Here is a 55991-nt window from a genome sequence, read left to right on the forward strand (position 1 = left end):
CCCCTGCCGGGCCACGCCTTGGCAGGGGCTCATGGCACCTGCGCAAAAGCAATTTCCAGACGTCAAGTTACAGTACCGATATCCTCGGCTAATGGCCGACTGTTGGGGTTGAACGCGTGGGGCAGGTTCAAGCAAGGGTGAGGGATGCAGCGGCCGCTGACGGCCTGCGCGCACGACTTGAGCTGACCCGGCTTGATCAGGAGAGCGGCGACCGGCTGCGCGGCATGCGCCCGATGATCGAGGCCGAAGCCCGAATTGCACTCTCGGCCTTTTTCGAACGCCTCCAGAACACTCCGGAAATCGCCTCGCTGTTCACATCGGGTCGCCAGATCGACCGGCTTGAGGAACTGGAAGTGGCCCACTGGTCCATCCTCGCAGATGGCCGCTTTGACGGTCTATATGCAGACCGGTCGATCATTCTCGGAGAGGTTCGCCAGCGTATCGGCCTGGATGCAGGCTGGTCCATCGGCGGGCATGCCCTGGTCTTGGAACGGGTTATCCGCAGGCTTGTCGATGAAAATCCCTCAGGGTTGTTCAGGGTTTTCTCGCGGCAGACCGATCGGAAACAGCTGGCCGACCGGCTCGTCGACGTCGTCAAGGCCGCCCTTATTGACATCGACATGCAGGTTACCCACAGGCTTGGCGAGCAAGCCCGGACTTTTTCGAAGCAGCGCGAAGCCGAAATCGCCCAGGAACGCGCTCTGGTCGAATCCACCCTTGGAGCCGCACTTGCCCAACTGGCTGAAGGCGACCTGTCCGTTCGGATCGAGCCCGAGGCCATTGAACCGCACCGTGAGGCAGCCGGCAATTTCAATCGTGCAGTCAGTCGCCTCGAAGACCTTGTGACCGGCGCCGCCGCCAGCCTGGCCGAGGCCGAGCGGCTTGCCGCGCGGCTCAGCAACGATGTCGAGACTGTGCGTGTCGAGATCGAGCGGCAGGGCGCGTCCGTTGACGGGGAGCATGACGGTCTGGCAGCAATCGCCGAGCGCATGCGGGTGACCGCCGGAGCAGCACTGAAAGCCGAAAGCCTGATTGCCGAAGCCCGCAAGAGCGCTGAAGCCGGTGACCGGGTTGTCGCCGACGCCATCGATGCGATGGCCGGCGTCGAGAACTCAGCCGAACAGATCGGCAAGATCATCTCGGTCATCGAGGAGATCGCGTTCCAGACCAATCTTCTGGCGCTCAATGCAGGGATCGAGGCCGCCCGCGCAGGGGATGCCGGTCGCGGCTTTGCTGTCGTCGCCACCGAAGTTCGCGCCCTTGCGCAAAGGTCGGCTGGCGCCGCAAATGAAATCAAGGACCTGGTTTCCGACGCAAAATCCCATGTCGGGCGCGGTGTCGAGCTGGTCGATCAGACCCGCTCCGCCATTTCGGGACTCGTCGAGCAGGTCGGCAACATCTCCCAGTCCGTTTCGGGCGTCGGCGCCCAGTCCCAGACAGAGGCCGATCACATCGACGGCTCGGCGACCTCTCTCGGTCGGATTGCCAGCCAGATCAACTCCGGTTCGGCACGGTTTGCCGGCGCGGCTGAAAACGGCGCGGATCTGCAGCTCGTCATTTCCGAGCTTGGCGAGCAGATCCGCCTGCACCGGCAGCAGCGCCACACCGGTTTTCAAAGCGTTGAGCTGTCAGCTCAGCCGACATCTGCACAGGCTGGACACCTGCAACCGCCGCAGCGGAGGCTCGCGCGATGAGCCTGATCGAGAAACAGGTCGCGGTAAACCGCGTATGCCCATTCACAAGCAAGGATAGTCGACATGTCGTCTGACGGTACATCAGCAAAAGTCTTGAAACTGCCGGAGGTTCTCGACCTCAACGCGGCCAGCCGGTTGCATGAACAGGTGCTCGCGCACAAGGGCGAGGACATTGACATCGATGCGTCGGATGTCAGCCGGGTTGGCGCTCAGTGCCTCCAGGTGTTGCTGGCCGCCGCAAAGAGCTGGCGCGCCGAAGACCAGAACTTCAAGGTTCAGCCGGCTTCAGACGTCTTTATCAAAACATTGCAATTACTAGGAATTTCGGATGAAGCCCTGCTTCCAAAGGAGATGCTGAAATGAAGAAGAAGGTTCTCACGGTCGATGACTCGCGAACCATCCGCAACATGTTGCTGGTGACCCTGAACAATGCAGGCTTTGACATCGTGCAAGCGGAAGACGGTATCGAGGGTCTCGAAGTCCTCGAAGAATCCAATCCGGACGTCATCGTCACGGATATCAACATGCCGCGGCTCGATGGCTTCGGCTTCATCGAAGGTGTGCGTCAGAACGATCGATTCCGCGCCATTCCAATCCTGGTCCTTACCACCGAAAGCGACGCGGAAAAGAAAAACCGTGCCCGCGAAGCTGGCGCAACCGGTTGGATTGTAAAACCTTTTGACCCATCGAAGCTGATCGCAGCCATCGAGCGTGTAACCGCCTGACAGGATCTTCCCCATGGATATGAATGAAATCAAGGAGATCTTCTTCCAGGAATGCGAGGAACAACTCGCTGAACTGGAATCCGGTCTGCTCCGACTCAATGATGGCGACACCGATCCGGAAACGGTCAACGCGGTATTCCGCGCCGTGCATTCGATCAAGGGTGGCGCAGGGGCCTTCGGCCTCGATGATCTCGTCTCCTTCGCTCACGTGTTCGAGACAACACTTGATTGCGTTCGATCCAACAAGCTTGAAGCCTCGCAGGACCTGCTCAAGGTCATGCTCCGGTCTGCGGACGTTCTTGCCGACCTGACCGCTGCGTCCCGTGACGGCGGCACCGTCGAGAGCTCCCGTACCTCGGGTCTGGTGGCGGAACTTGAAGCCTACGCCAAGGGACAGCCCTTGCCGGCTTCGGCTGCCGCTCCGGTCGCCGTGGCGCCGGAGTCCGTCAAGACCGAAGCGCCAGCTCCGGTTGCCGAAGCACCCGAACCCACCGATGACAGCGGTTTCCAGCCTGTTCCGTTCAGCTTCGACGCGCTCGATGGCGAGGACGAACTGGCGATCGACGGCGGTCGCTCGGTGTTCACGGTTCGCTTCAAGCCCCGTTCCGATCTCTATGCGAAGGGCAATGAGGCGGTCCTCATTTTGCGCGAACTCGCCAAGCTCGGTGACCTGCAGGTACGGTGCGAGACCGACGATCTGCCTTCTCTCGACATGCTCGATCCGGAAGGCGCCTACTTCTCGTGGCTGATCCGGGTTGAAACCGAAAGTGACGAAGAAGCCGTTCGCCAAGTGTTCGAGTTCGTCGAGTGGGATTCCACCGTTGAAATCACGGCGGGTGCCGACGAGGAGGCATTCTCTGCCCCGGCCGCATCCGGCGAAGACCAGCCGATGGCCGCTGTCCCGTTTGACCTGTCGTTGCTGGAAGATGAGCCGCCTGTTTCCGCCGAAGCGGCCGCTCCGGCGGCACCAGCCCCTGCAGCCGGCGAGCCGGCGCTGGCTCCCGCGAACATGCCACTTGCGGCAAAGGCGATTGCCGAAGCCGAGAAAAAGGAAACCGTGGTTCCCGCGGTTCCGGCCGCACCGCAGACCATTCGTGTCGATCTTGACCGGGTTGACCGTCTGATCAACCTCGTGGGTGAGCTGGTAATCAACCAGGCCATGCTGGCGCAGAGCGTGGTTGAGAACGAAAGTGGCGGCTCTTCCGCCGTCAACCTTGGACTTGAAGAGCTGCAGCAGCTGACCCGGGAGATCCAGGACAGCGTGATGGCCATCCGCGCCCAGCCGGTCAAGCCGGTGTTCCAGCGGATGGGCCGGATCGTACGCGAAATTGCCGACATGACCGGCAAGCAGGTCCGATTGGTCACCGAAGGTGAAAACACCGAAGTCGACAAGACGGTCATCGACAAGATTGCCGAACCTTTGACCCACATGATCCGCAACGCGGTCGACCACGGGCTGGAAAGGCCCGAGAAGCGCACCGAACTCGGCAAAAACGCCGAAGGCGTGCTGCGCCTCAGCGCCAAGCACCGCTCCGGCCGCATTGTCATCGAGATTGCCGACGACGGCGCCGGCATCAACCGCGAGCGTGTCAAGGCCAAGGCGATCGAGAACGGCTTGATTGCACCGGACGCAAACCTGAGCGATGAGGACATCGACAACCTGATCTTCCATCCTGGGTTCTCGACCGCCGACAAGATTTCGGACATTTCCGGTCGCGGCGTCGGCATGGACGTGGTCAAGCGCTCCATCCAGGCTCTGGGAGGCCGGATCTCGATCACCTCCAAGCCCGGCAAGGGCTCGATCTTCACCATGAGCCTGCCGCTGACCCTGGCCGTTCTTGACGGCATGGTTGTCACGGTCGCCAACCAGACGCTTGTGGTGCCGCTCACGGCAATCGTCGAAACCCTGCAGCCGGAAAAGGCCGATATCCATTCCTTCGGTCCAAGCCAGCGGCTTATCGCAATCCGCGATACGTTCTGCCCGCTGGTCGATGTCGGCCATATCCTCAACTTCCGGTCCGATCTCGCCAACCCGATCGACGGTGTGGCCTTGCTGGTGGAATCCGAGGGCGGCGGTCAGCGCGCGCTCATGGTCGACGCCATCCAGGGGCAGCGCCAGGTGGTCATCAAGAGCCTCGAAGCCAACTACACGAACGTTCCCGGCATCGCCGCCGCGACCATTCTTGGCGATGGACGGGTTGCTCTCATCCTCGATGTCGACGCAGTCGTCACGGCCTCGCGCGGTCAGCCGCTCAGCCCTGACATGATGCTCGCGGCTACCGGCTAGGAGGACGGGACGTGATGCGGATTTCGGGAAACGACATGCTTGAATTGATCGCCTTCACACTTGGCGACCAGGAGTTCTGCGTCGAAGTCATGTCCGTGCGTGAAATCCGCAGCTGGACGCCCGCTACGATCTTGCCGCATTCACCGGACTATGTCCGTGGCGTGATCAATCTACGCGGTGTGGTGCTGCCGGTAATGGACCTGTCGCAGCGGCTCGGGATGGCCCCGGCGGAACCCACCCAGGGCCATGTCATCATCGTCACCCAGATCGGCACCCAGATTGTCGGCTTGCTCGTCGATGCGGTCTCGGACATCCTTGCCGTTCCCGCAAGCGATGTTCATCCGGCTCCGGACCTCAGCAAGACCATGGATCGCAACCTGATCCGCGGAATGCTCCCGATGGATGATCGTATGATCTGCTTTATTCAACTCAACGCCCTTACTGTCAGCATTGAAAGAGAGGCCGCATGAGCGCCGCTGCTATACTCCAATCGGGACGGCCTGATGACTGCCTGGTTAAGGGAGAGTATCCGCTTACTCGAAAGGATCTCTCCGAGATCGCGGCCATGATCTATGCCGACGCCGGCATTGCGCTCAACGAGACCAAGGCATCACTCGTCTATTCGCGGCTGTCCAAGCGGCTGCGCCAGATCGGCCTGAACAGCTTCCGCGACTATTGCGCGCTTGTCAGTTCAACCGCGGGCGCTGACGAGCGGCGGGAGATGTTGAGTTTCCTGACCACCAACTTCACCCGGTTCTTCCGCGAAAATCATCATTTCGAGCATCTTCGCCATGAGGTTCTGCCGGGCCTGCTGGCGCGCGCCAATGCCGGCGGACGGGTTCGCATATGGTCTTCTGCCTGTTCGGATGGCCAGGAGCCCTATTCGATCGCGCTGACCGTGCTTTCCATGGCGCCGAACGTGGCGAACCTGGATTTCAAGATCCTGGCCACCGACATCGATCCGAAAATCATCGCTCAGGCGAAAGCCGGCGTCTACGATGCGCAATCCATCGAGACGGTCGATGCAGGCATGCGCAGCAAGTGGTTCACCCAGACACCGGAAAAACGCTGGAAGATCAGCGACCAGGTCAAGCAGCTGATCAGCTTCAAGGAACTCAATCTGATGGCGCAGTGGCCATTCCGTGGGCCATTTGACGTCATCTTCTGTCGCAACGTCGTGATCTATTTCGACGAACCCACCCAGGCGAAGATCTGGGTTCGCTACGCGGATCTTCTGCCGCCCGGCGGTTATCTTTATATTGGCCACTCAGAGCGCTTGTCCGGCGAGGGCAAGGATCGTTTTGAGAATACTGCCATCACGACCTATCGCCACAAGGGGAGGATCTGACGACCATGACAGCACGAACGCGTGTACTTGTTGTCGATGATTCTGCGACAATGCGCAGCCTGATCAGGGCCGTGCTTCGGACCGATCCGGGCATCGAGGTTGTCGGTGAGGCTGCCGATGCCCTGGAGGCCAGAAGCGCCATCAAGAAGCTCAATCCCGATGTCGTTACCCTGGACGTCGAGATGCCCAACATGAACGGCATCGAGTTTCTCGACAAGATCATGAAACTCCGGCCCATGCCTGTCATCATGGTGTCGACGCTGACCCAGCGTGGCGCCGAAGCGACCTTGGCCGCCCTCGAGATCGGAGCATTCGATTGCATCGGCAAACCCTTGCCTGGCGATCCGCGGCCATTCGCGGGACTGGCCGAAACGGTCAAGGCGGCTGCGCGGTCGCAGCGCCATTTGCCGGAGCCGGTGGTTGCGGGGCAGTCAGCTGCAGCCGTGCCTGATTACTCGGCTGCCAGCAATTATCAGCCGGCGCGCAAGATCATCGCCATCGGGGCTTCCACCGGCGGTGTCGAGGCATTGATTGCAGTATTGACAAAATTTCCGGCAAACTGCCCGCCGACGGTCATTACCCAGCACATGCCGGCGACCTTCACCAAGAGTTTCGCCGAGCGGCTCAACCGGTTGTGCGCGCCTCAGGTCAAGGAAGCCGAGGATGGCGACCGGCTCGAGATCGGGCGGATATACCTGGCCCCCGGCGGCGATCGCCATATGGAGATCTCCAACCCGACAGCGCCGCGCTGCATGTTGATTGAAGGAGCCCCGGTCAACGGGCACCGGCCATCTGTCGACGTCATGTTCAAGTCCGTTGCAAGGCTTGCCGGGCGCAAGGCGGTCGGGGTCATTCTGACCGGCATGGGCCGTGACGGGGCGACCGGACTGCTCGAAATGCACAAGGCTGGCGCCACGACCATCGGTCAGAACGAAAAATCCTGTGTTGTCTACGGGATGCCACGCGTAGCGCACGAGATTGGCGCCGTAGATTTCCAGTTCCCGCTTAATCAGATTGGGGAAGAGATCCTCAAGTCAACAACAACAACCTCTCGCAAAGATAGGGTCGCGTGATGTCCATTGCACAGAAAATCAAGGTTCTCATAGTTGATGATCAGGTGACAAGCCGGCTTTTGCTCGGCGACGCCCTCCAGCAGCTCGGGTTTACACAGATCACTGTCGCGGGTGACGGAGAGCAGGGTGCCAAGATCATGGCCCAGCAGCCGCATCATCTGGTTATTTCGGACTTCAACATGCCGAAAATGGATGGATTGGGCTTTCTGCAGGCAGTCCGGTCCAATCCGGCAACCAAGAAGGCGGCATTTATCATGCTGACAGCCCAGGGTGACCGGGCATTGGTTCAGAAGGCTGCGGCACTAGGCGCAAACAATGTCCTGGCGAAGCCGTTCACCATTGAAAAGATGAGAGCGGCGATCGAGGCCGTGTTTGGATCCTTGAAATGACAGCAGACGTCCAGCATCGCCGGATTCATGTGATCCAGGGCGAGTATAAGGTATCTGACGATCCGGATGTTGTGCTGTCCACGATCCTGGGGTCATGCGTTGCTGCATGCATGCGTGACCCGGTTGCAGGCGTTGGCGGCATGAACCACTTCCTGTTGCCAGGTTCGGCCAATGGATCGGGCGGCGAAGCAACGCGCTACGGCGTTCATCTGATGGAATTGCTCATCAATGGCCTGCTGAAGAAGGGGGCCCGGCGCGAACGCATTGAAGCCAAGATTATCGGCGGAGCAAAGACGATCGCGGGTTTCTCCAATGTCGGCGAGAAGAATGCCGAGTTCGCTCAGCAGTTTTTAAGTGACGAAGGCATTCGCATCGTCGGGAGCAACACCGGTGGGGATGTCGGGCGCAAGCTTGAATATTTCCCCGTCAGCGGTCGTGCCCGCCAGTACCCGCTCTCCGGTGCGGAAATGCAGAAGACAGTGGCACTTGAAACAGCGCCACCAAGGATCATTGCACCGAAGCCGGCGGATACGTCGATCGAGTTTTTCTAAGGAGTTCCGCCACGATGACGCAATCGTCCTTTGACCCCGGCGGCGACGTGAGCGAGCCGCTGCGTGAAGTAATGGCCCGGATCAGTTCGGAACTCGTTGATGTCGCTGAGTTGATCGAACGGCTCGAACCGCTCCTGTCGAATGGCCGGTCGACGGAGTTCCTTGCGTCTCCGGATCACATGCGGGTCATGCAGGGGATTGATCTTGCCGTGCAGAAAACCCATGGGCTTGCGGACTTCCTCAACGGGCTCGGCGAGCGGCTGGAGCCCAACCACCTTATCGACATCACGACCGCGCTCAATCTCATTACCCTGGAAGACATGAAGCGGCGCTTGAAGGCCTCGATTCATGAGACCTCCTCCGCGGAGGTCTATCAGAAGGCATCTGGCGACCTCGAGTTTTTCTGACCGGTCCGGGTCCGGCGGTTCCTGACCATCCTCGCGCAAGTTTCACCGTCTAGGGTGAACATACCGGTCAATGTGGCCGGCATCTTTTATTGAGCGCGGATACAGAATGAGTCTGTTGAACCAGCTGTCACAAATCACCAAGAATCTGGCCGGACTCGGTCAGACCAAATTGTTGGCTCTTGTCGGGGTTGGCGCCCTGTCGATCTTGTTGATTATCGGGTCCGCGATATTCCTGAACAAGCCGACGCGCGAGACGCTCTATATCGGTCTCTCCGGTGAGGACATTAACCAGATCGGTCTGGTTCTTGCAGAAGCAAACATCGATTTCGCGACCGGTTCGGATGGAACATCCGTGACTGTCCCGGCAGGTTTGACAAATCGTGCCCGGATGCTGCTGGCGGAACGCGGACTGCCATCCTCGAGCACCGCGGGTTACGAGCTGTTTGACCAGGTTGGTTCGCTCGGCCTGACCAGCTTCATGCAGGAAGTGACCAGGGTTCGCGCGCTTGAGGGCGAAATTGCCCGGACAATTCAATCAATCAATGGCATTTCCGCTGCCCGTGTTCACATCGTCATGCCTGATCGCGGCAATTTCAGGCGCGGCGACCAGAAGCCATCCGCTTCGGTGATGGTTCGCGGCGGCACCAATATTGCCGGCCGCACCGCTGATTCGATTCGTCATCTGGTTGCCTCTTCCGTGCCGGGCCTGACCGTGGACGAAGTCACCGTGCTCGACGCGACCGGCAAGCTGCTCGCCGCCGGAGACGACTTCTCCAACTCCAACATCAACCGTTCGCTCTCGATCGTGCAGATGGTGCAGACAGAGGTCGAGACCAACATCGAAAAGGCGCTCTCGCCGTTCCTCGGGATCGAGAACTTCCGCGCCAGCGTCAATGCGAACGTTAACACCGACAGTCAGCAGATCCAGGAAACCGTCTACGACCCGGAATCCCGTGTCGAGCGGTCGATCCGGGTGACGCGGGAAAACCAGACCTCGAATCAGTCGACCTCCGCCACACCGGCCACTGTCGAGCAGAACATTCCGGATCAGGGGCCGGGCGCCACCGGTGCCGACGGCCCGACCTCCAGCGAGTTGGCCGAGCGCAAGGAAGAGCAGACCAATTTCGAGATCAATTCGAAAACGGTCTCCACCGTTCGCAACAGCTACACCGTCGAGGGTCTGTCGATTGCAGTGGTGGTCAACAAGGCGCGCATCGATGCAATGCTCGGCGGCGAACCCACTGCTGAGCAGACCGCGGCCTACATAGCGGAACTTGAGCAGGTGGTTGCCTCCGCGTCCGGCATCGATGCCGAGCGCGGCGACCGCGCCACCGTGACGGTCATGGAGTTCCTGGCCAGCGAAATCCTCACCGCCGATGCCGCTCAGCCTGGATTCATGGACACCTTGAAGACCCAGCTCGGCACGATCATCAATGCCATAGCTTTCATCACGGTTGCCGTGTTGCTGATCATGTTCGGGTTCCGTCCGCTTCTGCGCGGCTCGGCCGGAACTGCCAGCACGGATGCACTTGGACTGGATGACGAGCTGGAGCTGCCCGACTTCTCGCCGGCCGCAATGGGCGGGGGCAACGCCATGCCCATGGAAGGCTTCGGCGCGGACTTTGGATTTGGCGAGGAGAGCGAATCCGAACTCGAGCTCGAAGACAGCGGTGCATTCAATCGCCGCGTCAAGGAAGGTCCCGAGCGGCGTCTCGCCCGGATGGTCGAAATCAACGAGGAACGTGCGGCGAAAATTCTCAGAAGCTGGGCCTCGAGCGAAGCGGCATAGAGCGTGCCGGTTCCCACCGCCGGACTATGACCGGCTGCAAGAAAGCATCCCGCCGCGGAGAAGACCCGCAGTGGGATGCGCGGCGTTCAGGGGGCACATGCCCGGTCCGCACACCGCCGATCCGGTCCCGGACCATCCACTCCCGAGGTTTTCTGGACGCGATCGCAAACGGCTTGCCGGATGGCGTTCCGGGATTTTGCCCATCTGTCCGCCAGGCTTGATCGCACGGCGCACCGGCGACTTCTCACGGCCGGCACGTCCATGCAGGGTTCCAGCAGATATGTGCCGGGCAAGACAGGCATTTTGCTTTCGCTTCGCCCCCTCTAGCCTCGTACACAAGATTTATGCAGGTTGATTCGCAGAGAGACCGTGCAAAACCGGTAAAATGGGGTAAGCTTGATTCAGAGAAAATCGGATCTGTCCAGTCCCAGAAAGTGGTTATGTTTTTTCGGGGTGAAGTCCGGCACACTACACCTGCCAGCGAGTTGATTCGGTGACTGGCTTGGCGGGGCAAATAAGGAAGCGGGTTGGTCTCGTGGCGGGGCGATCGGTTTCAAGTGGTGTATGGATGCTGACATTTCCCGAACCATGCAGTGGTTTCCCAGCGCGCTGTCAGTTGTCGGCGCTATAGGAGGATGGGTACCTGATGATTGCGCGCGGAGCATTTATCCATGAACTGGAAGCTCAGCGGAATCGCGGGCACCTGGATGGCGGAATGGACCTTATCTGCACCTATGCCGGCGCCAAGTCCTATCTTCTGGCCCGAACGGATCTCTACTCGGACCGCAATCACGATTTTGTCCTCACGTCGAACTGGCCGTTCAATCTGGTCCGCAAATATGGCGCAACACTGGTCGATGGCGAGGCGCGCACTAGTGAGGTTCGTCGTTGTCTCCAGGCCTTCGAGCCGTCATTTCGGGAGATCGATGCTTCGGTGGACCTGTCTCCCGAATATGCGCGGCGGATGTGTCTGATACCGTACAATGTTGGCCAGGCCCGCATGCTGCTGGCTCTTCTGTTCGACAAGGATGCGTCGGTCTCGCACGACCGTATGCGCGACGTGGCCCTGGCGACTGCCTATCACACCTCCCAGTTTCCCGAACTGGTCTCCAACAACTATGCGCTCTCCGATCTCACGGTCAGGGAAGTTGAATGCCTGTCATGGATTGGCGAAGGAAAGACCAGTGACGAGATTGCACTGATTATCGGCATCTCGCGCAACACCGTGAACAACTACATCACCAGCATCATGAACAAGACCGGTGCAAAAACACGCTCCGAAGCGGTTGCATTCGCCGTTCGTCAGCGCATTATATGATCAGAGGAACCACTTGGATGGCAATCGGAGCATATCAGGACGCACAAAATAGCCAGGAACGCTCGGTTGAGCGATCGGCGGACAGTGCGTCTGGCGGTGCCGGTTCGATTGCTGATCTGTTCCCAAGACTGGTGACGATGCAAAGGCTCTGCGGCAGCTCCGCGTTCGCGCTGCTGGCGGTTCAGGCGCACACCTTGCTCAAACCGGGCCAGATTGAATGCGCCATGCAAAGCGCCGGATCCGAGGATCGGGTCGACAAGTTCCTTCTGGAATACTCCGAATTCCTGCTCGAGCACCTGTTCTCTTCACCTTGCCCGGTCATCTTTGCGCCGCAAGGTGCTGCGGTTTTCAATTCCTCCCCCGCGACAGTCGTCAACACCGAAGCCGGCTCCGGCATCAACCTGGTGTTTCCGGTTCAACTGGGAACGATGGGCAACGGCCTGATCGTTTTCCTCGACGCCCGCGCCATGCTCAACAATGACATGCTGATTGATCTGCACAGGAAGTCTCTCACCGTCATGCGGGAGAAGCTGCGGCTGGCCTTCGGGATGACCAGCGGGTCCGAAAATCTCAATGACCGTGAAATCGAATGCCTGCAGCTGGTCGGCAACGGGATGAAGAGTGAAGCGATCGGCGAACAGCTCAACCTCTCTGTTCACACGGTAAATGCCTATTTGGGATCCGCCACCACCAAGCTCAATGCCGTCAATCGTATCCAGGCGATTGCAAAGGCAATCCGGCTTGGCGTTATCGCGTGACGGGCAGCGTCAATGCTGGTCTTGCTGCCCGATTCACCAGGGTTGGACGTCTTTTCCGCGCCAGCGTCGTCAAAATCCTCGCACGATGCGCTGCATCGCGCTTGCGGTTTTTCCTCGCCGACACGAAAAAAACCTGGCCATCTAATCGCTTCCAGCCAAAGATGATCGGCTCTAAGCCGCAGGCCTGGAGATATGGGTTGCCGTCACGAACGGTCGGAAGGCCGCGGCGCGCAAGCTCTCGGCAAGAACCGCGGTGTTGTCCTCCGGTTTTTCCAGCGGTTCGTCAAAGGCAATGTGGTTGATCTCGATACCGCCGCAATCCTGCTCCAGCACAAGCCGCGCATAGATGGTGACTTTTCTCGGACGGATCTCGAGATCGAGCACAACGCGCGGCTGCCCCCCCCAGTCGAGGTAATAGTCGCCGCCGATACCAAGCTTAATGGTGCCGGGCAGAAAATACATTTCCGCGGCCGAAGCCACCAGGTCGGCCAGATCGCCGTGCCGTTCGAAACGCAGCATCGAGATCAGGTCCGCCACGTCGATCAGGCGCAGTTCGCTCGCGACTGTGCAGATGGCATCGGCAATGATCTTTTCCTGCTCGGCGGAGAATGGATTCTGTTTCATGTTCGCGCGCCCGGGATTCTGGAATTTGGTTTGGCCGAATAGATACGGTGCACCAACTCGGCAACAGCCTTGTAGAACACCGGCGGAATGAAATTATCCACTGAGACTTGCGCAAAAATGGAGCGAGCCAGCGGCGGGTCCTCGAAAACGGGAATCCCGTGCGCTTCGGCCACTTCACGAATCTTCAGCGCGATCAGGTCCTGACCCTTGGCGATGACGATCGGAGCGCCGCCTTCTTCGCGGACGTAGCGAAGCGCGACGGCGAAATGGGTCGGATTGGCAATCACCAGGGTCGCGCGCGGCACATCGGCGATCATCCGGCGTCGTGCGCGGTCACGGGCAAGCGAGCGCTGGCGGGCCTTCATGATCGGATCGCCGTCCGATTGCTTGAGCTCGTCCTTGATCTCCTGCTTGCTCATCTTCAGATCCTGGTGCCAGCTGTAGCGGGTCCACAACAGGTCGAGAACGGCCAGCGTGGCCGTGCAGATCAGCACCACGACGATCACCTTGCCGGCCATCCGCGCCATGTCGGGCACGACCAGCATCGGGTCCATGAACATGAAGTCGAGCGAGCGGTAAAACTCGGTCTGCATCACCACCGCGACGATTGTCGAGACCGCCGCGATCTTGAAGATGTTCTTGCCGAATTCGACGAAGCCCTTGGCGCCGTAAATCCGGCCGAACCCCTTGATGATCGAAATCCGCTCCAGTTTGGGCTGGATCCTGTCGAGAACCGGGCTCGGCATGTTCTGCAGCACCGAGGCGGAGATACCGAACCCCATCAAAAGCGCGAAGGCGGGCAGCAGGATGCCGCCGGCCGAGAAAAACAGCATCTGGAACAGAGCCATCGCATCGCCGCCGGTATTGAGCTGCCACCCGTCCGATTGCTCGAACAGATCCTTCAATGTTTCGGCAAACCGTCCTGCGCTGTTGGGAAGGAAGAAGACCAGAAAGACCAGCATGCCCAGCGTCGATGCAAAAATCGGGACTTCCCGGCTGAAGGGCACATTGCCCTTGTCCACGGCGTCCCGAATCTTTTTCTCTGTTGGTTCTTCTGTTTTGCTGTCTTTGTCGTCGCTCTCGGCCATCTCAGCTCAGGCTCAAGCCGCGGCAGCTTCGGCGCCGGCGCTTTCACGCAGCGTCAGCTGGTCAAGCCCGGCCAGCCTGATGGCCTCCTGGGCGATACTGCGACGGGCAACGGCGATTTCGCGCGTGCTGACATTGCCGGTGCCCGAGGCCAGATCCGATTCGATCATCCGGCGCTGGCGAGCGCCGATGGCCGACAGGACCGAATCCGTCAGGACCTGGTCAGCACCGCGCAGCGCAGTGGTGATGATATCGCCCGAAATGTCGTTGAAAAGCGTAACGCGGCTCTTCTGCGGCATCAGGATGATGTCGTCGAACAGGAAGATCCGTGGCCGGACCTTTTCCACCGCGGTCTTGGAAACTGTCTCGAGCGCGCCGAGCAATGATTCGACATCCGGCTTGGATAGTTCGTTCATGATCTCCGCGACCTTGACCGAACCGGCGCTGGAGCGCTCCGCTTCAATGGCCGCAACCAGATCCCTGACGCGCGCCTCGATGATTTCAGCCGCCCGCGGGTTGACGTTCTTCAGGTCGACGGCCCGACGGACGATATCGACCCGGACCTTTTCGGGCAGTTTCATCAGCGTCCGGCCGGCAAATGCGGTGGGCAGCATCGAGACGATGTAGGCTGCGGTTTGCGGATGCTCGCTCTGCAGGAACTTGCCGACGCGGTCCGGATCGGAATCCTGAAGCCGGTCCCAGATCGATGTTTCGTAGCTCTGGAACTGGGTGCGGCGTCCGAGAAGCCCATCGACCTCGTCGGGCGTAAGGCCTTCCTCGAGAATTCCCTCCATCGCCTTGGCATTGTCCATCAGGCCAGTGCCTTCGCTGAACAGATCCTCGAATTCATTGACCAGTTCCACCAGCTCCTGCGGCTTGATGGTGCGCAGGTTCTGGGCGTTCTTGATGATTTCCTGCAGTTCCTCGTGTTCGAAGAACTTCAGCAGCTTACCCGCCACCGGTTTTCCCATGGCGAGCAGCACGGCAGCGGCCTTTTCCGACGGCGTCAGAGCAGTGCCGACTTCGGTGCCTTCCGGGTTGAACTCTCCATAACTTGTCATATCAGTTCGACTTCTTCTGCGGTTCGCCGATGACTTCGATTATCTTGACGGCAAATTTTGTGTCGTCTGTCTCAAGGACTGTAATCTCTCCGCGGCCGATAAGCTTGCCATTGACCATGATATCCACAGGTTCGCCGATTTTCCGGTCGAGCGCGATCGTTGCGCCCTCCGACAGGTTCATCAGGGTGGACACCGCCATTCGGCTGGAGCCGAGAATGATCTGAACATCGATCGGAATGCCCATGACCAGGTCGACGCGATTCGCGGACCCGGTAGCACCGATCTTGGGGCCTGCGTTGGAGGACTGCTGGGATCCGAAATCCTGCACCAGGGCGTTTCCGCCGCCTGCGCCGAGCGAAGGTCCGTCAAGATCCGGCGCACCGAAATCGCCACCGAAATCCGCACCGCCAAGATCCGGCCCACCAAGGCCAACCCCGCCGAAATCGGAGGTACCCGCCGCCGAATCGCCTAGGTTGAACGGATCATCGGTCGTTGAGTCATCTCCGAAGTCTGCGCCAAAATCGGAACCAAAGGCTGCTGCGCCACCCATACCATCCACGCTTTCTTCAGTGAGATCCGGCTCCATGCCGGCATCTTTTTTCAATACGTCGCGAAGATCACCTACGGCGTCGTCAATCGCGCTGTCGTCCTGCGCCATCAGATCGTCAGTGCCATCAAGTGCTTTTTCGCCAGCCATGTATCTTTATCCCGTCTGAAGCTTGCCCGGAGCCTTCCACCGCGGCTCGCGGGCATCATATCATCTAAAATCGGTTTTCCAGTTTTCGTCTGGTCCGGCCTGTCCCTCGACCTTGACCATGTAACGTGAGCCCGCCCTCCCCAGGGCGCAGGTGTAGAGCGGCCGTTCGTTCGCGCTCAGGGTGACCTCGATATCTCCGTTGTGTGCGAATGCAATCAGATCGCCGGGCTGCAGGCGGCTGATCTCGCCCAGCGCCAGCGGCTGCAGAGCAACCGCGGCCTGCAGGCTGATCTGCGACTTGGAAACACGATCGCTCAGCCGTTCCGTCCACTCGTCCTTGTTCGGGTCGGATTTCTTGTCGAGTTTGGCCGTGTTGGTCTTCGTCTTGAGAAGCACCGATTGCGGCAGGATGAGTGTCAGCGGTGCTGCGACCGAGCCGAATTCGATATCAAGCGTCAAGGCGACGGCATGAAAATTCGGAATCGCATCGTCGTCTTCTTCGGGATGCTCCGGTTGCGGGTTTTTCGCCCGTGCCCTGGCGTCCGGCTTGGCCGAAACCAGTCCGCGCAGGCTGTCGTTGAGCTGTTCGAACACCACCAGCGACATATCGAGTTCGATACCCGACAGTGGCCGCGCGGCGATGTCGAGCTGGTCCGGATCCGAACCGCCCAGCAGGCATTCGACCATGCCGATGATCAGCTTCGTGCCGCACAGACTTGAAATCTCATTCGACCAGTTTGCGATGGTTGTTTCGCAATACACCGTGTCGCCGCTCAATTCGGAAAGCAGTTCGCGCCGGCGTCCCAAGTGGATTTCCCCGGGCCTGGCGTCGATCACCACCCCGGTCGCACTGTGGAAAGCGGTGGCCAGCATCGGACAGAGCGCATTGAGCAGGGTCTGGCTTCTTGCCTCGATGTCTGCGGTGTTGCCCTTGACGCCGATCATCCGGTCCAGCAGGTCCGGATCAAATCCGTTGTGGTCTGACGATTGCTGGTTCTCGCTCGCAACGCTCATCGTATCAGGCCGCCTTCGCTTCGCCGCCGCCGCCCGGATTCATCATTTCCTGCTCGACGGCATCAATCGATGGGCGCTCGTAGGAAGAAATGGTCTTGCGGCCATGCTCGAGAGCAACCTGAGGAACCGAACCGTTCATGTAGGCCAGCAGGGTCTGCTTGACGATCGTGTAGAGCCGGTTCTGCTTGGTCCGCACGATCTTGATGTTCGTGGCGATCGGGCTGAAAACACAATAAGACAGGAAAATGCCGAGCATGGTGCCCACGAGTGCGGCGCCAATCAGGCCGCCGAGCACTGCCGGCGATTCGTTGATGGCGGCCATCGCCTTGATGACGCCCAGCACCGCAGCAATGATCCCGATCGCCGGGCAAGCGTCGGACATCGTGCTCATGGCATGATAGGGCTTCAGGCGGTCCTGCGAGATGGTCTGGATTTCCTCGTCCATCAGCGCTTCGATCTCATGCGGGCGGGCATTGCCGATGATGATCAGGCGAACGTAGTCGCAAATGAACGCGGTCAGTTCCTTGTTCTTCAGGATCGTCGGCGCAGACTGAAACAACTCCGACTCTTCCGGATTGTCGATGTGGCTCTCGATCTCGTTGCGGCTCTTGGTGCGCAGGTCGCGCATCAGCGAGTAGAGAATGCTCAGTGTGTCGAGATACTCGCGTTCCTTCGGGACCTTGCCTTTGAAAGCCTCGCCCAGTGCCTTCATCGTGTCTTTGATGGTCTTGATCGGATTGGTCATGATGAAGCCGCCAATTGCGGCGCCGCCGATGATCAGCAGTTCGAACGGCTGATTGAGCACCTCGATATGGCCGCCCATGGCCATGAAGCCGCCGAGCACGCAACCGATGGTAATAACAAAACCAACAATAATATTCATAACGTCCCGCCGCGGTAATTGAGATGCAAACCAATCACTACGGCTTGAGCCTTGTGTGAAGCTGAATCTGTCTGCTTGATGAATGGCTTCCTGCCAATCTTCAGCTTCGCACAAGCAAGATGCCCTAGTCCGGGACAGGCTTGCGGAGTTGTGTCGATTTGCAACTGCGCAATGCGCCCTGGAAAACAGGAGGGGTACATCCGGTGACATCGACATACACCAGCTACAATCTCATAACGCGGGATCTCCCGCGATCCATCGAGCGCATTGCCAGCCAGCCCCAGGTCGCCCGGGAAAGCGAATACTACCTCAAGCGGATTTCCGAGATCAAATCGATCGACGAGTTCATGGCGGACACCCGCGTGTTCAACTACGCCATGAAGGCTCATGGTCTTGAGGATATGAACTACGCCAAGGCGTTCATGCGCAAGGTTCTGACGGAAGGCCTCGACAACGAGGATGCCTTTGCCAACCAGCTTGCCGATTCCAAGTACAAGGAATTCGCCGAGACCTACAATTTTGCCCGCCACGGTGAAACCGCGACCATCTTCACCAAGGCTCAGCAGGGCACGGTTGACAAGTATCACCGGCTGACGCTGGAGGAAGAAGCCGGCGAAGACAATACCGGGGTGCGGCTGGCGCTCTACTTCGAGCGGACAGCCCCGGAACTCGATTCCGTCTACGGCATTCTTGCCGACACGGCCCTTTACGAGGTCGTCCGCACCGCGCTCGGCATTCCGGCGGAAGTCGCCGCTTCGGACATCGACAAGCAGGCAGAAATGCTCAAGTCGCGTATCGACATCGAAGACTTCAAGGACCCGGAGAAACTCAACACCTTCATGCAGCGGTTCACTGCTCTCTGGGAACTTGACAATCCCTCCTATGGCTCCGTCGGTTCGAGCCTGCTGCTGAGTTCGTCCACCGGTTTCGGCATCACCCCCGAGCTGATGCTATCAATCAACAATCTCAAACTCGGGGGCCGCTGATGCAGGGTTCTATCTATGTCTCATTGTCGTCGCAGATTGCGCTTGAACGTCGCCTGAGCACTCTGGCCGACAACGTCGCCAACGCCAATACCACCGGGTTCAGGGCAACCGAGGTCAAGTTCAACGAAGTCCTGGCCAACACCGGCGCCAACGATGTCTCCTTCGTCGACGAGGGGAAGGACTATCTCAGCACGGCCAATGGCGGTCTCAAGACCACCGGCAGCGCGCTCGATTTCGCCATTCGCGGCGACGCCTGGTTCATGATCGAGACTCCGACCGGAAAGATGCTGACCCGCGACGGTCGATTCACCCTCACCGACACCGGCCAGCTGGTGAACATCAACGGCTATCCCGTGCTTGATCCGGGCGAAGCGCCGATCCAGCTGGATCCCGATGGTGAAGCGCCCAGGGCAGGGCGCGACGGCGGCCTCAGCCAGGACGGCTTCCGGCGCGGTGCCATTGGCATGTTCTCGGCGGATTTCAGGGATGGTTTCGTCCGAAAGGCCCCGATCGGCATCGTGCCAACGATCCCGCCTGAACCGGTGATCGACGCTGAAAGCGCCGGTCTGTTGCAGGGCTACATCGAGAATTCCAACGTTAATGCCATGGCCGAGATGAGCCGCCTGATCGTGATTTCGCGGGCTTTCGACAACATCTCCTCGATGAACAAGTCGACGGAAGACACTTTCAAGCAAGCCATCCGCACTCTGGGCAGCGGAAGTTGAAACTGATGCCGGGTTTGCCGTTTGATTGCTTTCCCGGGTCGGGAGCCAGTGCGCGATGAGTGGGCGGTCGGGTCTGGCCCTGCTCGCCGAGAGCGTGCGCACCTTTTCCAAGCCGGAAGGCGCCTGCGATATTTCAGGAACGGTCACCGCGGTGGCGCCCGGCCACTGCGTTGTCGCCGGGTTGTCGCGGCACGCGCGGATCGGGGATTTTCTCACGTTCCGCCACGGCGAGACGACCAAGCTCGCTGAAGTTGTCAGTCTTGGTCCCGATGAGTTGATCGCCTGCCCGGTGGACGGAGCATCCCAGGCCAATATCGGCGAGCGGGTCTGGCGCAGCGGCCCGTTTCGGCTGTCGCCCGACAAGAGCTGGTGCGGCCGGACGATCAATGCGCTCGGAGAACCGGTGGATGGCGCCGGACCGCTCAGGCAGGGTCCGGTTGCGCGTTCGGTAACCGGTTCGGCGCCGGCATCCATGTTGCGCCAGAGGGTCGACAAGCCGCTCAGGACCGGAATTCGCGTCGTCGATGTCTTCACCCCGATGTGCCAGGGGCAGCGGCTCGGGGTGTTCGCCGGCTCGGGCGTCGGCAAGTCCACGCTTCTGTCGATGTTCGCCAAGGCTGCCGATTTTGACCGGGCCGTCGTGGCGCTGGTGGGCGAGCGCGGCCGTGAAGTCCGCGAATTCATTGAGGACACGCTTGGCCCGAACATGGCCAAGACCGTCGCCGTGGTCGCTACCAGCGATGAAAGCCCGATGCAGCGCAAGCTCGCGCCGCTGACAGCAATGGCCATCGCCGAGTATTTCCGCGACACCGGCGAGAACGTTCTTCTGATCGTCGACAGCCTGACGCGATTTGCCCATGCGCTGCGCGAGATCGGCATGGCGGCGGGCGAACCGCCGGTGGCCCGTGGCTACCCCGCCTCCGTCTTCACCGCCTTGCCCGGACTGCTGGAACGCGCCGGACCCGGGCCGGAAGGTGCCGGCGCAATCACCGCGATCGTCTCTATCCTGGTCGACGGCGACAATCACAACGATCCCGTGGCGGACTCGGCCCGCGGCATTCTTGACGGGCACCTGGTGCTCGACCGCGCCCTTGCCGACGAAGGCCGCTATCCGCCGGTCAATCCGCTGACATCGATCTCCCGGCTGGCCCGCAAGGCCTGGCGCGGGGACGAGGAAAAGCTGGTGATGCGTCTCAAAGCCCTGATCCATCGTTTCGAGGAAACCCGCGATTTGCGGCTGATCGGCGGCTATCGGGCCGGATCAGATGCCGAACTGGAAATGGCGATCAAGCAGACGCCGGTGATCTACGAGATATTGCGCCAGACACCGGAACAACCGCCAAGCGCCGATGCTTTTGCCGAACTCGCGGATGCAATGAAGGCTGCGGCCGGCTTGCCCGTCTCATCGCCCGCCAAGGAAAGGACGAAACAGTGACCGACGTTGCCGAAGCCGCGATCGAGACCAATGACAGTGCAGATGAAACGCCGGTGCGCGCCACGAAGCGGAAACGGAACGGCGACCGCGTGCTGGCTGTCGCCGGGTTCATGCTGGCCACTGCGGCGGCTTTTTTCCCCTGGTACGTCTTCTTCAATCAGGAGGACTTCGGCATTGCGCCGATGGGCTACACCGAGACCCGGGATCTTCCGGAAACCGGCGGGCGCTCCTTCGTCAATGTATCGCCGCTTGCCATTCCCGACGAAAAGGATGGATCGGGCCAGCCATCGGCCTTCGATCCGATCATTACCGCCACCGTATCCGGCGAGGGAAGCGAGTCCACGGGCGCGCCGGCGCTGACCGCCATCGACCCCGACAAGAGCTTCCCCGGCAAACCGCGCTACAAACTTCTGCATGTCGCCAATGGACGGGCGCTCATAGAGGACAAGTCCGGCATGTACATCGTCCGCATCGGTTCGGTTCTACCGGATAACTCCCGTCTTGCCACTCTGGAAAAGCGCGATGGACAGTGGGTGATCATCACCTCCAATGGCGAAGTCATCCAGCGTTGAGATGACCCGAAGCGCCTGAGCGCCGGCCGGGCGGCAACCCGCTCGCTGAGCCATCTCTTGAACCGGCGGTGAGCGGACTGTCCCATCTGCGCCGATGCTGTTATCGAGAACGGCGTCGGTGTCCGCCGGCAAGGCCCAAGCAGATCCACCAGCCGCCATGCCCCTATTCTCCGACCGCAAGACTTCAGGCTATCACGCCGCGCCACGCTTGGATTATGACGCAAGAAGCAGGCGCCTTTCCCGTAAAGCACACGCAAGATTACCCGTAAGGCACACGCAAGATTAACGGCCTACTCTCTGAGCTTGTTAAGGACAGGGAAACGCCATGCAGCCGATTCAGCTTTTCGAACTGGCATCCAACCAATCTCACTGGCTTACAGTGCGCCAAAGCGTGGTTGCCGGAAACATCGCGAACGCCAACACACCCGGCTACGCAACCCGGGACGTAGCGGCTTTCGAAGCCGTGCTCGACCAGACCCAGGCTCCGGTTCGCATGGCTGCGACCCATCCCGGCCATATCCATGAGGATCCGATGCGCGGCGCGGTTCGCAGCGGCAGCTTTGGCGACGTAGACGTTCAGCCATCCGGAAACTCGGTCAGTCTGCCGGAGGAAATGAGCAAGACCGGAGAAATCAAGCGGATGTACGAACTCAACACCGGGATGGTGAAGGCCTTTCACCGGATGATGCTTCTGACAGTGAGGCGCTGACCATGCCAATTGATCCTCTTTCCCTCGCCTCGCGCATAGCGTCTTCCGGATTGAGCGTTCAGGAAACCCGCATGCGCGTGGTTTCCGAGAACCTCGCCAACGCGCAATCGACCGGCAACACGCCGGGAGCCGATGCCTATCGCCGCAAGACAATCAGTTTCTCCTGGGAACTCGACCGCACCATTGGCGCCTCGCGCGCCGAGGTGGCGAAGATCGATGTCGATCCGGCCGACTTCACCATCGAGTATGATCCTGGAAATCCGGCAGCCGACAGCAAGGGCATGGTTAAGCTGCCCAACGTCAATGTCCTGATCGAACTGGCCGACATGCGGGAAGCCAATCGGTCATACGAAGCCAATCTTCAGACAGTGAAGCAAACCCGGGAACTGGTTTCCATGACGATTGATCTGCTGAGGGCCAGCCAATGATTGACAAGATTTCTGGAATGTCTGCCCTGTCCGGCTTTGCCGGTCCGCGCGAGACCGACATGGCAAGCGCCGCGGGAATGCCGAACCTGACGGCTGCCGCGGTTGCGCCGTCACCATCTTCGTTCGCCGAGACCTTGAAAAGCCTCGGCGAAGGCGTGGTGTCCAATCTGAAGGTCGCCGAAGGTCAGTCATTCGCTGCGATCCGCGGCCAGGTGCCGACCCGTGAAGTTGTCGACGCCATCATGGCGGCCGAACAGTCGCTGCAGACCGCTGTCGCCATCCGCGACAAGATGGTCACTGCTTATCTCGAAATCGCTCGTATGCAAATCTGAGGAACTCGCCATGAAGGCTTTGGCCATCGCAGCTACCGGTATGAACGCCCAGCAGATCAATCTTGAGGTGATCGCCAACAACGTGGCGAACATCAACACCACCGGCTTCAAGCGCGCCCGCGCGGAATTTTCCGACCTGCTCTATCAGGTCGAGCGCAACTCCGGCGTCCCCAACGCTTCCAACCAGGCGATCGTGCCCGAAGGAGCGCATATCGGACTTGGCGTGCAGACGTCTGCCGTTCGAAACCTGCACATCCAGGGCAGCCTCGTCGGAACAGGCAACAAGCTTGACCTCGCGCTCGTCGGCCGAGGCTGGTTCCAGATCGAAACGCCGGATGGCGAAACCCAGTATTCGAGGGCAGGTGCCTTCAACACCAATGCCGATGGCCAGTTGGTTACCATCGACGGCTATGTGGTCGTTCCGGGGATCACCTTCCCCGATGAAACCAGCGAAGTGCAGATTTCCCGTACCGGCCAGGTTCTGGTCCGGGTCGGCGACGATGTCGAATTGCAGGACCTGGGTCAGCTGACGCTGGCCAATTTTGTCAACGAGGCGGGTCTCGAACCGTTGGGCGACAATCTCTTCCGTCAGACCGTGGCATCCGGCCCGGCGATCGTCGGCGCTCCTGCCGATCCGGGATTCGCCCATATCCAGCAGGGTTACCTGGAAGCCTCCAACGTCGATCCGGTCAAGGAAATCACCGATCTGATCTCTGCGCAGCGCGCCTATGAAATGAATTCGAAGATCATCAAGGCGGCGGATGAAATGGCGTCCGTCGTTTCCCAGAACCTCTAGGGTACAAAGGACAAGGCAGACATGACGTTTCGCCCAGTATCGCCTTTGCAAGGCCTCATTCGCGCGGCCGCTGTGCTGCTTGGCCTGCTCTGCGCCATGCCCCTGGCGCAGGCCGGTCGCGGCACTGCGGTGGTCCCGGAACGGACCATCTATCCCGGCGAGGAAATCCTGTCGGAAGCGGTCCGCGAGGTCGAGGTCACCAATCCGAACCTGCGCGGCGGCTATGCCGAGATCACCAGCGAAGTGCTAGGCAAGGTGACAACCCGCACATTGCTGCCGGGCCGCACCATTCCGGTCGCGGCGTTGCGCGATTCCTGGGCCGTCGAGCGTGGCAAGACGGTTCAGCTGATATTCAGCGGCAAGGGCTTGACCATCACGGCAATGGGCACACCGCTTGAAAATGCGGCGATTGGCGATTTCATCCGTGTCCGTAACGTGGAAACCGGCGTTATCATCTCCGGTACGGTGATGGACAACGGCAGCATTCGGGTGGCGGCGAAATGATCCGCACGGTCACCAAGATAGTCGGCATCTGGATCGCCATGCTTGTCCTGGCCGGTTCCGGGCCGGGCCCGGCGACGGGTACGGGAACCGGGACCGCGTCCATGGAGCAGTTTGCCTCCGGAGCGGGGCTGAGCTTCATCCGGCCCGCCGGCGCCTCATCTCGCATCAAGGATATCGCCTCGCTTCAGGCTGGCCGCGACAACCAGCTCATCGGCTATGGCCTTGTCGTCGGATTGCAGGGCACCGGCGATGGTCTCCGCAACTCGCCGTTTACCGAGCAGTCGCTGCGCGCCATGTTGCAAAACCTCGGCATCTCCACCGAAGGCGGCGCCTCGCGCGTCAACAATGTTGCGGCCGTGATCGTCACGGCCAATCTGCCCCCCTTTGCCAGCCTTGGTTCGCGGATCGATGTTACCGTTTCCTCTCTCGGCGATGCGACCTCGCTGCGTGGCGGTACACTGGTCATGACCTCGTTGTCCGGGCCGGACGGACAGATCTACGCCGTCGCGCAGGGCTCGGTGATCGTCTCGGCGATCAATGCGCAGGGCGATGCGGCCACCTTGCAGCAGGGCACCGCCACTGCGGGACGGTTGCCCGGTGGCGCCATCATCGAACGCGAGATCCCGGCAACATTCAAGCAGGTTGACGGGCTGGTCTACCAGCTTCGTAATCCCGATTTCACCACTGCTGTGGGAATGGCCGACGTCATCAACGCGTTTTCCGAAGCACGCTATGGCACCGCCATCGCCGAAGCTCGTGATTCAACCACGGTGGCGGTTCGCAAGCCACCGCGGGCTGACCTTGCACGGCTGACTGCGGAGCTCGAGGGCCTGGTCGTCGAAACGGATTCGCCCGCCCGCGTCGTGGTCAACGAGCGGACCGGCACCATTGTCATCGGCAATGACGTCCGCATCTCCAGGGTCGCGGTCAGTCACGGAACGCTGACCGTACAGATCAATGAGACGCCGACGGTTGTGCAGCCGTTGCCGTTCTCCGATGGGGTGACGGCAGTCGAACCGCTCACCGACATCACCGCAGGCGTCGACGGTGGCCAGGTCGCCATCATCGACGGCCCGGACCTCAGAACGCTGGTGGCCGGCCTCAATTCGATCGGCGTCAAGCCTGACGGCATCATTGCCATCCTGCAGGGCATCAAGTCCGCCGGCGCGCTGCATGCGGAACTGGTGCTGCAATGATTGCGGCCCGACAGCCTGCCTCGCGCAGATGGGCCCGCGGCGCAGGCGCCGCGGCGGTCATCATGCTGGGCATGATCGCGCCTGGTGCATTTGCGCAGCAGGCGCCGGCGCCGAGCCTCGAAGATGAGATCCGTGCGTTTTGCGGCAACATTGCCGACGCCGCGCGCGACCAGCGCTATCTTCTTCAGAAGAAGGAACTCGAGGATCTTCAGGCCGGCGTCGACGAGAGAATCCGCCTGCTCGAGGAGCGAACCCTGAAATACCGCGACTGGCTGAAGAAACGTGAAGACTTCATGCGGGTCGCCGACACGCAACTGGTTGAAATCTACAAGAACATGGCGCCGGACTCCGCTGCCAAGCAGCTGGAAATCGTCAAGCCTGGGATCGCGGCGGCAATCGTCATGAAACTCAGCCCGCGGCTGGCAAGCCAGATTCTCAACGAGATGGATACCAAGAAGGCCGCGGCGTTGGCGAGCATTCTCGCCGCGGCCGCAGCACCCGAGCAAACCGAGGATCCGTCATGATTAGGGCCATAGCTGCCACCGTTCTTGCGCTCACCCTGGCCGGATGCAATTCGCAGACGATCAAGGAGATTGGCCAGGCGCCTTCGATGAGTCCGGTGGGCTCGGGCCTTGCCTATGGCGAAACCCCCCAAATGGCGGCTTATCCAAAGCAGCCGCCCGTGCGCTCGAGCAATTTCTCCTTGTGGGATGACCGGCGGTCGAAACTGTTCCAGGACGCCCGCGCGGTCAGTATCGGCGACATTCTCACGGTCGATCTCGCCATCAACGACAAGGCCAGCTTCGACAACGCCACCGACCGGAGCCGGAAGAACTCCAGCGGGATGAACATGGGGCTCAACCTCCCGGCGATCAGCACGATTAGTTCGGGTGACCTCAACTATGGTTCGAACACATCGACCAAGGGAACCGGCACGACGGCCCGGTCGGAAAAATTGCAGCTGCGCGTGGCCGCTGTTGTCACCGGGATCCTGCAGAACGGCAATCTGGTGATCAGCGGCAGCCAGGAAGTGCGGGTCAACCAGGAACTTCGCATTCTCAATGTCGCCGGTATCGTGCGACCGCTGGACGTGGATCACAACAACACCGTGGCCTACGACAAGATCGCCGAAGCCCGCGTCTCCTACGGTGGCCGTGGCCGTTTGACCGAAGTCCAGCAGCCACCCTACGGGCAGCAGCTTGTCGACATTCTTTCTCCGATTTGATGGCATGATCCATGGCTGACTTTGACAGCGCAGAAGAAGACGGTGGCAAGAAGAAGTCCGGACTTGTCATCACCATAGCGATCGTGCTGGTCCTCAGCCTGATCGCTGCCGGTGGCGGCTGGATGGTGGGCGGTCTGATTGCGCCGCAGGTGGACCAGCCCGAAACGGCAGCCGCTGAGCAGGCTCACGGGAAAGACGAGAAAAAAGAGGACAAAGCCGAGGACAAACCCCGGGAAAACGTCGTTGCGCTTGAGCCGATCACCACAAACCTGTCATACCCTTCTGACAACTGGATCCGAGTCGAAGTCTCGCTTGTGTTTACCAATGAACCCGACGATGCCATTGCCGACCAGATCCATCAGGACATTCTTGCCTATCTGCGGACCGTGTCGCTTCAGCAGATAGAAGGACCGCGTGGCTTTCAGTATTTGCGCGAGGACCTGCGTGAACGCGTGAAACTGCGGTCGGAAGGCCGCGTCAACGATCTCCTTTTGAGGACATTTGTGATCGAATGATTCGATTTTTATCAGCCTTTGCAGCCATGATGGCATTTGCAACGGCGGCGCAGGCCCAGATCCTGGACCCGAATTTGCTGCAGGCGCCGGTCGACGGTTCGGTTGCGAGCTGGATCATCCGCACCTTCGGGCTGTTGACCGTCCTGTCCGTTGCGCCGGGCATCCTGATCATGGTGACCAGCTTTCCGCGGTTCATCATTGCCTTCGCCATCCTGCGTTCAGGCATGGGGCTGGCCACAACACCCGCCAACATGATCCTGGTCAGCCTTTCCCTCTTCATGACCTTCTATGTCATGGCCCCGACATTCGACCGGGCTTGGGAAACCGGCGTCAGTCCGCTTCTTGAAAACCAGGTCACGGAGCAGGAAGCAATCGGCCTGATCGCCGATCCGTTTCGCGAGTTCATGCTGGTCAACACGCGCCCCAAGGATCTGACCTTGTTCATCGACATCGCCGACGAGCGCGGCCAGTCGACAGAAACGGACGGCAAGATCGACATGCGCGTGCTGGTTCCAGCCTTCATGATTTCTGAAATCCGGCGCGGATTTGAAATCGGCTTCCTTGTGGTTCTGCCGTTTCTGGTGATCGATCTGGTGGTGGCGACCATCACCATGTCGATGGGCATGATGATGCTGCCGCCGACGGCCATATCGCTGCCTTTCAAGATCTTGTTTTTTGTCCTGATCGACGGCTGGAACCTGATGGTGGGAAGCCTGGTGCGGTCCTTCGTCTGATCGTCGGCAAGGCACTTCCGATCCCTTTGTCCAGCGCGCCGGATGACGCCGCCATGCGGTGTTCTGTCCGCCCAATTGACCGCGACATCCATTTAAGTCAGCGTTAACCATATTGAAATTACGCGCTATTTCGGCTTTCGATTAATCAATTCGAAAGTCCTCGCTGTGATTATGGTGCCAACATGACGGGGAGGAACACCTTTGCGAAGTCAGAGGGTTCCGACAGGCATGATGCCGAACCGCATGACCGGTAAATCAATAAGCCCGGTATGTCCCTCATCAGTTTTGCGTTTTTTTAAAGGGACAATCCCATGACTAGCATCATGACCAACTCCGCAGCTATGTCTGCACTCGCCACTCTTCGTTCGATCAACAACGACATGGAAACGACGCAGAACCGCGTCTCGTCCGGCTATCGTGTTGAATCGGCCGCGGACAATGCTGCCTACTGGTCGATCGCCACAACCATGCGTTCGGACAACAAGGCTCTCTCCACCGTTCAGGACGCACTCGGCCTCGGCGCCGCCAAGGTTGACGTTGCCTACACGGGTATGAACTCGGCCATCGATGTGGTCTCCGAAATCAAGGCAAAGCTGGTTGCTGCCCGCGAGCCTGGCGTTGACAAGACCAAGATCGACAAGGAACTGACAGAGCTCAAGAACCAGCTGATTTCGATCTCTGAATCGGCATCGTTCTCGGGTGAAAACTGGCTCAACAACACCACCGCCACTGTAGCCGGTACCAAGTCAATCGTCGGCGGCTTCAACCGTGATGCCAGCAACAACGTTTCCATCACCACGCTTGATGTCGACACCAGCAAGACGACTCTGATTGCTTCTGCTGCCGGCGATGCACAGTTCGGCCTCCTGACCAAGGACGTCGACTCCGATGCACTCGATCCCGCTGGTCTCTCCTCGGACGGAGAGTTCTTCCTGCTCGACAACGGTGCCACCACCGCAGCGTCAGGTACCGAGATTAAGCTCACCGCATCAACCTCGGATTCCCAGGTCACCTCGATGATCCGGGTTGTTGACTCGATCTTGCTTCAGATGACGGATGCGGCCTCCAACCTCGGCGCGGTCAACAAGCGGGTCTCCATGCAGGAAGACTTCGTCGCCAACCTGATGGGCTCGATCTCCAAGGGCGTCGGTCGTCTTGTCGATGCGGACATGAACGAGGAATCGACTCGCCTGAAGGCCCTGCAGACGCAGCAGCAGCTGGGCATCCAGGCGCTCTCGATCGCCAACTCCAGCTCGCAGAACATCCTGCAGCTCTTCCGTTAAGGAACCCGCCAGCTCTGATCTCAGAGTTGAGCAAACCAGGACGCCGGGGCGAAATCCCCGGCGTTTTGCGTTTTGATTCAAGCAAATAGCAAAATTCCAAAAAAACTGGCAGAGCGATCCTGGGTTAAGTGTTCGGTAACCATAACCTGCGATTTTCGATCTCAAGAAATAGTGGGTCGTTGATCGGAAGAGACCGGAAGCGACGGGCATGATGCCTGGCCACTGTTGCCGGTAACCGAGTCCGGTATGTCCCGAGTAATTTGTCTAAAGGGACAATTCCATGACAAGCATCATGACCAACTCCGCAGCAATGGCTGCACTCGCCACCCTGCGTTCGATCAACTCCGACATGGAAACGACGCAGAACCGCGTTTCGTCCGGTTACCGGGTTGAAACGGCCGCGGACAACGCTGCCTACTGGTCGATCGCAACAACCATGCGTTCGGACAACAAGGCAATGTCGACCGTCAAGGACGCCCTTGGCCTCGGCGCCGCCAAGGTTGACGTTGCCTACACGGGTATGAACTCGGCCATCGATGTGGTCTCCGAAATCAAGGCAAAGCTGGTTGCTGCCCGCGAGCCTGGCGTTGACAAGACCAAGATCGACAAGGAACTGACAGAGCTCAAGAACCAGCTGATTTCGATCTCTGAATCGGCATCGTTCTCGGGTGAAAACTGGCTCAACAACACCACCGCCACTGTAGCCGGTACCAAGTCAATCGTCGGTGGCTTCAACCGTGATGCCAGCAACAACATTTCCCTCACCACGCTTGATATCGACACCAGCAAGACGACTTTGATTGCTTCTGCTGCCGGCGATGCGCAGTTCGGCCTCCTGACCAAGGACGTCGACTCCGATGCACTCGATCCTGAGGGTCTCTCCTCGGACGGCGAGTTCTTCCTGCTCGACAACGGTGCCACCACCGCAGCGTCAGGTACTGAGATTAAGCTCACCGCATCAACCTCGGATTCCCAGGTCACTTCGATGATCCGGGTCGTTGACTCGATCTTGCTTCAGATGACGGATGCGGCCTCCAACCTCGGTGCGGTCAACAAGCGGGTCTCCATGCAGGAAGACTTCGTCGCCAACCTGATGGACTCGATCAGCAGCGGTGTCGGACGTCTTGTCGATGCGGACATGAACGAGGAATCGACTCGCCTGAAGGCCCTGCAGACACAGCAGCAACTGGGCATCCAGTCGCTGTCGATCGCCAACTCCAACTCGGAAAACATCCTGCAGCTCTTCCGTTAAGAGCATCCAGGACCGGGGCCGCCTCAAGGCGGCTTCCGATGGCAGAATTCGAAAGGCCGCATCGGAAACGATGCGGCCTTTCGCGCTTTCGGGCAAGCCGGGTCGGCGCAAATCTTCCGGCTTTGTGTGCGCCGCGGTAACTTCTTGAATTCATCTATTTCTGTGACAGCTAAAACAGGAGAAGCTGAGATGCTCAATATGGCCCTGTTACTAGATTTAGGGGTTGAATTAACCCCTCGTTAACCATAAACGTTTACCTCTTAGTTACCGACGATGAACCGGAAGTTAATGGCAAAGGCCGATCCGGTAGCATGATGCAAGTTCATCGTAACCGGGATTGTGGCCGGTATGTCCCTGGGCAATTATAGGGGGCATTTAAATATGACCAGCATCATGACCAACGCAGCCGCGATGGCTGCACTGAAGACTCTTCGTACCATCAACTCCGAAATGCAAACAACGCAAGCGCGGGTATCATCGGGCTATCGCGTTGAAACCGCCGGCGACAACGCGGCTTACTGGTCGATCGCAACAACCATGCGTTCGGACAACAAGGCGCTTTCAACGGTGAAAGACGCCCTTGGCCTCGGCGCCGCGAAAGTGGACATTGCCTATACCGGCATGAGTTCCTCGATCGACGTGGTCTCCGAAATCAAGGCAAAGCTGGTTGCGGCCCGCGAGCCTGGCGTTGACAAGACCAAGATCGACAAGGAACTGACAGAGCTCAAGAACCAGCTGATTTCGATCTCTGAATCGGCATCGTTCTCGGGTGAAAACTGGCTCAACAACACCACGGCTACCGTAGCCGGTACCAAGGAAATCGTCGCCGGCTTCAACCGTGATACCAACAACAACGTTTCCATCACCACATTGGACGTCGACACCAGCAAAACGACCTTGATTGCTTCCGGTGCCGGCGATGCGCAGTTCGGCCTCCTGACCAAGGACGTCGACTCCGATGCACTCGATCCGGATGGTCTCTCCACGGACGGAGCCTTCTACCTGCTCGACAATGGTGCCACCACCGCAGCGACGGGTGCCGAGATAAAGCTCACCGCGGGTACCCAGGATTCCGAGGTTGCCTCGATGATCCGGGTTGTTGACTCGATCTTGCTTCAGATGACGGATGCGGCCTCAAACCTTGGTGCGATCAACAGCCGTGTCTCCATGCAGGAAGACTTCGTCGCCAACCTGATGGACTCGATCTCCAAGGGCATCGGCCGTCTTGTTGATGCGGACATGAATGAGGAATCGACTCGACTGAAGGCCCTGCAGACGCAGCAGCAGCTGGGCATCCAGTCGCTGTCGATCGCCAATACCAACTCTGAAAACATCCTTCAGCTCTTCCGTCAGTAAGCCTGGAGTTCCCCCCTAACGGGGGCGCAGAATGAACCTATTCTGCCGTGCCGCCGGTCAACGGACATGGTGGATTGGCTGGTCCGCGCCAAAATTGCCCTTGGTGCGGACCGGCACTCAATTCGTGTGATGACCGGCATTTTGCATCGGGTCGGGCAGCCTGAGGTCATTCTCACACAAGTTTAGCTCTCTAGGTTTCTCACGCGCATGAAGGCGCAGTCGGATTCCGCAGTCCCCGCCTTCTGAATCTGAAGGGAAAGACATTGAACCGGCTATCGTCAGCAATTGCCACCAATCGGAGAGGCTCATGACGGCCAGTTTCGCACGGTACCTTCCTGATTTCGAATTCACCGACATGAGCGGATTTCACGCTGACCAGCATGTGGAAGCCGACGAAAAGCTTGTGGCATTGCCCCATATCGACACCGAAAGCATCCGCGCCGAGGCGAGAGCCGAAGGCGAAGCAATCGCCCGGGCCGAGCTGACGAAGAAATTCGAAGCCGAGCATCTCGCCATCGAAAATCTCCACTCTGCCGAACTAGAGGCATTGCGGGCAGAACTGGAAACCAAAGCCGCCAAAACTATCCCGGATGCGATTGCCGCCCGGAGCGGCGAAATCGCTGACCTGATCGCCGGCGATGTCGAGGCCGTGTTGAAGCCATTGATCGATGAAGCTGTCCGCAAGCGCATTCTCGCCGGTCTGGCCGATGAGATCCGCAAGATCCTGGCGCTCGAGAATGCCAGCCGGATCCGCGTGTCAGGACCGAAAGCTCTCGTCCATGCTTTCAGTGAGCAGGTTGGTATCGACGCTGACCGGCTGACAATCGAGGAAAGCGACGGATTTGACATCGAGGTCGAAGTCAATCGCACCAAGTTTGCCAGCCGCTTGTCCGACTGGTCCAAAGCCCTTGCCGAGGTTCTCTGATGGCGGATGGCGATTCAACACATCAAGGCAAGAATGAAATCATCATCGTTAAGCGACGCGGTGGCGGCGCGGAGGATGGCAGCCACGGTGGTGTCTGGAAAATCGCTTATGCCGACTTCATGACCGCCATGATGGCCTTCTTCCTGGTCATGTGGCTGGTCAACGCCGCCAACGAGGAAAGCAAGGCTTCGGTCGCGAGCTATTTCAATCCAATCAAGCTGATGGATGACAAGCCGACTGATCGCGGTATCAAGAAGGTCGGCAACACGCAGGACGGCGAGGCCAAGGCGCCGAAATCCAAGACCGACGGTGAGGGGAAAACCGACGGTCAGGGCTCCGATGCCGGCAATCAGGAAAACGCCTCGGCCGGCGAGAAGCAGGACTATTCGGAATCCGACTATTTCGAGAACCCGTTCTCGGTCCTGGCCGAAATCGCCCAGGAAACCGGAACCCAGTCCAACATATCCGAGAAGGGCGAAGGCGGAGCCGCGCAATCAGGCCCCTCCACCGGTGCTTCCGGTGGCGAGGCCTACCGCGATCCGTTCGATCCGGATTTCTGGTCCAAGCAGGTCGAACAGGAAAAGAAGACGCTTGAAGACACTCAGGCAATGGTCGCGGCCGACGATTACCAGAGAAACATGGCTCCACCTGATGCTGTCGATGATTTCGGCCTGCAGGACGATCCCTATGCCCAGGCCGGAAACTTCGGCGGCAAGACAGAGGATGGGCCGCAAGGAAGCAAGGCCGCGGAGATCGCCGGCGAGGGCGGTACAGGCACGCAGTCCGAGCTGAGCGAGGCCGAGCAGCAGCAGGCCAGGTTCGAAGCCGAGGCCGACGTCCTCAAGGAGGAAATCGCCAAGGCGCTCGGTGGCGGGGTCGGCAAGCTCGCCGAAGGCCTGACGGTTACGCCCGCCGAGGGCGGCCTGCTGGTTTCGCTCACCGACCAGCTCGATTTCGGCATGTTCAATGTCGGGTCGGCAGTGCCCGGGCGCGATCTGGTGATCGCGATGGAGAAAATCGGCCAATTGCTTGCAAAACGGCCCGGAGCGATCGCGATCCGCGGGCACACCGATGCCCGCCCCTACACATCCGGCAATGACGACAACTGGCGCTTGTCGACGGCACGGGCCCATTCCGCGCTGTTCATGCTGGTCCGCGGCGGCGTGCCCGAGGAACGCATCACCCAGGTTACCGGTTTTGCCGACCGGCGGCTCAAGGACCCGGAAAATCCTTATGCCGAGGTCAATCGCCGCATAGAGATTCTTGTTGAGGCCAAGGGGAGCTGATGGTGCGGCGCGCCCGTCAATTTGCGCCCGTGAGCCTCGCCGTCATTGCGGCGATGTTTGCGTTTGGGGCTCACGCCGAAGAACCGCAGGCGCCTCTTCCCTTCGAACTGTTTCACGGTGCCGAAACCTTCTCCAACACCCTGTCCGAAGGTGCGTCCGATGGGCATGCCGGGTCCGAACCGGAAGCGCATTCCGGGATGGCCGCCGGAGAGCATGCGGATACCGCTCCGGGTGAACCGGACCATGGTGCAGCAGACGCGGCCTCGTCCCAGGAAATCGAAGGCATCAAGGCACCATATTCCGAACCGGGCGAAACCGCCGGCTTCGAGATGGACGACCAGATGGAAGCTCTCGAACCCTACAAGCTGGTCCGGTCGCTGCAGTTTGTGCAGGATGCGGTGGTGCAGGGCGATCATTCGGCGATGGAGATGCAGCGTTTTCTCATCGGCGTCATCGACAGCCGTCTTCGGCAAGCGGACCAGTCGGTCTTTGACGATCCGCGCAATGTCGACGCGGCGCTGATCTACGCCATGAGCGGCGGCAATCCGGCGACGCTCGATATTCTGGCCATCAAGGACAAGTTCGGCAATTTCGACAACGAGGTCACCACCGTACTCAGGGCCTATCTGAACGGCCGCGCCGCCAAGACGCAGACAGAGCTGAGCGAAGTGGTCAAGATCTACCGGGATACGGAGATCGGCCCCTATATCACATTGGTGGCCGCCAATGTGATGGCCGCGCTGAATGACTCGTCGGCCCTGGAACTGTTCGATTGGGCCAGGCTGACCGCTCCCGGAACCCTGGTGGAGGAGGCTGCCCTGAGGCGGTCCCTGTTCATCGCGGCGCAGAAGAACATGGTCGACGAGGCGCTGCATTACGCCCAACTCTATGCCCGTCGCTTCATCAACTCGCCCTATGCGGGCCAGTATGCCGATCTTGTTGTCGATCTCGTGCTGCTCAACTACGAGAAAGTCGGAGATGAGGGGCTCAGCGAGATCCTCTCCTTCATGGATAGGCCAAGAAAGCGCGAGATCTACCTGCGCATCGCCCGCAAGGCGGCGATCACCGGCCTGCGCGAACTTGCAGTGTTTGCTTCCGACCGGGCCGAAGCCCTGCTGGGAGTGAACGACAAGACCCCCCAGGCAATGGCGGAACTCTATTCAGGCATGGCAAAGATACCCACGGATGGTGTTGATGCTGTTCTTCAAAGTATAAATTCTCTTTCAGGGGCCCGTTTGTCGCGGCGCGACCGCGCATTACGGGAAGCGGCAAAGATTGTTGCAGGCGAAGTCGTGAAAAGACCTGTCCCCGACAGCTTCACGCAAGCATACCCTTCCATCATAGCGCAACCGGAAGTGCCGCAAGGTGCCGAAAACATCAAGGCGAAAGCCGGTGAAGAGAAAAAGCCCGGAAGCTCTATTTTCAGACGGACGAGTGTAGCTGAAGAGGAGAGCCGGGCGGCAGAGGAAGAAGCATTCAAGGGTTATGTAGCGGAGCGCAAACAGGCCCTCGAGCGCATAGACAAGCTGCTTGAGTGAATTGAAGAGGAAAGCATCGTGAGTGCACTGGATATGGTGTTGCAGCGTCAAGTGCCTGCACGGCCGGTTGCAAAGGCCGGTGAAGGCTTCACCGGCGCCGATGCTGCCGGGGACGGCAGAAGCGATGCCTTTTCGGCCGCCCTTTCTAATGAAAAACGCAGCGCAGCCGCGGAACCGCAGGACAAGCGCACGGTGGTCGCGGACTCCGACCAGGTCGGGTCAGGCGAAGAAACCGATGCAGGCACTGACAGCGGGGAACCTGATGACCTGATTTCTTCCGGGCCCGGGCAGTCCGACGAGGTTCTCAATCTCCTGTCCGGATTGATGTCCAGTGCGGCCTACTCCGATGACGTCGATCTTGGAAAGACCGCGCAGGGCGAACAGGTTGCGGCTGATGCCGAAGAAATGGCGGCTGGCGCCGATGCCGCCGAGGAAGCGCCTGCAGGCAAGCCGGACGCTGCCGTCATGATCAAGCCTGGCAAGCCAGGGTCGGACGATTCCAGCGTGGCCAGCGCGAATGCTGCTGGAGCCAAGGCGGCGCGGCCTCAGGCTGGGGCTGAGGCAGTTGCAGCCAACGCGTCCCCGACGATCACTGATGCACAGAAGGCAGCCCCTGGCCAGGCAAGCACGGTGCAGCCGGGTCAGCACGCCTCCGCCGATGCCGGGTCGGCAACCGCGGCGCCAGCCACCCTGGCATCCGCAGCCGCAGCGGCGCTGACAGGGCAGGGCACGCAGGCACCGGCTAAGGCTTCGACGACGGAGTCCGGTTCCGACCGGCAGAAGGACCAGGCCGCAATCAGGGAAGTCATGCGCGCCCTTGGCATGGAGGGCGAGGCTCGGCCCGCCGATGATGCCGGGATCCGGGGCCGCAATGCAGGCAGGCAGGGCGACGCTTCCGAGCGAAACAGCGACGAACCGGTCAGCCTCAAGGGCGGCAAGGTCGAAGTGATCGAATCACGGCGGTTCATGCCCGCCCAGACCATGTCGGCGAATGCCCAGTTGGTGACCCGTTCGCTGGTGGATGCGGGCACCACGGCGTTGTCCGCCCAGCGCACGGCGCCGGCGCAACCGGTTGCCCAGACGGGACCGCAGCAGGCAGGGCAAACGCTTCATACCCTCAAGCTTCAACTCAATCCGGTATCGCTTGGCAGTGTCACCGCTGTTTTGAAGCTGTCCGGTGAAGACCTGTCGGTCGAGATCAAGGTCCAGACGGCTGAAGCCTACCGGCAGATCAAGCAAGACAATGAATCGATCATCAAGGCACTCCGTGGTCAGGGCTTTGGCGTTGAGCAGATCACGGTCCAACACGTTGCCGGACCCGACCGTGCTTCAAGCCAGACCGCGCAGCAGGGATTTCAACCGAGCCAGCAGGGACCGGGTTCAAGTGATGCGCAGTCGTCGGGCAACGAGAGCGGGCGCAACAATGCTGGCCGGCAGGGAACCGGTAGCCAGGGAGGGCAAGGCCATGAACAGAGTTCGTATGCTGGTTCTGGCGCTGGTCGCACTGACGGCGTTTATCTCTGACGGGTTGATGCCACGCCAGGCCGAAGCAGCAACCGGTGTCTGCGAGGCCGAGATCCTCGCCGCCGCACGGGCCCACGGCGTGCCGCCCGGCATCCTTCATTCCGTCGGCCTGACGGAGACCGGCCGGAAGGGATCGCTCTATCCCTATGCGCTCAATATCGAAGGCCGCACGGTCTATGCGAAGAACCGCAGCGAAGCACTGCGCGAATTCGAAAAGGCGCGGGCCGAGGGCAAGACCCTGATCGATCTCGGATGCATGCAGATCAATCACCGCTATCATGGCGCTGAATTTAGGTCAGTGAGTGCGATGCTGGATCCGCACGCCAATGTTGAATATGCCGCCCGCTTTCTTGCCCGGCTGCACGCCCGGCACGAAACCTGGACGATGGCCGTGGCGCGCTATCATGCCGGTCCGAACAACGATCCGGCACAGAAAAGATATGTCTGCCGGGTCATCGCAAATCTGATCGCGACCGGTCACGGAGCATGGACGGAACAGGCCAGATCGTTCTGCGGATAGCACAACCTGAAATAGCAGATGACATTTTTCTGCCCGATTTGTAACAATTTGTTTAGAATTAGGCGTTTCTAAACGACGCAAGAAAAAAATTAACCATTTGTTAACTTTTCCCAACATAATTGTGTGTAAGAGCGGTGATGCATACCATATCTAGGCAAATCAGCGGGAAATATGGTTAATCAATTATTAATTGTCACCGGATTCATTTCATAGTTTACCGCGATTCAGCGGATTCGTACTCCTTATGCAACGAGGCACCACACTGATTCGGAGGCGAACGAATGATCGTAGTGGTTGATGATCGGCAATTGGTAAAAGATGGGTACACATCTCTTTTCGGGCGGGAAGGAGTTCCTTCGGCGAGCTTTGATTCCGTCGAATTCGGGGAATGGGTGCACACGGCTGCAGATTCGGATCTGGCGGCGGTAGAGGCTTTCCTGATCGGACATGGAAAACAGATGATGGATCTGCCCAGAGCGATCCGTGATCGCTCTCAGGCTCCTGTGATCGCAGTAAGCGATACACCATCACTTGAATCCACCCTGGCGTTCTACGACAGCGGAGTGGACGACGTGGTGCGCAAGCCGGTTCATCCCCGGGAAATTTTGGCGCGTGCGGCGGCAATCCGCCGTCGGCTCAAGGCGATTACCACTCACATCGAGATCGGTCCCATCCGGGTCTTTTCCGATGGCCGGGATCCCGAGATCGAGGATCGCACCTTTGCGCTGCCCAGGCGCGAACGCCGCATCCTCGAATACCTGGTCGCCAACCGCGGCCGGCGGGTGACCAAGCAGCAGATCTTCAACGCAATCTACGGGATCTTCGACGAAGATGTGGAAGAGAACGTTGTTGAAAGCCACATTTCCAAGCTGCGCAAGAAGCTGCGCAAGCGTCTGGGTTTTGACCCGATCGATTCGAAGCGGTTCCTCGGATACCTGATCGATTGGAAGTAAATGGGAATTGGCCAGCCCAAAAACGCGGTTGGCCACCTCTGTTAGCATCACAAACAATCAGGTTCACGCAAGGCCCGCTCGCTAATCTAAATCGCAGTAGCAAAAGAGGGATTATGCGATGAGCCTTTACGGAATGATGCAAACCGGTGCGTCCGGCATGAACGCACAAGCCAACCGTCTGAGCACCGTTGCAGATAACATTGCGAACTCCAGTACGACTGGATACAAGAAGGCAAGTACGGCATTCTCTTCGCTCATTCTGCCCTCAAGTGCCGGTGCGTACAATTCCGGAGCGGTCAATACGAGTGTACGCTATTCAATCAGCGATGCCGGCCCTCTCGAGTTCACCACCTCCAACACCGACCTGGCTATCGATGGCGATGGCTTCTTCATCGTCAATGACTCTGGCGGCAGGTCTTTCCTGACCAGGGCCGGATCCTTCGTCAAGGATGGCGATGGTAACCTCGTCAATGCTGCCGGCTTCACTCTGATGGGTTATGATTACACCGGCGGCCCTCCGGCGCCTGTTGTCAATGGATTTGATGGCCTGGTTAAGGTGAACGTGCAATCGGCTGGACTGACTGCGACACCTTCAACAACCGGCAATTTCTTCGCCAACCTTGATGATGGTGCGGCCGTTGTTGCGCCAGCCAACTTGCCGTCGGCGAACGCCGCAAACGCTGAATATTCGCATAAAAGCTCTCTGGTTGTGTATGACAATGTCGGCGCGGAAGTCATGCTCGATTTCTACTACACCAAGACCGCCGACGATAACTGGGAAGTTGCTGTTTACAATCGTGCAGATGCTACGCCGGGGACGTCCTTCCCCTATGGTGCGGCTGCTCTGGCGACCCAGAACCTGGTATTCGATCCTGCGCTCAGCGGCGGCCTTGCTGCAGCCAGTCCGACCAGTATTTCGCTGGCCGTACCTGGCGGCGCGGCGCTCACCATAGACCTGGCTGAAATGACGCAGCTCAACTACGAATTTACCGTCGATGATGCAGACGCAAACGGCAACGCACCCAGCGCGGTGACCGATGTCGAGATCTCGGCGGATGGCACAGTGTATGCGAAATATGCAAACGGCGACCTGAAGCCGCTCTATCAGGTGGCGCTGGCCAATGTCCCCAGCCCCGACAATCTCACTCCGCTTCCGGGCAATGTCTACCAGCAGGGGATTGATTCAGGCGTAATCATCACAGGGTTTGCCGGCTCGGGTGGCTTCGGCAATCTGATCGCGGGTGCTCTTGAAGGGTCCAACGTCGACCTTGCCACGGAGCTGACCGACATGATCGCATCCCAGCGCAGCTACACGGCCAATTCCAAGGTCTTCCAGACCGGTTCTGACTTGTTGGACGTCCTCGTAAATCTCAAGCGATAAGTTTCGACTCGGGAGCTAGAAAGAACAGTCAATGTCTCTGACATCCGCACTCAATACAGCGCAATCGTCTCTGTCCAATTACGCGACACAGACAAGTGTGATTTCGCGCAACATATCCAACGCCTCCAACCCGGATTACGTCAGGCGCGATGCGGTCCTGACGAATTCGGTGATCGGTGCGCAGGGCGTCAGCGTTCAACGCGCTCAGGATATGGCTCTGTTCGTGCGGAGCATTGCAGACACATCGACTGCCAGCGCCCAGGAAACGCTGCTTACCGGGTTGACGGACCTGAAGAGCATACTGGGTGGCAACGACTATGAAACGTCGCCGGCCGTCCTGATCGCAACCATGCGTGATACGCTCGCGACATTCGCTTCGAAGCCTGGTGAAGCCACCCTTGCGCAAATGGCGATCGCCGATGCTGTCACCGTGGCCAACGGGCTCAACGAGGCTTCGAAGTCCGTCCAGAGCGTCCGGTTTGAGGCTGACAAGGCGATCGGACAGCAGGTCCAGACCCTTAACGAACTGCTGGCGCGCTTCGAGACCAACAACAACAGGATCTACAGCGGCACCCAGACCGGCAAGGACGTCAGTGCCGAACTGGACGAGCGCGACTCGCTGATCAAGCAGATCTCGTCGATCATCGGCGTCACCCAGGTTACCCGTTCGGGCAATGACATGGCGCTTTATACAAACGATGGCGTCACATTGTTTGAAACGGTTGCCCGACCGGTGGAATTCGATACCTCGTCGGGCTTCTCGGCGTCGCTTTCGGGTAATCAGGTCTTCATTGACGGCGTGCCGTTGGCGGCCGGTAAGGGGGCCAACACAACCGGCCGTGGTTCGCTGCAGTCACTGATGCAGATCCGCGACGAATATGCGCCCATGATGCAGGACCACCTCGACGAGATCGCGCGTGGGCTTATTGTCGCCTTTGCCGAATCCGATCAGTCGGCCATCCCGGTGCTGCCTGACATGCCCGGGCTCTTCACCTGGAGTGGTGGAACCATTCCTGCCGGCGCGACGATTGAGCCCGGTATTGCGTCTACGATAACAGTCAACGCGGCGCTGTTGCCGTCGCTTGGCGGCAATCCGCTGCTGTTGCGTGACGGCGGCATCAACGGTGCTGCATACAGCTCCAATCCCACCGGTGCTTCGGGGTTCTCCACGCTGCTGGATGCCCATGTCCAGGCTCTTGACGAGCCGATGGCGTTTGATGCGGCTGCAGGGATTTCCACGTCAAGCAGTGTTCTGGCCTTTGCCGCCGAATCCATCGGCTGGCTTGAACTTAACCGGAGCGATGCTGAATCGGCGGCTCAAACGCGCGAGGCCTCGCGGTTCCGTTCGGTTGAAGCCTTTTCAAACATCACCAGCGTTTCGCTGGATGAGGAAATGTCGATCCTGCTCGAACTGGAGCAGTCCTACAAGGCATCGGCCCGGTTGATCTCTGCGGTCGATGAAATGCTCCAGGCCCTCCTGGCGGTGGCGAGGTAATCGGATGAAAACGAGTTTCGTTTCAAACTTGGCAATGCAGAATGCCATGCGGCTGACCATCGGCCGCGGGCAGAATGAGATCCAGAAACTGAATACCGAAATGGTCACCGGTCGCTATGCCGATATCGGTTTGGCCCTCGGAGCCAAATCTTCCAACAGTGTTTCGCTGAACGGCGATGTCTCCAGGCTGAAGGCTATCCTGGATACGAACGCGCTGGTGACCCAGCGGTTGTCGGCATCCCAGGCATCGCTCGACCTGATGGCAGACGCCGCCCAGCAGATGCTTGAGGCATTCATCTCGGTCAGCGGATCGAACGATGTCAATCGGTTGCTGATCGCGCAACGCGATATCGAAACGTCCCTCGGCGCCTACACGGTAGCCGCCAATACGTCATCCAATGGCGAATACCTGTTCGCCGGCATCAACACCAACACGCAGCCGCTGCAGGAATATCTCTCTCCCGGATCGCCGCCAAAGGTGGCTTTCGATGCCCTGTTCGTCAGCAAGTTCGGCTTTGTCCAGGATGATCCGCTGGCTGCCACCATCACGGTGGCTGATATGCAGGATTTCCTCGACAACTATGTTGAGCCGGCCTTCAGCGGCGCCGACTGGAACACGAACTGGTCCAGCGCGTCCGATACCAATATCACAAGCCGCATTCAGAAGAACGAGGTGGTGGAATCCAGCACCAACGCCAATTCGGCTGGCATGCGAAATTTTGCGATGGCCGCCGTGATCGGTGTCGAACTGCTCAAATCGCCGATCTCGGCGGAGGTTCGATCGGCTCTCAACCGGTCCGCGATCGAGTACGCTGGTGCTGCCGTGACCGGGATCGACAATGAGCGCAGTATGCTCGGTGTATCGGAAAATCGCATCACCAATGCAAATGCCGCGCTTGAATCGCAACTCCGCATCATCACCCTGCATCTGGGGGATGTCGAAGGCGTGGATGCCTATGAGGCTTCCACGCGAATGAAATCTTTGCTGGCCCAGGTCGAGACATCCTACACGCTCACGGCCCGGATCCAGCAAATGAGCTTGATGAATTACTTGTAGCTGCATAGCCCGGAGTTGCCGGGCGTAAGTGGACAAACATGAAGGGCGTCTGAATGTACCAATTTTCCTATGCGGATGTTCAGGAGGATGGTGTAGCCGAAGCGCGCGAACGCGAGCGAGAGGCAATCAATCATTCGATTTCGCTGCTACAGGCAGCCAAGGCCAGCGGTCTTGAATCCCGCGAAGCAATCGAAGCCGTCTATTTTGTAAGCCGACTCTGGGTCCGGTTTGTCGAGGATCTGGCGTCGCCTGACAATCAACTGGCAGAGGAACTGCGGGCCAACCTGATCTCCATAGGGATATGGATTATCAGGGAATCCGAGCGAATCCGAAAACGCGAATCGGACAATTTCCAGGGGATCATCGATATCTCGATCATCATCAGGGACGGATTGAAATGAAAAGCTCTCTGCGCATTTCCCTAAAGGCGGGCGAACGGATTTTCATCAACGGAGCGGTGCTTCGTGTTGATCGCAAGGTGGCTCTTGAGTTTCTCAATGACGTGACCTTCCTGCTCGAAAACCACGTGCTGCAGCCCGAACAGGCGACCACTCCGCTCCGGCAGCTCTACTTCATAGTCCAGATGATGCTGATCAACCCGGAAGGCGCTGAACAGGCAATGGGCATGTTTCGCAAGTCGGTCGTCATGTTGCTCACCTGCTTCAAGAATGAAGAAGTTCTTACCGAGCTCAAGCATATTGATGGTATGGTAACCCAAGGCCGGGCATTCGAAGCGCTCAAGGCGATTCGCGCGCTCTACCCGATAGAGGAGCAGATCCTCGATACCGCCGGGATGTCCGCCGGGACCATTGAGCAGATTCGCAAGGAGTTGGCGCCATGGACGTGAATTCAGTCAGCAGCAGCAGCATGGTGGCAAGCACCTCTGCAGCAGCCACGGCATCCAAGAAAGCCACGCTCGATTACGACACGTTTCTGACCCTGCTCGTGCAGCAGATGAAGAACCAGGACCCGACCGAGCCGATGGATGCGACCGAGCAGATTGCCCAGCTGGCAACCTTCAGCCAGGTCGAGCAGACCATCCAGACCAACAAGAACCTGGAAAACCTGCTGCAGTCCTCGACCCTCAATCAGGCCGGAACCATCATCGGCCGTACCATCACCAGCGCCGACGAGTCCGTTTCCGGTGTCATCAAGGAAGTCCAGGTCTACTCCGACGGGCTGATCGCCATCCTTGAAAGCGGCGAGAAGGTTCTGGTCAGTGCCGGCGTGACGATTAGCTGAGATGAACGAAGCTGACGCCCTCGATATTGTGCAGACTGCGATCTGGACCGTGCTGGTCTGCTCGGGACCGGCCGTCTTCGTTGCCATGTTCGTCGGTGTCGGCATCGCCTTCATCCAGGCCCTGACCCAGGTTCAGGAAATCACCCTGACCTTCGTTCCCAAGATCGTGGCCATTCTGGTCACCGTGGCCGTCTCGGCGCCTTTCGTCGGCGCCCAGATTTCGACCTTCACGAACGTCGTCTTCCAGCGCATCGAATCCGGATTCTAGCTCCGTCTTCAGGCTCCCGCGATAGCCGGGATGATGCGGGCGGTTGACCCCGACGGCCGGGCCGCTCCGGCTTCGTATCGCCAACGCGGCGGAGCAGGGCAGGCAGCCCCGGTCGCTCCCGGTCTGTGAACGCACCGGCAATCACTCTGCCACCTTCGCGCAAGCTTCGGCCTTTAGGGTCATGGCGACCTGTTGCGCGGGCATGATGCTTGCGCTGTGTTCCGGAGCTCCGCAAATATGGCCAACCCGCAAGCGCTGGCGATCCAGAAGACAAGCTTTCAGGGAAAGGACATGGGCTTTGCCTTTGGCATCGTCGTCATCCTGTCCATCCTGTTTTTGCCGATTCCGGCCTTTCTCATCGATATCGGGCTGGCTTTTTCGATAGCGTTTTCTGTTCTCATCCTGATGGTGGCCTTGTGGATTCGCCGTCCGCTGGATTTTTCCTCGTTCCCGACCATTCTGCTGATCGCCACGATGATGCGCCTGTCGCTCAACATCGCGACCACACGTGTCATCCTGTCCGAAGGCCATCTCGGCCCGGAGGCGGCCGGTCATGTCATCGGCGGGTTCTCGCAGATGGTGATGTCCGGCGATTTCGTCATCGGCGTCATCGTCTTCCTCATTCTGGTGACGGTCAACTTCATCGTCATCACCAAGGGCGCGACCCGCATCGCGGAAGTCGGCGCCCGCTTTACCCTTGACGCCATTCCCGGCAAGCAGATGGCCATTGATGCCGATCTGTCCGCCGGCATGATCGACGACAAGCAGGCGCACGAACGGCGCAAGGAACTGGAGATGGAGAGCTCTTTCTTCGGTTCCATGGACGGTGCTTCCAAGTTCGTTCGCGGCGATGCCATTGCCGGCCTGCTGATCACCGGGATCAACATGTTCGGCGGTGTGATCATTGGTTACGCCCGTCACGACATGCAGATCGGCGAAGCAGCCGACGTGTTCGTGCGGCTGTCGGTCGGCGACGGACTGGTCAGCCAGATCCCGGCGCTGATCGTCTCGCTGGCGGCCGGCCTGCTGGTCTCCCGCGGCGGTCAGCTGGGTTCCACCGATGAGGCCGTCATCGATCAGCTGGGCGGCTATCCCCGGGCGCTCTTTGCGTCGTCGGGTTTGCTGTTTCTGCTGGCCGTGATGCCCGGCCTGCCTTTCATTCCCTTCGTGCTGCTGGGCGCCGGCATGGCTTTCGGCAGCTGGATCATCCCGCGCCAGCGCGACCAGAAGGCCCGCGCCGAGGCGCAGGAGGTCCACCGCACCGAGCAGGAAGCCAAGGACAAGGAAAAGGATTCGGTCAAGTCGATCCTCAAGACCGCGGAGATCGAACTGGTGCTCGGCAAGCAGGTTGCCACCAAGCTGCTTGGATCGCACGAGGAACTGGCCTTCCGCGTCGCAAAGATGCGAAAGAAGTTCGCTACCCAGTACGGTTTCGTCGTGCCGGAAATCAAGGTTACGGACGACATCTCGATCAAGGACAAGAGCTATCACATCCGCATTCACGGAACCACGGTGGCCGCCAACGACCTCAGGGTCGGCGAGTTGCTGGTGGTTCTGGCCGGCTCTCATCGCCCGTCGATTCCGGGCGACGAGATCCGCGAGCCCGCATTCGGCCTTCCCGCCCTCTCTGTCCCGGAAAGTTTTGGCGCCGACCTCAAGCGCGAGGGCTTCCAGCCGATCGACAACGTCTCCGTCGTGCTGACCCACCTCTCCGAGGTGATCCGCAACAACCTGCCGCAACTGCTGTCCTACAAGGACATGAAGATCCTCATCGACCGGCTCGATCCGGAGTACCGCAAGCTCGCCGACGAGATCTGCACGTCGCACATGTCCTATTCCGGCTTCCAGGCGGTGCTCAAGCTTCTGCTTGCCGAGCGGGTCTCGATCCGCAACCTGCACCTCATTCTCGAGGCGGTGGCCGAGCTCGCCCCGCATGTGCGCAAGACCGAGCAGATCGTCGAGCATGTCCGCATCCGCATGGCCCAGCAGCTGTGCGGCGACATTGCGCGCAACGGTCAGCTCAATGTGCTCAGACTCGGCAACCGTTGGGATCTGGCCTTCCACCAGGCGCTCAAGCGCGATCCGAAGGGCGAGGTCATCGAATTCGACATCGATCCGCGCATGCTTGAGGAATTCTCCGAGGAAGCGACCAAGGTTATCCGTGAACACATGGACAAGGGCGTGCCGTTTGTACTGGTAACTTCGCCCGACTCACGGCCATATGTCCGAATGATCGTCGAACGGATTTTTGCAACCTTGCCGGTGCTGTCGCACGTCGAAATAGCGAAGGGCATCGAGATCAAGCTTCTCGGCTCGATTTCGTGATCGAGGACCCGCAGGGAACGGTTCTTGCGCTGTTTCTAGCGTTCTGCCGGATTGGCGGCTGCTTCATGGTCCTGCCGGGCTTCTCGAGCTTTCGCGTCCCGGTCCAGATCCGCCTGTTCGTTGCCGTTGCCGTATCCATGGCGCTGCTGCCCATCCTCTGGGACACGATTTATCCGAATGTTAAGGGCGGCGGCGGCGAGTACGTGCTGCTTGTCGGCGAGGAAATGCTCATTGGCGTTACTCTCGGTCTTGTCGCCCGCTTCATCGTGATGTCGCTCCAGTATGCCGGAACAGCGATGTCCATGGCGATCGGTTTCAACTCCTCGCCGGGCGCCGGCATCATCGAGAACGAACCGGAAGGCCAACTTACGTCGCTGATCACCTTTTCCGCCATCTTCATCCTGTTCCTCACCGATTTTCATCACATGGTCATCGGTTCTCTTGTCCGCTCCTATGGGTTCATGCCGATGAATACCGGTTTCGAGCCCCGGATTGCGCTGATGACGCTGACTGATACGCTCGCCGGCTCCTTCATGCTGGTTCTCAGGCTGGCGAGCCCCTTTCTCGTCTACGGCCTGATCTTCAACCTGTCGATCGGCATGGTCAACAAGCTCGCGCCGCAGATTCCGGTCTACTTCATCTCCATTCCCTATATTCTCGCCGGCGGGTTGATCCTGTTCTATTTTGGCTCCAACACCTTCTTCTCGCTGTTCATCGACGGCTTCGAGGCCTTGTTCATGGGATTGATCTGAGATGGTGGCGTCACGCTCGGAAAAGCTCGCCCGCCTCGTCCGTGTCCAGCGGCAGATCGAACGGATGGCCGAGTTCGAACTGGCCCACACCGTACGGGAGCAGGCCGAAACGGAGGCGACCCAAGAAGCACTGGTTGTCGCCGTCGGGTCCTTCGATCCCATCCATGCGGCAATGTCGACCCAATATGCTCGGCGGTTTCAGCGCCTGTCCGCCAAATCGCAGTTGCTGGAGGGCGCCAAGGGCGTGCAGGAACGCCGCATGCTGACGGAAAAGACCAAGGCTGACCGGCTTTCCGACCAGGCCGAGCGTGCCGCCCAGTCCGAGGACCGCCTGGCGACCGACGAGACCCTGCTCGATCTTCTCGACAGTTCGCTTCAGCGCCGCGGGTCCGACTGAGACAAGGCGGCTGGCGCCTTTGTTGCGCAAGGCCAGCGTAAGCTTCGTAGGACAAAGTGTAGACGATCATTTCCGGTCAGTTTCTGCGAGGAAAGCTCTTTGTCCATACAAACAGCAACCGATATCATTCTCGATGTCGTTCGGGCGGCGGATCCTGCCGTGGCGCAGCGGGCGGAAGCAATGCTCGAAGCGGCCTCGATCCGCAAATCCGAGCAAGCCGCCGCGACACCCGCGTTCCAGCATCAGCTGCTGGCGTCCGCCGATCAGTCATCCGTTTCCGTCGCGTCTGCCCAGGATGCTGCGCCCGACAAGTCGCTTGAGGTCTACCAGCGCTTCGAGGCGATGATCCTGCAGAATTTCGTCGGTTCCATGCTGCCCACGGACAGTGAGCAGCTCTACGGTGAAGGTACCGCCGGCGAAATCTGGAAAGGCATGATGGCCGAGCAATTGGGTGCGGTCCTGGCCAAGGGCGGCGGAATCGGCATCGCGGCCCGCATGATGGGCGATCGCTTGAACGCTCCTGTGGCGCCTGAATCGGCCGACGCCATCGGCTCCAACGTGTCCAACCGCGCGGCCGGCCTGATCAATGAAATCCAGAAACAGATCCTGGCCGATGTTGCCGGATCTGTCGAAACCACAGACCAGACAGAAAAATCCAGCCAGGGACAACAAGCAGCATGAGCGAAATGAATTCCCACGATCATCGTATCATCGGTGTCCTGTCCCGTCTTGAAGCCGTAATCGACGCCGAAAATGCGGCGATCGGGACCGATCCGGATTTCGACCTCAACCGGTCGAATACGGTCAAGAGCCGTTGCCTCTATGACATGACCATGCTGTTCAACGGCATCCGTCCGGATGATCTTGAGCCGGCGCACAAGCAGCATTTGCAGACAGTGCGGGCCAAGCTGAAGATCAACCATCTCAAGGTCGAGGCGCACATGGAAGCGGTTCGCGAAATTGCCGAGATGATCAAGGAAACCGTTGCGGCATGGGAAGCCGACGGTACCTATTCCGCCGACCAGTTCAGGACCGTCGAATTGTCATGATCAAACTGCTCGCCACTGGCGTCTGGATATGCGTTGTGGCGCTGGCGTCGGTCTATTTCTCCGTCCAGGTCACCAACAAGAAGGAAGTGGTTGAGCCCGATCCCGCCATGTTTGGCGGCCTGGAGACTGTCCGTGGCGAAGTCACTTCAATCCCGGTCATCAGCAGTGGCGCCGTTCAGGGTTACTTCCTGACACGGCTGTCCTACACGGTCGATCCGCTCAAGACCCAAAAGCTCAGCGTCCCGGTCAATGAACTGATCACCGACGCGCTCTACTCCGCGCTGGTCGGCGAACCGGTAATCGATTTCCCCGACATGGAGCGGTTCGACCTCGAAGCTTTCAAGACCCTCATTCGCGACTCTCTCAATGAGCGGGTTGGCGAGGAACTGTTTCACGACGTCATCGTCGAGCAGATCGATTTTCTGTCCAAGGAAGATATCCGCTCCAACGTGCAGCAGGGCCGCTCGCTGAAGAACAATCCCACGGTCGAGCGCGCGGCTCCGCCGCCTGCTGCGGAAGCACCGTCACACTGATCCGCCGGGCGCCCGGTTCGACACTGGGTATCGTCGCGTCAGTTGCTTTCGGGATTGCGGTACTGTTCGTTGACCAGCCCGAACTCCGCCATCAGCCGCCCGACAGCCACCTGGAGGTGGTAGAGACCGATCACGGCCGAACCGGTCTGCAATCCGAGCCGCAGGCCGCGCAGCGGTGAAGCGGCAAGCAGGGCGAGCGATTTGGCCAGTGTGCGGACGCGGCCGGGAATACCCGGCCATTGCCGTTTCTCCAGGATTGCCGAGATCGCCCCGTTTCTGAGCGAGCGGGCATTCAGCCACGAAAACTCGGCCCGCCGCGATGGCAGCGTTTCCATCACCGCCGCTTCGGCGCTCCAGCCGAAGGCGAAGCCGCGCGCCTTGGCCCGGCGGTAAAAATCGCTGTCGCCACCGCCGATGAAATTGAACGCCGGATCGAGAAACGGCCGTGGCATCATGTCCAGCACCGGCCGCGAAATCAGCACGTTGCCGGAGGAATAGAGGATCGGTACCAGCCCGGATTCCCGGTAATGCGGGGTAAACACCGGGTGCCGCCGCCAGCCGTCGAGCGCCTTGTCGGCAAACACCGGGATCTGCGGGCCGCCGACCAGATCGGCGCCGGTCTTCCGCGCCGTCTCCATCAGTCCCGACAGCCAGTCGGGGCCGGCAATCTCATCATCGTCGATGACGGCGATGTGGGTCAGCCGCGGAAATTCCTTCAGCGCGGTTTCCCAGCCGGCATTGTAGGCATGGCAGTTGCCGCGCTGATGCGCCACGATGACGATACCCTTGAGCCGCGACCCCGACAGCCATTCGGCGGCTGCGCGGGCGCCTGCAAGCCCCTCGGCGTCATTGTCCATCACCACCACGGCCGTGTCGTCGCCCAGGCCCTGCGCCTGCAGCGAGTCCAGCGTCATGATCAGGTGATCGGGCCGGCGGAATGTCGGCAGCGTGATGACGACGCGGGCGCGGTCCGGTTTGAGGCCTGCGGAGCGGGCATGCTCGGTGACGAAAACGGGGTCAGGCGTCATGGGTGGATATCCGGTTGTTACGGTGCCATCCAATCACAGCTTTCTGAACAATGCCTGAAGCCGATATGAAGCATTTGAATCAGGCGTTTAACGCGCCTTTCAAGCCGCTGCGGTATGATCGCTGCCGATATCGGATCGGAACCCGCATGCATCTTGTTTTCATTTCCTCGCTTGTCCCGGTGGCAAACCCGGCTTCCGGCTATGACATTGCCAACCGTGTCATCGTCGATGCCATCCGGCTGCTCGGCCACAAGGTGTCGGTGATCGGCTTCCTGCAGCCCGGCCATGAACCGGCGCAACCGGATCAGGCAAGGCTGCTTGGCCGCCTGGAAGTCACCAATGCCCGTGTCGGCACGTGGCAGAAGGCGCTCTGGCTCAAGGATGCCTTCGTCCACGGTGAACCGGTGTCGGTGGCCAAGATGCATGCTGTCACGCCCGCCGATGTCCGTTTCGCGCTGGCCGCATTGGCCCCGGTCGACGGGCTGGTCCTCAATTCGGTGCAGTTGCCGGGCGCATTCAGGGATGTCTTTGCATCCTTCCCGTCGGTCTTCGTCGCCCACAATGTCGAGGCCCATAGCGCCGCCGACAATGCCCGCAATGCCGATGGCCGCATCACCCGCTTCCTGTTCGAGCGCGATTCCCGGCTGCTGGCCGAGCTTGAGCGCAGCCTCTGCGCCATGTCGGCCCATGTCTTCACGCTGGCCGAGGCCGACCGCGCCGCTCTTGGCGCAGCAGGCGACGACCGGTCGTCCGTCCTGCCACTGGTCACCTCGGTCACCCCGCCGCAACCGCCGTCGCCGCGCGCGCCGATCCATGACGCCGGCATGATCGGCTCCTGGAGCTGGGCGGCCAACCGCGCGGGTCTTGACTGGTTCCTTGAAGAGATCGTCCCGCGCCTCCCGTCTGATTTCCGCATCGCGATTGCCGGCGGCATCGGATCGGACGTGCCCGATGCTCCGGGCAATGTGTCCTTTCTCGGCCGTGTCCCGGACGCCCGCACCTTTGTTCAATCCTGCCGGGTCGTGCCGCTGATCTCGCGCACCGGCACCGGTGTCCAGCTCAAGACCATCGAGACCTTCGAGATGGGACTGCCATCGGTGGCAACGCCAAGCGCGCTGCGTGGAATCTCCACCCGGCCGGACAATTGCACGGTTGCCGACGAGCCGCAGGCCTTCGCCTTGTCGCTGATCGAAATGGTCGGCCGGTCACGCGCCGGCGAGCCTCTCGACCGTGATGGCCGGGCCTTTCATGCGCTCCAGCTGGAAGGATTGACGAACGCCCTGTCGCGCGGCCTTGAACGGCTTCCGCGGCATGGTTAACAAGAGGTAAATTCGGGCCTTAACCGCATTTGTGAAATGCGGCTGCGGACAAGTTAAGAAAGTGCTAACACGGTTGCCAGGGCGCCCATGACGGAATGCCCGCCTACAGGCAGAGTGTTCGGAGTTACCATGCCAGCATTGGAAAACGGTCAGCATCGCGATATCCTCGGCATCCGGGTCGCAGCCCTGGGCTGGGCTCAGGCGCTCGACGAGCTGAAGCGGACCATCGAAGGCAATGGCCCCCAGCGCATTTTCAACTTCCTCAACGCCAACAATGCCAACCTTGCGATGCGCAATGCCAGGTATCGCCAGGGCCTGAGCAAATCCGAGGTCCTGCCCGATGGGGTCGGCGTCGATATCGCCTCCCGCGCGCTCCATGGCACGGCCTTCCCGGCCAACCTGAATGGCACCGACTTCATTCCGGCCCTGCTGGTGCATTCGGAAAAGCCGCTGAAGGTGGCGCTGATCGGCGCCCGCCCGGACATTCTCGAGCGCGCCACCGTCAACTTCAGGACGGCCACTCCGTGGCATGAGTTCGTTGCCGTGTCGGACGGATATTTCGACAAGACCGACAGCTCGAAAGTTCTTGCCGATCTGTCCGCCGTCAATCCCGACATCACCCTGGTGGCGATGGGCAGCCCGTCGCAGGAAATCTGGATCGACAGCAATATCGGGCCGGGCCATGGCCGTGTTGTCTTTGGCGTCGGCGCGCTGTTCGATTTCGTCTCCGGTGCCGTCCCGCGCGCCCCGGAGGTCTTCCGCAATCTGAGGCTCGAGTGGGTCTGGCGGCTGATCCTGGAACCATCCCGGCTGTGGCGCCGCTACATTCTCGGCAACCCGGTTTTCCTGTTTCACCTCTTGCGCTACAAGGTTCTTGGTGCGGGCCGGCACTCAGGGCTTCCCGCCTGACAACCGACGCCCGCCTTCAGCAACCGACCGGAACTGCCATGAAGACAGCCGTAATGACCGCGTCCTGGTCCCCCGACCTGGACCGCTGCCGCCTGATGTGTGAAAGCCTTGACCGGTTTCTGTCAGGCGACTGGCACCACTACATCCTGGTCGAGCCGCGCGACGTGGCGGCATTCAAGCCGCTCGAAGGCCCGCGTCGCACCGTCGTCAGCGAAACCGATCTGTTTCCCCGCTGGCTGCGGTCCTTCCCCGATCCGGCAAGTCTTGGCCGCCGCCGCGTCTGGCTGAGCCCGTTCTCCGTGCCCTTGCGCGGCTGGCATGCCCAGCAGATCCGGCGTCTTGCACTCGCCCGCCACATCGACGCAGACATGCTGCTGTCGATCGATTCCGACGTGGTGATGGTGCGCCCCTATGATCCGGCGGCGATGTGGATCGACGGAAGCATGCGCATGTTCCGAATCGACGGCGGTGTCAGCGAGACGATGGCTGAACACCGCGAATGGCTGGCCCATGCCGGCCATCTGCTTGGTTTGCCCGCAACGGTTACCCCGGCGCACGACTACATCAACACCTTTATCGGCTGGCGGGTCGACACCGCCCGCGCGCTGCTCGATCACATCGAAGAAACCACCGGCCGCAGCTGGGTTAGGGCGGTGATCTCCTCGCGCGCCATATCCGAATGCACGATTTATGGCCGCTTCGCTGACGAGGTTCTGGGCGGCGAGGGGCATGCGGCGTCCGATCAGGCGCTGTGCCACATGCTCTGGTTCCGCGAGACCTATCCCGAGACCATCGAGGGGCTGGAGATCTTCATGCGCGAGTTGCGTCCCGACCAGGTCGCGGTGGGCGTGCAGTCCTTCGTGCATCACCCGATATCGGAGATCCGCCGGCTGGCGTTCTCGGTGACGCCGCAGTGAGGCTTCAGATCGGCCGTTTCTTGATCGAGCGCAGCGCGCGGTAGGTCATCAGTGCCGATTGCAGGTAGAGCACCAGGAAGGCGCCATTCAGCAGCTCGACCCAGATCACCGTCTCGGTGTTGAGCGCCAGCAGTGAGGCAAGCAACAGCGCCTTCATCGCACCGAGCGACGCCAGGATCAGCATCCGCACCACCGTTCTGCCCGTCGCATACAGAAGTTCCGAATGGTACTCTATCAGGTTGCGGAAGGCCGGTACCATCAGCACGAAAATCAACAGCGGCGCTGCCACGGCGACATTCTTGCCAAGCGCCGTGGGAAACAGCCACAGAAAACCCGCCATCCCCAAGAGCCCGGCTGTCGAAACCGCCGCAACCACGCCCTCGAGCAGGATCCGGTTCTTGAGCTCGTTGAGCATCGCCGATGTGCGCATCAGCTTTTGCGTCAGTACCGTCAGGAAGGCGCGCACCGGCAGCGCGGTCAGGTCGACCAGCCGCATGATGATGGCGTAGATCCCGGCGGTTTCGGGCCCGCCCAGCGAAAGCACCAGCACCTTGTCGAGTTCCGACTGCACGTAGAACAGCACTTCTGCCCCTGCCACCGAGACGGCGTCGAGCCAGCGCCGGACATAGAGCGCCGGCTTCCAGCGCAGCCTGACCCGCGGATAGAAGAACCCGATGGCGATGATGGCGGCCATGCCGTTGGCGGCGAGGTAGTACCAGCCCCAGCTGGCAAGCGTTGCATCCGCCAGCCAGGCAAACAGCACTGCGGCGACGGTCTTGAGCGCGGTGGCGACCACAACCAGCACCGATCCGGACCCGAAGCGGTTGGTGCCGTAGCTGACGATGACCGCGATTTCCATGATCCGCCAGCACAGCACTTCCGCCACGATGATCTTGGCGAAGGTCGCAAGCTGCATCTCGCCGGCGAAGATCAGTGCGTGGGTCAGCCAGGCCGCGAGCGCGATCACCGGAGCCGACAGCACCACGCCGCCCAGGAAACCCGCGGTGTAGACCCCGAGCAACCGGGTCTTCACCGTGGCGATCCGGTAGAGCGGCGAGACAAACCCGAAGGCCAGAAGCCGCGACAGCATGATGCCGCAGGCCGACGCGGTGGCGAACAGGCCGAATTCGCTGATCGACAGAGTGTTGGCGATGGCGATGAAATAGACCAGCGAAATCACCAGCCGTCCAGCCGATCCCCCCACCATCGAGAGATAGGCGCGGATCAGGGTGCTGTTGGCGCTAGCAAGATGTCTCAGGCGAACAATCATCGAGTACCGTATTGGGAAGACGTCTGCAGCTGCCGCACCCGTCGTTTCATCCGTCAAATCATACGGGGAATATGTTAATTCGGCGTTCGAGCCAGCGGAATTTATGCGAATTTGGCTATATGTGGCCAAAGCGGCAAGGGCGCGCGCCCGTTCGAATAACTGCGATTCTCCAACTGTTTCGCTGGAAATTAACCATTTGTTACCCATGAATTTATAGCCTGTCTTAACGAAGTCGACAATTTTGCCAACCAAGGCGGCCAAAGCCGGACATGAGCGATTCCACCGAAGACAGAAGACACCGCGGCCGCCGTGGATCGCTGCTCGACCATGCTCGCGACGCGCAGCCGGCCGCGCCTGAACCCGTGATCGAACCCGTGACCGGGTTTCCGGAAGCCGGTGCCCGCACGGGCAGGGCGTCGTCGGCCTCGAATGCATCGCTTCTGACCACGCCCACCCGTTCGGCGCGCATTTCCACGTCGCGCTTTGCCGAGCCCGGCAATCAGGCTCCGGCCCGGTCGGCCCCGCCGCTGCTTGCATCCGCCGCCGCCAAACCGGCAGCGCCGCGCCCGGCAGCCGCGCGCCCGCAGCTTGCCGCGGTCAGCCAGCCATCGCCGGGACGCGAGAGATTCGGTGACAGGATCGCCCGCCTGATCGGCACGATCGCACCGGAAGCCAGGCCTGCTGAACCCCGTGCGGTCGACGCGGGTCTTACCGCCGATGAACCGGCCCCGGTCCACCCCGTCGCGGAAGCGCAGCCGGGCCCCGGCCCGGAGAACCATTCCCGGGCGGCAGCCCGGCCGGAGCCTTCACCCGTTGACCCCGATCGTCCCCGGGATCGCCAGCGTGACGACCGGTACGATGGCGACGATCACTACCACTGGCATGCCGCGTCCGGCGGGGGCCAGTTCGAGGACGGAACACGGCCGCTGCTCGATGCGTCGATCCTGATATCCGCGGTCTGGCGCTTCCGCAGGTTGATCGCTGCGGCAACCGTGGCCGGAGCCATGCTCGGCGTGCTGATGGCGCTGTCGACGCCGCACAGATATTATGCCGAAAGCCGGCTGTTTGTTGATCCGCGCGAAATCCGGGTCACCGAAGACGACATCCGCAACCAGCAGCTTTCCACCGAGGCCATGCTGGCGATCACTGACAGCCAGTTGCAGATCCTGTCGTCGACCAGCGTTCTGGAGAAGGTGATCGAGGATCTGGGTCTTGACCGCGATCCCGAGTTCAACGGATCGATGTCGTCGGGCGGCATCAGCGGCGGCCTGTCGCTGATCCGCGAACTGTTCACCGGCAAGAATGCAACGACCGAAGGCGAACAGAAGGCGCTCAACAATCTGCGCAAGGCGCTGTCGGTTGGCCGCGATGCGAAAACCTTCGTCATCATCGTCGGCGTCGACACGCGCGATCCGGAAAAGTCTGCGCTGATTGCCAATCAGATCGTCGAGACCTATCTCGATTCCGAAGGTCAGGCGCAATCCAGCCTGCTGGAGCGGACATCGGAATCCATCGACACCCGGATCAACTCGCTGCGTGCCGATCTTGACG

Annotated in this window: 61 protein-coding genes (1 of these 61 running past the window's edge); 53 read left to right on the forward strand and 8 right to left on the reverse strand. The window is 60.0% G+C overall.

All coding sequences use genetic code 11. From position 1 onward, the window contains the following. Nucleotides 1-137: 137 nt before the first annotated feature. From O4H62_RS16485 to O4H62_RS16545, 13 genes are all read left to right on the forward strand, one after another. Complete coding sequence (locus O4H62_RS16485) at nt 138-1694, forward strand: methyl-accepting chemotaxis protein (RefSeq protein WP_269389503.1); 1557 nt, start codon at nt 138-140, stop codon at nt 1692-1694. Nucleotides 1695-1757: 63 nt separating this feature from the next. Further along, nucleotides 1758-2057 carry an STAS domain-containing protein gene (locus O4H62_RS16490; RefSeq protein ID WP_269389504.1) on the forward strand — a complete coding sequence of 100 codons (300 nt, stop codon included), beginning with the start codon at nt 1758-1760 and terminating at the stop codon, nt 2055-2057. Then, complete coding sequence (locus O4H62_RS16495; RefSeq protein ID WP_269389505.1) at nt 2054-2419, forward strand: response regulator; 366 nt, start codon at nt 2054-2056, stop codon at nt 2417-2419. Before O4H62_RS16490 ends, O4H62_RS16495 begins: the two co-directional genes overlap by 4 nt. Nucleotides 2420-2432: 13 nt before the next feature. Next, nucleotides 2433-4706, forward strand: coding sequence for a chemotaxis protein CheA (locus O4H62_RS16500; RefSeq protein WP_269389506.1), 2274 nt, complete (start codon nt 2433-2435; stop codon nt 4704-4706). A gap of 35 nt (nt 4707-4741) precedes the next feature. Then, entirely contained in the window at nt 4742-5176 is a 435-nt protein-coding gene (locus tag O4H62_RS16505; protein ID WP_269389507.1) for a chemotaxis protein CheW, read from the forward strand. Then, nucleotides 5173-6054 carry a protein-glutamate O-methyltransferase gene (locus tag O4H62_RS16510; RefSeq protein ID WP_269389508.1) on the forward strand — a complete coding sequence of 294 codons (882 nt, stop codon included), beginning with the start codon at nt 5173-5175 and terminating at the stop codon, nt 6052-6054. The genes O4H62_RS16505 and O4H62_RS16510 overlap by 4 nt, the downstream gene beginning before the upstream one ends. 5 nt (nt 6055-6059) lie before the next feature. Next, a complete protein-coding gene (locus tag O4H62_RS16515) occupies nt 6060-7127 on the forward strand; it encodes a protein-glutamate methylesterase/protein-glutamine glutaminase (protein ID WP_269389510.1) in 1068 nt (355 codons plus the stop codon). Beyond that, the gene (locus O4H62_RS16520; protein WP_269389511.1) at nt 7127-7516 is read left to right on the forward strand and encodes a response regulator; all 390 of its coding nucleotides are present in this window, start codon (nt 7127-7129) and stop codon (nt 7514-7516) included. The genes O4H62_RS16515 and O4H62_RS16520 overlap by 1 nt, the downstream gene beginning before the upstream one ends. Beyond that, the gene (cheD, locus tag O4H62_RS16525) at nt 7513-8067 is read left to right on the forward strand and encodes a chemoreceptor glutamine deamidase CheD (RefSeq protein WP_269389512.1); all 555 of its coding nucleotides are present in this window, start codon (nt 7513-7515) and stop codon (nt 8065-8067) included. Before O4H62_RS16520 ends, cheD begins: the two co-directional genes overlap by 4 nt. Nucleotides 8068-8081: 14 nt before the next feature. After that, nucleotides 8082-8474, forward strand: coding sequence for a hypothetical protein (locus tag O4H62_RS16530; RefSeq protein ID WP_269389514.1), 393 nt, complete (start codon nt 8082-8084; stop codon nt 8472-8474). Nucleotides 8475-8580: 106 nt separating this feature from the next. Then, nucleotides 8581-10263, forward strand: coding sequence for a flagellar basal-body MS-ring/collar protein FliF (gene fliF / locus O4H62_RS16535; RefSeq protein WP_269389516.1), 1683 nt, complete (start codon nt 8581-8583; stop codon nt 10261-10263). A gap of 646 nt (nt 10264-10909) precedes the next feature. After that, entirely contained in the window at nt 10910-11581 is a 672-nt protein-coding gene (visN, locus tag O4H62_RS16540; RefSeq protein ID WP_430538450.1) for a transcriptional regulator VisN, read from the forward strand. 116 nt (nt 11582-11697) lie between these two features. Then, nucleotides 11698-12339, forward strand: a complete 642-nt coding sequence (locus tag O4H62_RS16545) for a response regulator transcription factor (RefSeq protein WP_430538473.1) — start codon at nt 11698-11700, stop codon at nt 12337-12339. Between the two features lie 171 nt (nt 12340-12510). Here O4H62_RS16545 and O4H62_RS16550 read toward each other — a convergent pair whose 3' ends face one another. The 6 genes from O4H62_RS16550 to motA are packed head-to-tail and all read right to left on the reverse strand — an operon-like array spanning nt 12511 to nt 17704. Then, nucleotides 12511-12963: a hypothetical protein gene (locus tag O4H62_RS16550; RefSeq protein ID WP_269389521.1), complete on the reverse strand. Its 453-nt coding sequence runs from the start codon at nt 12961-12963 to the stop codon at nt 12511-12513. Then, nucleotides 12960-14051, reverse strand: coding sequence for a flagellar biosynthesis protein FlhB (flhB, locus tag O4H62_RS16555; RefSeq protein ID WP_269389524.1), 1092 nt, complete (start codon nt 14049-14051; stop codon nt 12960-12962). Before flhB ends, O4H62_RS16550 begins: the two co-directional genes overlap by 4 nt. A 12-nt stretch (nt 14052-14063) precedes the next feature. Then, on the reverse strand, nt 14064-15110 hold the full coding sequence (locus O4H62_RS16560) for a flagellar motor switch protein FliG (RefSeq protein WP_269389526.1): 1047 nt from the start codon (nt 15108-15110) through the stop codon (nt 14064-14066). Between the two features lies 1 nt (nt 15111). After that, a complete protein-coding gene (gene fliN, locus O4H62_RS16565; protein ID WP_430538451.1) occupies nt 15112-15807 on the reverse strand; it encodes a flagellar motor switch protein FliN in 696 nt (231 codons plus the stop codon). A gap of 60 nt (nt 15808-15867) precedes the next feature. After that, entirely contained in the window at nt 15868-16821 is a 954-nt protein-coding gene (locus O4H62_RS16570; protein ID WP_269389530.1) for a FliM/FliN family flagellar motor switch protein, read from the reverse strand. 4 nt (nt 16822-16825) lie between these two features. Beyond that, the gene (motA, locus tag O4H62_RS16575; RefSeq protein ID WP_269389532.1) at nt 16826-17704 is read right to left on the reverse strand and encodes a flagellar motor stator protein MotA; all 879 of its coding nucleotides are present in this window, start codon (nt 17702-17704) and stop codon (nt 16826-16828) included. Nucleotides 17705-17907: 203 nt separating this feature from the next. On the opposite strand from motA, the gene O4H62_RS16580 reads away from it, so the two are divergent. From O4H62_RS16580 to O4H62_RS16755, 36 genes are all read left to right on the forward strand, one after another. Further along, a complete protein-coding gene (locus tag O4H62_RS16580; RefSeq protein WP_269389535.1) occupies nt 17908-18690 on the forward strand; it encodes a DUF1217 domain-containing protein in 783 nt (260 codons plus the stop codon). Beyond that, nucleotides 18690-19415 carry a flagellar basal-body rod protein FlgF gene (gene flgF, locus O4H62_RS16585; RefSeq protein ID WP_269389536.1) on the forward strand — a complete coding sequence of 242 codons (726 nt, stop codon included), beginning with the start codon at nt 18690-18692 and terminating at the stop codon, nt 19413-19415. The genes O4H62_RS16580 and flgF overlap by 1 nt, the downstream gene beginning before the upstream one ends. Nucleotides 19416-19470: 55 nt before the next feature. Continuing rightward, nucleotides 19471-20850 carry a flagellar protein export ATPase FliI gene (gene fliI, locus O4H62_RS16590; protein ID WP_269389538.1) on the forward strand — a complete coding sequence of 460 codons (1380 nt, stop codon included), beginning with the start codon at nt 19471-19473 and terminating at the stop codon, nt 20848-20850. Next, the gene (locus O4H62_RS16595; RefSeq protein ID WP_269389540.1) at nt 20847-21422 is read left to right on the forward strand and encodes a flagellar protein; all 576 of its coding nucleotides are present in this window, start codon (nt 20847-20849) and stop codon (nt 21420-21422) included. Before fliI ends, O4H62_RS16595 begins: the two co-directional genes overlap by 4 nt. 325 nt (nt 21423-21747) lie before the next feature. After that, on the forward strand, nt 21748-22131 hold the full coding sequence (flgB, locus tag O4H62_RS16600; RefSeq protein ID WP_269389542.1) for a flagellar basal body rod protein FlgB: 384 nt from the start codon (nt 21748-21750) through the stop codon (nt 22129-22131). 8 nt (nt 22132-22139) lie between these two features. Beyond that, entirely contained in the window at nt 22140-22559 is a 420-nt protein-coding gene (gene flgC, locus O4H62_RS16605) for a flagellar basal body rod protein FlgC (RefSeq protein WP_269390270.1), read from the forward strand. Next, the gene (locus tag O4H62_RS16610; protein WP_269389544.1) at nt 22556-22891 is read left to right on the forward strand and encodes a flagellar hook-basal body complex protein FliE; all 336 of its coding nucleotides are present in this window, start codon (nt 22556-22558) and stop codon (nt 22889-22891) included. The genes flgC and O4H62_RS16610 overlap by 4 nt, the downstream gene beginning before the upstream one ends. Nucleotides 22892-22901: 10 nt before the next feature. Beyond that, nucleotides 22902-23687, forward strand: a complete 786-nt coding sequence (flgG, locus tag O4H62_RS16615) for a flagellar basal-body rod protein FlgG (RefSeq protein ID WP_269389545.1) — start codon at nt 22902-22904, stop codon at nt 23685-23687. 21 nt (nt 23688-23708) lie between these two features. Beyond that, nucleotides 23709-24191: a flagellar basal body P-ring formation chaperone FlgA gene (flgA, locus tag O4H62_RS16620; protein WP_430538452.1), complete on the forward strand. Its 483-nt coding sequence runs from the start codon at nt 23709-23711 to the stop codon at nt 24189-24191. A 101-nt stretch (nt 24192-24292) separates the two neighbouring features. Next, nucleotides 24293-25387, forward strand: coding sequence for a flagellar basal body P-ring protein FlgI (locus tag O4H62_RS16625; protein ID WP_269390273.1), 1095 nt, complete (start codon nt 24293-24295; stop codon nt 25385-25387). After that, nucleotides 25384-25911, forward strand: coding sequence for a MotE family protein (locus O4H62_RS16630; RefSeq protein ID WP_269389547.1), 528 nt, complete (start codon nt 25384-25386; stop codon nt 25909-25911). Before O4H62_RS16625 ends, O4H62_RS16630 begins: the two co-directional genes overlap by 4 nt. Then, a complete protein-coding gene (gene flgH / locus O4H62_RS16635; RefSeq protein WP_269389549.1) occupies nt 25908-26612 on the forward strand; it encodes a flagellar basal body L-ring protein FlgH in 705 nt (234 codons plus the stop codon). The genes O4H62_RS16630 and flgH overlap by 4 nt, the downstream gene beginning before the upstream one ends. 11 nt (nt 26613-26623) lie before the next feature. Further along, nucleotides 26624-27127 carry a flagellar basal body-associated FliL family protein gene (locus O4H62_RS16640; protein WP_269389551.1) on the forward strand — a complete coding sequence of 168 codons (504 nt, stop codon included), beginning with the start codon at nt 26624-26626 and terminating at the stop codon, nt 27125-27127. Then, on the forward strand, nt 27124-27861 hold the full coding sequence (gene fliP / locus O4H62_RS16645; protein ID WP_269389553.1) for a flagellar type III secretion system pore protein FliP: 738 nt from the start codon (nt 27124-27126) through the stop codon (nt 27859-27861). Before O4H62_RS16640 ends, fliP begins: the two co-directional genes overlap by 4 nt. 311 nt (nt 27862-28172) lie before the next feature. Continuing rightward, entirely contained in the window at nt 28173-29144 is a 972-nt protein-coding gene (locus O4H62_RS16650) for a flagellin (protein WP_269389555.1), read from the forward strand. Nucleotides 29145-29424: 280 nt separating this feature from the next. Continuing rightward, on the forward strand, nt 29425-30396 hold the full coding sequence (locus O4H62_RS16655) for a flagellin (protein WP_269389556.1): 972 nt from the start codon (nt 29425-29427) through the stop codon (nt 30394-30396). Between the two features lie 381 nt (nt 30397-30777). Further along, the gene (locus O4H62_RS16660; protein WP_269390274.1) at nt 30778-31752 is read left to right on the forward strand and encodes a flagellin; all 975 of its coding nucleotides are present in this window, start codon (nt 30778-30780) and stop codon (nt 31750-31752) included. 307 nt (nt 31753-32059) lie between these two features. Then, nucleotides 32060-32677, forward strand: coding sequence for a hypothetical protein (locus tag O4H62_RS16665; RefSeq protein WP_269389557.1), 618 nt, complete (start codon nt 32060-32062; stop codon nt 32675-32677). After that, nucleotides 32677-33963, forward strand: a complete 1287-nt coding sequence (locus O4H62_RS16670) for a MotB family protein (RefSeq protein ID WP_269389559.1) — start codon at nt 32677-32679, stop codon at nt 33961-33963. The genes O4H62_RS16665 and O4H62_RS16670 overlap by 1 nt, the downstream gene beginning before the upstream one ends. Next, on the forward strand, nt 33963-35501 hold the full coding sequence (locus O4H62_RS16675; protein WP_269389560.1) for a chemotaxis protein: 1539 nt from the start codon (nt 33963-33965) through the stop codon (nt 35499-35501). Before O4H62_RS16670 ends, O4H62_RS16675 begins: the two co-directional genes overlap by 1 nt. A gap of 18 nt (nt 35502-35519) precedes the next feature. Beyond that, complete coding sequence (locus tag O4H62_RS16680; RefSeq protein WP_269389563.1) at nt 35520-37025, forward strand: flagellar hook-length control protein FliK; 1506 nt, start codon at nt 35520-35522, stop codon at nt 37023-37025. Further along, the gene (locus tag O4H62_RS16685; RefSeq protein ID WP_430538454.1) at nt 36967-37545 is read left to right on the forward strand and encodes a transglycosylase SLT domain-containing protein; all 579 of its coding nucleotides are present in this window, start codon (nt 36967-36969) and stop codon (nt 37543-37545) included. Before O4H62_RS16680 ends, O4H62_RS16685 begins: the two co-directional genes overlap by 59 nt. A 281-nt stretch (nt 37546-37826) precedes the next feature. After that, the gene (locus O4H62_RS16690; RefSeq protein ID WP_269389565.1) at nt 37827-38498 is read left to right on the forward strand and encodes a response regulator transcription factor; all 672 of its coding nucleotides are present in this window, start codon (nt 37827-37829) and stop codon (nt 38496-38498) included. Between the two features lie 118 nt (nt 38499-38616). Next, the gene (locus O4H62_RS16695; RefSeq protein WP_269389567.1) at nt 38617-39879 is read left to right on the forward strand and encodes a flagellar hook protein FlgE; all 1263 of its coding nucleotides are present in this window, start codon (nt 38617-38619) and stop codon (nt 39877-39879) included. A 31-nt stretch (nt 39880-39910) separates the two neighbouring features. After that, nucleotides 39911-41374, forward strand: coding sequence for a flagellar hook-associated protein FlgK (flgK, locus tag O4H62_RS16700; protein ID WP_269389569.1), 1464 nt, complete (start codon nt 39911-39913; stop codon nt 41372-41374). A gap of 4 nt (nt 41375-41378) precedes the next feature. Next, entirely contained in the window at nt 41379-42431 is a 1053-nt protein-coding gene (locus tag O4H62_RS16705) for a flagellar hook-associated family protein (protein WP_269389571.1), read from the forward strand. Nucleotides 42432-42484: 53 nt separating this feature from the next. Then, nucleotides 42485-42832, forward strand: a complete 348-nt coding sequence (flaF, locus tag O4H62_RS16710; protein ID WP_269389573.1) for a flagellar biosynthesis regulator FlaF — start codon at nt 42485-42487, stop codon at nt 42830-42832. After that, on the forward strand, nt 42829-43278 hold the full coding sequence (flbT, locus tag O4H62_RS16715; RefSeq protein WP_152010149.1) for a flagellar biosynthesis repressor FlbT: 450 nt from the start codon (nt 42829-42831) through the stop codon (nt 43276-43278). The genes flaF and flbT overlap by 4 nt, the downstream gene beginning before the upstream one ends. Then, nucleotides 43269-43673: a flagellar hook assembly protein FlgD gene (gene flgD, locus O4H62_RS16720; protein ID WP_269389577.1), complete on the forward strand. Its 405-nt coding sequence runs from the start codon at nt 43269-43271 to the stop codon at nt 43671-43673. The genes flbT and flgD overlap by 10 nt, the downstream gene beginning before the upstream one ends. A gap of 1 nt (nt 43674) precedes the next feature. Continuing rightward, nucleotides 43675-43941 carry a flagellar biosynthesis protein FliQ gene (fliQ, locus tag O4H62_RS16725; RefSeq protein WP_269389578.1) on the forward strand — a complete coding sequence of 89 codons (267 nt, stop codon included), beginning with the start codon at nt 43675-43677 and terminating at the stop codon, nt 43939-43941. A 237-nt stretch (nt 43942-44178) separates the two neighbouring features. Beyond that, entirely contained in the window at nt 44179-46266 is a 2088-nt protein-coding gene (gene flhA / locus O4H62_RS16730; RefSeq protein ID WP_269389580.1) for a flagellar biosynthesis protein FlhA, read from the forward strand. After that, nucleotides 46263-47018, forward strand: coding sequence for a flagellar biosynthetic protein FliR (fliR, locus tag O4H62_RS16735; protein WP_269389582.1), 756 nt, complete (start codon nt 46263-46265; stop codon nt 47016-47018). The genes flhA and fliR overlap by 4 nt, the downstream gene beginning before the upstream one ends. A gap of 1 nt (nt 47019) precedes the next feature. Then, nucleotides 47020-47415, forward strand: a complete 396-nt coding sequence (locus tag O4H62_RS16740; protein ID WP_269389583.1) for a hypothetical protein — start codon at nt 47020-47022, stop codon at nt 47413-47415. Between the two features lie 99 nt (nt 47416-47514). Next, complete coding sequence (locus O4H62_RS16745; RefSeq protein ID WP_269389585.1) at nt 47515-48096, forward strand: rod-binding protein; 582 nt, start codon at nt 47515-47517, stop codon at nt 48094-48096. Then, nucleotides 48093-48464 (forward strand): hypothetical protein, encoded by a 372-nt coding sequence (locus O4H62_RS16750; RefSeq protein ID WP_269389587.1) that lies wholly within the window; start codon nt 48093-48095, stop codon nt 48462-48464. Before O4H62_RS16745 ends, O4H62_RS16750 begins: the two co-directional genes overlap by 4 nt. After that, nucleotides 48461-48997 carry a hypothetical protein gene (locus O4H62_RS16755; RefSeq protein WP_269389589.1) on the forward strand — a complete coding sequence of 179 codons (537 nt, stop codon included), beginning with the start codon at nt 48461-48463 and terminating at the stop codon, nt 48995-48997. Before O4H62_RS16750 ends, O4H62_RS16755 begins: the two co-directional genes overlap by 4 nt. Nucleotides 48998-49035: 38 nt before the next feature. Here O4H62_RS16755 and O4H62_RS16760 read toward each other — a convergent pair whose 3' ends face one another. Beyond that, the gene (locus O4H62_RS16760; RefSeq protein WP_269389591.1) at nt 49036-50025 is read right to left on the reverse strand and encodes a glycosyltransferase family 2 protein; all 990 of its coding nucleotides are present in this window, start codon (nt 50023-50025) and stop codon (nt 49036-49038) included. 146 nt (nt 50026-50171) lie between these two features. Between O4H62_RS16760 and O4H62_RS16765 the strand changes: the two genes are divergently transcribed. The 3 genes from O4H62_RS16765 to O4H62_RS16775 all read left to right on the forward strand — a co-directional run bounded on the left by O4H62_RS16765 (nt 50172) and on the right by O4H62_RS16775 (nt 53170). Further along, complete coding sequence (locus O4H62_RS16765; RefSeq protein WP_269389592.1) at nt 50172-51344, forward strand: glycosyltransferase; 1173 nt, start codon at nt 50172-50174, stop codon at nt 51342-51344. A 129-nt stretch (nt 51345-51473) separates the two neighbouring features. Beyond that, the gene (locus O4H62_RS16770; protein WP_269389594.1) at nt 51474-52253 is read left to right on the forward strand and encodes a WecB/TagA/CpsF family glycosyltransferase; all 780 of its coding nucleotides are present in this window, start codon (nt 51474-51476) and stop codon (nt 52251-52253) included. A 38-nt stretch (nt 52254-52291) separates the two neighbouring features. Beyond that, nucleotides 52292-53170, forward strand: coding sequence for a DUF6492 family protein (locus tag O4H62_RS16775; RefSeq protein WP_269389596.1), 879 nt, complete (start codon nt 52292-52294; stop codon nt 53168-53170). A gap of 4 nt (nt 53171-53174) precedes the next feature. On the opposite strand, the gene O4H62_RS16780 is transcribed toward O4H62_RS16775, so the two are convergent. After that, nucleotides 53175-54440 (reverse strand): lipopolysaccharide biosynthesis protein, encoded by a 1266-nt coding sequence (locus O4H62_RS16780; protein ID WP_269389598.1) that lies wholly within the window; start codon nt 54438-54440, stop codon nt 53175-53177. A gap of 269 nt (nt 54441-54709) precedes the next feature. Between O4H62_RS16780 and O4H62_RS16785 the strand changes: the two genes are divergently transcribed. Continuing rightward, nucleotides 54710-55991: the start of a GNVR domain-containing protein gene (locus O4H62_RS16785; RefSeq protein ID WP_269389600.1), read on the forward strand. 1853 nt of this gene lie beyond the right edge of the window; only the first 1282 of its 3135 coding nucleotides appear in the window; it begins with the start codon at nt 54710-54712; the stop codon falls past the right edge of the window.

Origin of the sequence: Parahoeflea alexandrii, from assembly GCF_027214025.1 — a bacterium.
GTDB lineage: Bacteria > Pseudomonadota > Alphaproteobacteria > Rhizobiales > Rhizobiaceae > Hoeflea > Hoeflea alexandrii_A.

What these genes read in the sequence shown, in the direction of transcription:
- O4H62_RS16490 (WP_269389504.1), top strand. Translation starts at nt 1,758, where the DNA reads ATGTCGTCTGACGGTACATCAGCAAAAGTCTTGAAACTGCCGGAGGTT.
- O4H62_RS16495 (WP_269389505.1), top strand. Translation starts at nt 2,054, where the DNA reads ATGAAGAAGAAGGTTCTCACGGTCGATGACTCGCGAACCATCCGCAAC.
- O4H62_RS16500 (WP_269389506.1), top strand. Translation starts at nt 2,433, where the DNA reads ATGGATATGAATGAAATCAAGGAGATCTTCTTCCAGGAATGCGAGGAA.
- O4H62_RS16505 (WP_269389507.1), top strand. Translation starts at nt 4,742, where the DNA reads ATGCTTGAATTGATCGCCTTCACACTTGGCGACCAGGAGTTCTGCGTC.
- O4H62_RS16510 (WP_269389508.1), top strand. Translation starts at nt 5,173, where the DNA reads ATGAGCGCCGCTGCTATACTCCAATCGGGACGGCCTGATGACTGCCTG.
- O4H62_RS16515 (WP_269389510.1), top strand. Translation starts at nt 6,060, where the DNA reads ATGACAGCACGAACGCGTGTACTTGTTGTCGATGATTCTGCGACAATG.
- O4H62_RS16520 (WP_269389511.1), top strand. Translation starts at nt 7,127, where the DNA reads ATGTCCATTGCACAGAAAATCAAGGTTCTCATAGTTGATGATCAGGTG.
- cheD (WP_269389512.1), top strand. Translation starts at nt 7,513, where the DNA reads ATGACAGCAGACGTCCAGCATCGCCGGATTCATGTGATCCAGGGCGAG.
- O4H62_RS16530 (WP_269389514.1), top strand. Translation starts at nt 8,082, where the DNA reads ATGACGCAATCGTCCTTTGACCCCGGCGGCGACGTGAGCGAGCCGCTG.
- fliF (WP_269389516.1), top strand. Translation starts at nt 8,581, where the DNA reads ATGAGTCTGTTGAACCAGCTGTCACAAATCACCAAGAATCTGGCCGGA.
- visN (WP_430538450.1), top strand. Translation starts at nt 10,910, where the DNA reads ATGATTGCGCGCGGAGCATTTATCCATGAACTGGAAGCTCAGCGGAAT.
- O4H62_RS16550 (WP_269389521.1), bottom strand. Translation starts at nt 12,963, where the DNA reads ATGAAACAGAATCCATTCTCCGCCGAGCAGGAAAAGATCATTGCCGAT.
- flhB (WP_269389524.1), bottom strand. Translation starts at nt 14,051, where the DNA reads ATGGCCGAGAGCGACGACAAAGACAGCAAAACAGAAGAACCAACAGAG.
- O4H62_RS16560 (WP_269389526.1), bottom strand. Translation starts at nt 15,110, where the DNA reads ATGACAAGTTATGGAGAGTTCAACCCGGAAGGCACCGAAGTCGGCACT.
- fliN (WP_430538451.1), bottom strand. Translation starts at nt 15,807, where the DNA reads ATGGCTGGCGAAAAAGCACTTGATGGCACTGACGATCTGATGGCGCAG.
- O4H62_RS16570 (WP_269389530.1), bottom strand. Translation starts at nt 16,821, where the DNA reads ATGAGCGTTGCGAGCGAGAACCAGCAATCGTCAGACCACAACGGATTT.
- motA (WP_269389532.1), bottom strand. Translation starts at nt 17,704, where the DNA reads ATGAATATTATTGTTGGTTTTGTTATTACCATCGGTTGCGTGCTCGGC.
- flgF (WP_269389536.1), top strand. Translation starts at nt 18,690, where the DNA reads ATGCAGGGTTCTATCTATGTCTCATTGTCGTCGCAGATTGCGCTTGAA.
- fliI (WP_269389538.1), top strand. Translation starts at nt 19,471, where the DNA reads ATGAGTGGGCGGTCGGGTCTGGCCCTGCTCGCCGAGAGCGTGCGCACC.
- flgB (WP_269389542.1), top strand. Translation starts at nt 21,748, where the DNA reads ATGCAGCCGATTCAGCTTTTCGAACTGGCATCCAACCAATCTCACTGG.
- O4H62_RS16610 (WP_269389544.1), top strand. Translation starts at nt 22,556, where the DNA reads ATGATTGACAAGATTTCTGGAATGTCTGCCCTGTCCGGCTTTGCCGGT.
- flgG (WP_269389545.1), top strand. Translation starts at nt 22,902, where the DNA reads ATGAAGGCTTTGGCCATCGCAGCTACCGGTATGAACGCCCAGCAGATC.
- flgA (WP_430538452.1), top strand. Translation starts at nt 23,709, where the DNA reads ATGACGTTTCGCCCAGTATCGCCTTTGCAAGGCCTCATTCGCGCGGCC.
- O4H62_RS16625 (WP_269390273.1), top strand. Translation starts at nt 24,293, where the DNA reads ATGGAGCAGTTTGCCTCCGGAGCGGGGCTGAGCTTCATCCGGCCCGCC.
- O4H62_RS16630 (WP_269389547.1), top strand. Translation starts at nt 25,384, where the DNA reads ATGATTGCGGCCCGACAGCCTGCCTCGCGCAGATGGGCCCGCGGCGCA.
- flgH (WP_269389549.1), top strand. Translation starts at nt 25,908, where the DNA reads ATGATTAGGGCCATAGCTGCCACCGTTCTTGCGCTCACCCTGGCCGGA.
- O4H62_RS16640 (WP_269389551.1), top strand. Translation starts at nt 26,624, where the DNA reads ATGGCTGACTTTGACAGCGCAGAAGAAGACGGTGGCAAGAAGAAGTCC.
- fliP (WP_269389553.1), top strand. Translation starts at nt 27,124, where the DNA reads ATGATTCGATTTTTATCAGCCTTTGCAGCCATGATGGCATTTGCAACG.
- O4H62_RS16650 (WP_269389555.1), top strand. Translation starts at nt 28,173, where the DNA reads ATGACTAGCATCATGACCAACTCCGCAGCTATGTCTGCACTCGCCACT.
- O4H62_RS16655 (WP_269389556.1), top strand. Translation starts at nt 29,425, where the DNA reads ATGACAAGCATCATGACCAACTCCGCAGCAATGGCTGCACTCGCCACC.
- O4H62_RS16660 (WP_269390274.1), top strand. Translation starts at nt 30,778, where the DNA reads ATGACCAGCATCATGACCAACGCAGCCGCGATGGCTGCACTGAAGACT.
- O4H62_RS16665 (WP_269389557.1), top strand. Translation starts at nt 32,060, where the DNA reads ATGACGGCCAGTTTCGCACGGTACCTTCCTGATTTCGAATTCACCGAC.
- O4H62_RS16670 (WP_269389559.1), top strand. Translation starts at nt 32,677, where the DNA reads ATGGCGGATGGCGATTCAACACATCAAGGCAAGAATGAAATCATCATC.
- O4H62_RS16675 (WP_269389560.1), top strand. Translation starts at nt 33,963, where the DNA reads ATGGTGCGGCGCGCCCGTCAATTTGCGCCCGTGAGCCTCGCCGTCATT.
- O4H62_RS16685 (WP_430538454.1), top strand. Translation starts at nt 36,967, where the DNA reads ATGAACAGAGTTCGTATGCTGGTTCTGGCGCTGGTCGCACTGACGGCG.
- O4H62_RS16690 (WP_269389565.1), top strand. Translation starts at nt 37,827, where the DNA reads ATGATCGTAGTGGTTGATGATCGGCAATTGGTAAAAGATGGGTACACA.
- O4H62_RS16695 (WP_269389567.1), top strand. Translation starts at nt 38,617, where the DNA reads ATGAGCCTTTACGGAATGATGCAAACCGGTGCGTCCGGCATGAACGCA.
- flgK (WP_269389569.1), top strand. Translation starts at nt 39,911, where the DNA reads ATGTCTCTGACATCCGCACTCAATACAGCGCAATCGTCTCTGTCCAAT.
- O4H62_RS16705 (WP_269389571.1), top strand. Translation starts at nt 41,379, where the DNA reads ATGAAAACGAGTTTCGTTTCAAACTTGGCAATGCAGAATGCCATGCGG.
- flaF (WP_269389573.1), top strand. Translation starts at nt 42,485, where the DNA reads ATGTACCAATTTTCCTATGCGGATGTTCAGGAGGATGGTGTAGCCGAA.
- flbT (WP_152010149.1), top strand. Translation starts at nt 42,829, where the DNA reads ATGAAAAGCTCTCTGCGCATTTCCCTAAAGGCGGGCGAACGGATTTTC.
- flgD (WP_269389577.1), top strand. Translation starts at nt 43,269, where the DNA reads ATGGACGTGAATTCAGTCAGCAGCAGCAGCATGGTGGCAAGCACCTCT.
- fliQ (WP_269389578.1), top strand. Translation starts at nt 43,675, where the DNA reads ATGAACGAAGCTGACGCCCTCGATATTGTGCAGACTGCGATCTGGACC.
- flhA (WP_269389580.1), top strand. Translation starts at nt 44,179, where the DNA reads ATGGCCAACCCGCAAGCGCTGGCGATCCAGAAGACAAGCTTTCAGGGA.
- O4H62_RS16740 (WP_269389583.1), top strand. Translation starts at nt 47,020, where the DNA reads ATGGTGGCGTCACGCTCGGAAAAGCTCGCCCGCCTCGTCCGTGTCCAG.
- O4H62_RS16750 (WP_269389587.1), top strand. Translation starts at nt 48,093, where the DNA reads ATGAGCGAAATGAATTCCCACGATCATCGTATCATCGGTGTCCTGTCC.
- O4H62_RS16755 (WP_269389589.1), top strand. Translation starts at nt 48,461, where the DNA reads ATGATCAAACTGCTCGCCACTGGCGTCTGGATATGCGTTGTGGCGCTG.
- O4H62_RS16760 (WP_269389591.1), bottom strand. Translation starts at nt 50,025, where the DNA reads ATGACGCCTGACCCCGTTTTCGTCACCGAGCATGCCCGCTCCGCAGGC.
- O4H62_RS16765 (WP_269389592.1), top strand. Translation starts at nt 50,172, where the DNA reads ATGCATCTTGTTTTCATTTCCTCGCTTGTCCCGGTGGCAAACCCGGCT.
- O4H62_RS16770 (WP_269389594.1), top strand. Translation starts at nt 51,474, where the DNA reads ATGCCAGCATTGGAAAACGGTCAGCATCGCGATATCCTCGGCATCCGG.
- O4H62_RS16775 (WP_269389596.1), top strand. Translation starts at nt 52,292, where the DNA reads ATGAAGACAGCCGTAATGACCGCGTCCTGGTCCCCCGACCTGGACCGC.
- O4H62_RS16780 (WP_269389598.1), bottom strand. Translation starts at nt 54,440, where the DNA reads ATGATTGTTCGCCTGAGACATCTTGCTAGCGCCAACAGCACCCTGATC.